This is a genomic window from Corynebacterium sp. HMSC08A12 (assembly GCF_001807485.1).
Taxonomy (GTDB): domain Bacteria; phylum Actinomycetota; class Actinomycetes; order Mycobacteriales; family Mycobacteriaceae; genus Corynebacterium; species Corynebacterium evansiae.
This window is the reverse complement of sequence record NZ_KV789187.1, coordinates 1-44,556: the sequence shown is the minus strand read 5'-3', so window position 1 is coordinate 44,556 and position 44,556 is coordinate 1. Positions and strand designations below refer to the sequence as shown.

The following is a 44,556-nucleotide window of genomic DNA, read 5'->3' as shown; positions in this document are numbered from 1 at the left end:
TATGCCGCGGCTGATCTGACAACCGTCACAACGCTTTTCCCTGGAACACGTTGTCAACTATGTCCTGACTTCGGACATCGTCGCCGGCTCAAATTTTTCTCTCGCCTTGGGGCAGCAAGTGGGGGCTAGCTGTCGAACGTGTACAGCATCACGTGCGCGTGCTCGGCCTCGTCCACGCCCTTGTCGACGTATCCGATCTTCTCGTAGACGTGCTTCGCGCGGTCGTTGCCGAAGACGACGCACAGGCTTACGCCCGGCTTGCCGTCGGCCTTCGCCTGATCCAGCACTGCCTGCATCAGCTTCGTGCCCAGCCCCTTGCCCGTGTTGCCGGGCGCCATGGCGATCGCCACCTCAGGGTATTCTGCAGAAACGTAGCCGTAGCCGTGGTTTTCTTCCGTAGAGTCGAGCAGCCATGCTGCGCCGATGGACTCACCGTTTTCTTCGACGATGACGCCACCTTGTCCTTCGGTCCAGCCATCCACGTAGAAGACCGTGTCCTCGTCGAAGGTGTCCGAGTATTCCTTGTTCGGATCGCCCCAGGTATCCGTCTCAGCGTTCATCTTGTGGATGAATGGACGGTCGGCTTCGACCGCGCGACGGAAGGTGAACAGTTCAGGATTTTCTTTGTAAGAAGTCATAGGAGTAAGCGTAGCGAAAGCAACCCCCAGGGCGAAGCTGCTCCGGTGCGGCGCTCGCCTTGGGGGTTGGGGTGAACAGGCTGGTGAACCCTGGTGCTGTTGAACCCTAGCGCTGTTGAATCCTAGTAGATGTAGATCCGGTCGCCGACGTTCAGCGCGTTGAAGAAGTTCTGGGCGTGTGGGGCAGCCAGGTGGATGCAGCCGTGGGACATCACGTTCGGGGAGCCCTGGTGGAAGGCGTGGCCGTTGTTGGTGAAGTACACGGAGTAGGGCATCGGGGCGTTGCCGTAGGTGCGGGAGTAGTCGTCCTTCACCTTGCGAGTGATGACGTGCCAGCCCTTCGGGGTCTCGTAGCCGCGCTTGCCGCTGGAGATCTTCACCGGGCCATAGCTGGTCTTACCGCCGCGCTGCAGCCAAGCAGTCTGGTTGCGCAGGTTAACGCAGCCGCGGGCCTGAGCCGGGCACTGAGTGTTGCGCGGAGCGGGACGGTGCTTCGGAGCCGGGCGCGGGGCGGGCTTGTTGGCACGCTCGCGGGCGGCCAGGGCGCCTGGGGCGAAGAAGTTAGCGGCATCGTCGGCTGCACGGTTGATCTGGCCACGGACGGGCTCTGGCAGACCGCGGGTGCTGTTGTGGACGTTATCGCGGGCACCCAGAACGAAGTTGTTGATGTCCTGCTGGGAGGAGCCCAGGGGAGCGGCGGATGCGGCGCCGGTGCCCAGGGAGGCAGCCATCATGGTTGCGACACCGGCAGCGGCGAGGCGGCGGCGGAGGGAGCGAGAGTTGGATTTCGTCATGGGGATAGCTTATCGGGTCGCATGAAGAATACGTGCACTGAATCACGGGTTAATTTTTAGATTCTTTCCAGAACCACTGCAGTTTTCGAGGGCAATCAAGTTGGCGCGGTAGTTGGCGCGTGGAGGCAGGAAGAGAATTCCGAGAGTTTTCCGCGTTGGTATGCCGCGTTGGTATGCCATGGTGGGAAACCGCTACAGGGTTCACAGGAAACATCCAGCTATCATGCAGATAGACGCTAATTCTCTGCAGCACAATGAGGTGCATGACAATGCCTAACGCCCAGCCGGTGAAGGTCCTCGTCGTCGACGACGAGGCCAATATTTCTGACCTCCTCAAGGTAAGCCTGAAGTTTCAGGGGTTTGATGTGGAAACGGCCGACAACGGCCAAGACGCGCTGGCGCTGGCGGAAACCTACCAACCGGACGCTTTCATCCTGGACGTCATGATGCCCGGCATGGATGGCTTCACCCTCCTCAACAAGCTCCGCGCCGCAGGCCACGATGCCCCGGCGCTCTTCCTCACCGCAAAGGACGGTGTGGAGGACCGAATCCACGGCCTGACCATCGGCGCCGATGACTATGTGACCAAGCCGTTCAGCCTGGAAGAGGTCATTACCCGACTGCGCGTGATCCTGCGCCGTGTGTCCTCCGAGGAAGAGCAGGAATCCAGCCTGATCACCTACGAGGACATCACTCTGGATGACGACATGCACGAGGTCACGAAGGCCGGCGAGATCGTCGACCTATCGCCCACGGAATTCAAATTGCTGCGCTACCTGCTGGTCAACGCCGAGGTTGTGCTGAGCAAGGCGAAGATCCTGGATCACGTGTGGAATTACGACTTTGGCGGCGACGGCAACGTCGTCGAGTCCTATGTTTCCTACCTGCGCCGCAAGATCGACAAGGAAGAGCCACACCTCATCCAGACCGTCCGCGGTGTGGGTTACGTGTTGCGTAAGCCCCGCAGCTAAAACCTGATTCCTATGTCCAACGCTGATAACACCGGCGCGCCCGAGTCTGCTGTGTCTGCTGTAGGCTCCGCCGTCCCCGTCCGCTCCGGTCATCCTGGGCATTTCCTGTCTCACTATCCGCTGCGCATCTCCCTGGTCGTGGTGATCGCGGTGCTGGTCGCAATGGGGCTAACGGTTTCCGGTGTTTCCGTGACGACCACCCTGCAGCGTTTCCTCATTCAAAGGGTTGATGAGCAGCTAGATCAGGCGACAAACGGTTGGGCTCACCGGTCCGGCCTCGCCGACGGCAATTCCGAGGATCAGAGTGCGCCGAGCGGGAGCGGGAGCGACAGCAGCGCTCTGGGGCTGGAAGGTTTCGGTGTACTGAACCTCCAGCAGCCGCCGAATCCCGTCACCGGTGTTACCCGCCCACCCAGCGACTTCTACATTCTGGTGGTCGACGACCAGGTCTCCTATGAGTACTTCAACTCCCCGTTGAAGGCTCGCCCCGAGATCCGCGGTCTGGGGCAGCCCACCATGCCCGTGACCGTCGGCTCGCGCGAGGACTCCGGCACGCACATCAGTTGGCGTGCTACCAGCTTCCGCAATGACGACGGCACCATCACGATCGTTGCCCTGCCTTTGGCCGAAGAAGAGCACATTATCTCCCGCCTCGTGCTGTTGCAGGCAGTGATCGGCCTGACGGTCGTCGCGTTCGTCATCCTGGCATCGATGTATCTGGTGCGCCGCGCTTTGCGTCCACTGAACGAGGTGGAACTGACGGCGTCAAAAATTTCGAACGGTGACCTCGGGCAGCGCGTGCCGAATTGGCGGCCCAACACAGAGGTCGGGCGGCTTTCGCAGGCGCTCAACAAGATGCTCGCGCAGATCCAAGCGGCGTTCGTGGCCATTGGCGCTTCGGAAAGGCAGGCACGTCGCTCCGAGGCATCGATGCGCCGCTTCATCGGGGATGCTTCGCACGAGCTGCGCACGCCGTTGACGTCGGTGCGCGGATACGCGGAGCTGTACCAATCGGGTGCTACTGATGACGCCCCCATGGTCATCGACCGGATTTCGGAAGAGGCTGGCCGCATGAGTCTGCTGGTCGAAGACCTCCTCGCACTGGTCCGCATGGACGAAGGCCGACCGCTGGCGAAGAACCGCGTGGACATGCTGGAATTGGTGCTGGAAACCGCGGAGTCGGCGCGCGCGGGATTCCCGAACCGCACGGTGCAGGTCGTCAACGAAACCGGGGATGTGCCGATCGTCATCGGCGACGTGAACCGCCTGCACCAGGTGCTGGGCAACCTAGTGACCAATGCGTTGCGGCACGCGGGCGAAGACGCTGAGGTGAAGCTGCGCCTGGATAAGCGCGACGGCAACGTGATCGTGGATGTGGAGGACAACGGCCAGGGCATCCCGGCTGAAGACGTGCCACACCTGTTTGAAAGGTTCTACCGCCCGGATGTTTCGCGCTCCCGAGCTTCCGGTGGCTCGGGGCTGGGGCTGTCGATCGTCAAGGGGCTGGTGGAGGTCCACGGCGGCACGGTCACCGTGGACAGCGAAGAAGGCAAGGGAACGCGCTTCCGGATCGAGTTGCCCGAAGCACCCGAAGCGGAATAGCGCCCCGCGGGGCATGTGAGGCCGCCCCGCCTACGCTTCTGTATCGCCTTCCTCCAAGCCGTCGAGCAGTGCCAAGTGGACGATGTCCTGCACGTCCGGGTTCGTCGGCAGCTCCTCGTGCTTGCACTTGGACACGCCCAAGTCCTGCAGGAAATAGTTCGTGATGATGGCCTCGCCCGTGTCGTTTGAATGGCCGTCCTCGAGTTGGAACGTGGTGTGGTCGCTGGGGATGGTGGGCTGCCGGTCACCCAAGAAGGCATTTTCGTGAGGCACCACGGTGGCATCGTTGCGAGTGGCGTAGCAGGTGTAGCGAATGTGGTTGCGGGTTTCGGGGGAGGCCGCCAGGGTTTCCATCAGCGGCGAACCGATGACCTGCTGCATGCCCGCCGCGCCGAAGACCCGGCGAATGGTGGCAGCCGCCACGCGCTGGCTCATGTCCGTGGTAAACATGCCGCCCAACATGCCCATGAGTGTGGTGCCCTGGTGCGGAGCGCCGAGCGTGATGAGGTGGTGGACGTAATCCTCGCCGCCGAGCTCGTTGATCCAATAGCGGGCCAGCAGCCCACCCTGGGAATGTCCCACGATGTCCACAGCCTCCGCGCCCGTGGCGGCCAGCACCTGCTCGATGTAGGCACCGATGTCCTGGGCGGAGGTTGGAATATCCTGCGTTCCGTGCACGCCATAGTCCGGGCTGAACACCACAAAGTCGTCGTCCCGCAGGCGCAGAACCAGGTTCTGCCACACGTTCTTCGAGCTGATCGTCCCGTGGATCAGGATTACCGGGTACGGGCGGTCGATAGTGGGGCGGGCTTGCCAGAGGTCGTCCGCGTAACCGGGGGAGACTTGGCGGGCGCCCAGCGGCGGGTCGGGGATGGCACCGCGGAGCTGCGGTAGCTGCGGGCGGGTCATGCGCCCCGGAATGTCCCAAAGGAAGCGCCCGGTGTTGGAAAGACCGCTGGCCATGCCGCTGCCAAGGCGGCTAAGCCAGCTGCGGATATCAGGGTCGGGGCCGATGACGTCGCCCGCGTTGGCGGGGTCGTAGTCATCGTCCGAAGAGCCACTGCGATAGTTGCCGTAGCCGTCGTAGCTATCGAAGCTATCGGGGTCCTTGAAGCTCTCTGCCACGGCTGCACTCGCCGGGGGATCGACCTCGGCTAGTTCCTCTAGGCCGAGTTCTGGGTCGAGCTCTGGGGAGACCTCTGGGTCAACCACGTTGTCGTTGTTGTCGTTTTCCACTGGTTATCCACCGCAATGACAATGAAACGAAAGAAGGGGGCTGTGCTCTAAACTTTCAAGCCTTTAAGCGGAAGGGATCTTCGCCTCGTCTACACCCTGAGCCTGCAGCGCTTGGCGGATCTTGGCCGCCGACTCATCCATCTTCTCTGGATCCGTCTCGTCCATCCGCATCACGTTCTGCAGGCTGTAGCCGGACATGTCGGAAGCCGGGAAAATGTGGATGTGGGCGTGTGGCACCTCGAATCCAGCGATCAGGTAGCCGGCGCGGGGGGCGTCAAAAGCCTCGACGATGGCCTTGCCCACCAGCTGCGCGACTTCGTTGCAGTGAGCCCACGTTGTCGCATCCATATCGGTCCAGCGGTCGACCTCCTCGATCGGTACGACCAGCGTGTGGCCGTATGCCGCGGGTTCGATGGTCAAAAACGCCGCCGCGGTTTCGTCGCGGTAGACGATGCGACCGGGAATCTCACCGTTCAGGATTTTCGTGAATACCGTAGCCATGCTGCCGATGTTAGCGCGTTAAACGTATCTGGTGGCGGGGGTTAGCTTCGCTAGACTGGGGAACCATGCGCATTCTTGTTATCGGCAGCGGTGCCCGCGAGCACGCACTGGCTTATTCTTTGTCCCTGGATCCCTCCGTCGAACAGGTTCACGTCAGCCCGGGTAACGCCGGCATGACGGCCGTGGCCACCCTGCACCCGGATGGCGATCCGGTGGCCCTGGCCCGCGAGATCGAGGCGGATCTGGTTGTTATCGGCCCCGAGATCCCGCTGGTCGCCGGGGTTGCCGACGAGCTGCGAGCGGCGGGCTTTGCCGTGTTCGGTCCGTCGGCCGCCGCCGCACAGATCGAGGGTTCGAAGGCCTTCGCGAAGGACATCATGGCCAAGGCGCAGGTCCGTACCGCCGATGCCGTCGCTGTTCCTGTCGGGTCTAGCGATTCTTTTATTGACGCCACCCTCGACAAGTTCGGCCCAACTTACGTTGTCAAGGACGATGGACTGGCCGGCGGAAAGGGTGTGGTGGTCACGGCCGACCGTGCGGAGGCTCTGGAGCACATCCACGCCGTGCACGCAGGCGGCAACCCGGTGCTGCTGGAAAGCTTCCTGGATGGCCCGGAGGTTTCCCTGTTCTGCCTGGTGGATGGCGAGACCGTGGTGCCGCTGCTGCCCGCGCAGGACTTCAAGCGAGTGGGGGACAACGACGAAGGCCCAAACACCGGCGGCATGGGCGCCTACACTCCGCTGCCGTGGCTGCCGGCGGATGGCGTGCAGCGCATCGTGACCGAGGTTGTGGAGCCGGTGGCCAAGCAGATGGTCGCCGAGGGCGTGCCTTTCAACGGCCTGCTGTACGCAGGTCTGGCCTGGGGTAGCGAAGGTCCGGCTGTGGTGGAATTCAACTGCCGCTTCGGCGACCCGGAGACTCAGCCCGTGCTGCGTTTGCTGAAGACCCCGCTGGGTGGGGTGCTGAATGCTGTGGCGACCGGCACCCTGGACCAGCTTCCGCCGCTGGAGTGGGAGGACGGTTACGCGCTGACTGTCGTGCTAGCCGCCGAGAACTACCCGGCCAGCCCGGTTACCGGCAAGCCGATTGTCGGCGCGGAGCCGGGCAACGAATCCCGCGGCATTTTGGCCGCGGGCGTGGCGGAACAGAATGGTCAGCTGGTGAGCTCCGGCGGCCGCGTGCTGAACGTCATCGGCACCGGCGCCACCCTGGCAGAGGCACGCAAGCAGGCCTATGAGACCCTGCAGGGCATCCAGCTGGAAGGTTCGCACTACCGCTCCGACATCGCCCTTCCCGCAGTTGAAGGCCGCATTTCCATCTAGCGCCCGGGATGTTGTGAGAAAAACTCGCGCATAAGGGTTTCGCACTGGGGGGCAATAGGTTTAATGTAACCACTTGTGATTGCACACCCAGGCGAAAATCGCCGGCGGGGCTGGCAAGGCTTCAGCCCCGCGCAGCTGGTCTCCGTCAGTTTCCTGCTGCTTATCCTCGCAGGCACGGCGCTGTTGCTGTTGCCCATATCCCGCAGCGGACCGGAGAGCCCGGAGTTCACCACCGCTCTTTTCACCGCCACTTCGGCCACTTGCTTGACCGGTCTCACCGTCGTGGATACCGCGACCTACTGGTCCCATTTCGGGCAGGTCGTCATCATGCTGCTCATCCAGGTCGGAGGTCTCGGCATCATGACACTCGCCACTGTGGTGAGTTATGTTTTGGCTGGACAGATGGGCGTCAAAGGCCGCCTGCGCGCCGCCGCGGAACAACGCGGAAGAAGCCTGGGCGAAATCCGCACCATCATCTTCGGCACCATCGGCTTTTCCCTGGCCACTGAGCTGGTGATAGCCATTGTGCTGACCTTCCGCTTTGCCTCTGGCTATGGATACGGCTTCTTGCCGGCAGTGTGGGAGGGTACGTTCCACGCGATCTCCGCGTTCAACAACGCTGGCTTCGGCCTGCGCTCCGACAACCTGATGCCCTACGTCAACGACGCGGGCATCATCCTGCCCATCGCCGTCGGCATCGTCATAGGCGGCCTGGGTTTCCCCGTGCTGCTGGAACTGCGGGCGCGGTGGCGTTCGAAGGTGAAGCGCCCGCCATCGCTGACTTTGATCTTCACGCTCACCGGCACCGCAATCCTGCTGGTGGTGGGTACGGTCGGCTTCGCGCTGATGGAGTGGACCAACGCCCTGCGCGACCTCACACCGCTATCGGCGCTGCAGGCGGCGTTCTTCCACTCTGTTTCCTCCCGCACGGCCGGCTTCAACTCAGTGGATCTGACGGAGCTGCGCCCGTCCTCGCTGATGCTGACGGACTTTCTGATGTTCATCGGCGGCGGCTCGGGCGGCACCGCGGGTGGCGTGAAGGTGACGACCGCTGCGGTGCTGGTGGCCGTGTTGATCGCGGAGGTGCGTGGCGACGAGCAGCTGCTGGTCGCCGGTCGGCGAATTCCGAGCCGCATCGTCCGCCAGGCGATGGCGGTATTCATGATGGCCTTCCTGGTGGTCGGAGTATCCATCATGGCGCTGCAACTTTTGCTGCCGCAGTACGATTCCCATCAAATCACCTTCGAGACCATCTCCGCTTTCGCCACCGTGGGCCTGACCACCGGCATCACCCCGGAGCTGCCGGACTTCGCCCGCATATGGCTGGTCGTGCTGATGTACCTCGGACGCATCGGTCCCATCACCGTGGTCGCGGCTCTGGCCGCCCGCACTAACCAACGCCTCTATTCCTACCCAGTAGAAAGGCCGTTCATTGGCTAAGTTCTTTTCCCGCCCTGCTAACCCTCCCGTCGTCATCATCGGCCTGGGCCGCTTCGGCATGGCCCTCGGCGAAGAACTCGTGCAGTCCGGCGTGGAGGTGCTGGGCATCGACGTGGACGAAGCTGTGGTGACGAAAGCCGCCCCGCTGTTGACGCACGCGGTCATCGCCGAAACCACCGATCAGGATGCGCTGCGCCAGCTCGGGGTGCATGATGCCCACCGTGTTGTAATCGGCATCGGTTCAGACATGGGGGCGTCACTACTTACAGCTTCCGCCGTGATGGACCTAGGGGTGCCCAACGTCTGGGCGAAGGCAGACAACCAGCAACACGCGAAGATCCTTACGCAGATCGGCGTGCACCACGTCGTGCGCCCTGAAAGGGATACCGGGCGGCGCGTGGCGCACCTGATCGCAGGCCACGTGCAGGAGTACATCGAGTTCGACCGCGACTTTGCGATGGCCAAGCTGGCGCCGCCACTGCACATGCACGGTCGCAAGGTGGAGGAGACACCGCAGGGGATCGCCATCGTCGCGGTGCGTTCGGCGGACGGGCACTTCTCTACTCCGCCGGCGGAGTACGTGATTCGCTCCGGCGACCTCGTGATCGCCGCGGGGCGGATCAAGGACTTGGAGAAGTTCGCGGATTCCTAAAAGTCAGCGGTACGCATAAACTCGAGGACGTGCCTGCTAAGAAAAATATTTCCAACGTCCTTGCCAATCGCTACGCCTCCCCAGAGATGACCGCCATTTGGTCCCCGGAGGACAAGATCATCATGGAGCGCAAGCTCTGGATCTCCGTCATGAAGGCCCAAGCCGACCTCGGGGTCGATGTCCCGGCCGAGGCCATCGAGGCTTACGAGAAGGTCATCGAGAACGTAGACCTTGCTTCCATCGCCGAGCGGGAAAAGGTCACCCGCCACGACGTGAAGGCCCGCATTGAGGAATTCAATGCGCTGGCCGGCCAGGAGCACATCCACAAGGGCATGACCTCCCGCGACCTGACGGAGAACGTGGAGCAGCTGCAGATCTTTAGTTCCCTGCAGCTGGCCCGCGACAAGGCTGTCGCCGTCCTGGCGCGCATCGGCCGCCGTGCGGCGGAGAATCAGTCGCTGGTGATGGCCGGGCGCTCTCACAACGTGGCCGCCCAGGCAACGACCTTGGGCAAGCGCTTCGCCTCCGCCGCCGATGAGCTACTGGTAGGGCTGGAGCGCATCGAGGACCTGCTGGGGCGCTACCCGCTGCGTGGCATTAAGGGGCCGATGGGAACCAGCCAGGACATGCTGGACCTGGTCGGCGGCGACGAGTCCAAGCTGGCGGCACTGGAAAGCACCATCGCCGAGAACCTTGGCTTCTCCCGCGTATTCGATTCCGTCGGCCAGGTTTACCCGCGCAGCCTGGACATGGACGCGCTGAGCGCCCTGGCGCAAATCGGCGCCGCCCTGTCCTCGCTGTCGATGACGATTCGCCTGATGGCGGGCAACGAGACCGTCACGGAGGGCTTCAAGGAAGGCCAGGTCGGTTCCTCCGCCATGCCGCACAAGATGAACGCCCGCTCCTGCGAGCGCGTGGGCGGCATGCAGGTCCTGCTGCGCGGCTACCTGACCATGGCCGCCGACCTGGCCGGTGCGCAATGGAACGAAGGCGACGTGTTCTGCTCTGTGGTTCGTCGCGTGGCTCTTCCGGACGCCTTCTTCACCTTCGACGGCATGTGTGAGACCTTCCTGACCGTCCTGGACGAGTTCGGAGTCTTCCCGGCAATGATCGACCGGGAGCTCGAGCGCTACCTGCCGTTCCTGGCCACCACGCGCATCCTGATGGCAGCCGTGCGCGCCGGGGTAGGCCGCGAGACGGCCCACGAGTTGATCAAGGAGCACGCCGTGGCGGTGGCGCTGAACATGCGCGAGAACGGTGGCGACCAGGATCTGGTGCAGCGCCTCGCCGGCGACGACCGCTTCCCGCTGGACGAACCGCAGCTGGAGGAGGCTCTGGCGGATCGCCACGCATTCATCGGCGCGGCCGAGTCCCAGGTGTCCCGCGTTCTGGCGCGCATCGAGGAAGTTAAGAACCGCCACCCGGAGGCCGCTTCCTACGCGCCGGGCGAGATTCTGTAGCTGCGGAAACGCCGAAGATTCGCACAGTTCCGGCCACAAATAGTCAAATGCCTGGTACAGGGCTACACTGTCTACTCATGCGTCCAGAACTGTGCGAGTACGAGCACCATTCCGCAGGTAAAGTGCGGGAGATCTACGAAGTCGACGAGGACAACCTGCTGATGGTTGTCAGTGACCGGATCAGTGCCTACGACTACGTCCTTGATACTGAGATCCCAGACAAGGGCCGGGTGCTCACTGCCGTGAGCGCTTTTTTCTTTGACGAGATCGATTTCCCCAACCACCTGGCCGGTGCGTTGGATGACGAGCGGATCCCCGAGTACGTCCTCGGCCGCGCCATGCTGTGCAAGAAGCTGGATATGATCCCCTTCGAGTGCGTGGCCCGCGGTTACCTGACCGGCTCTGGCCTGAAGGAGTACCAGGAAACCGGCAGCGTGTGCGGTGTGGAGCTGCCCGAGGGGCTCGTGGAGGCCTCCCGCCTGCCGGAGCCGATCTTCACCCCGGCCACCAAGGCCGAGCTGGGTGACCACGACGAGAACGTGAGCTTTGACGTGGTCGTCGAGGCTTTGGGGGAGGAGCGCGCCAACGAGCTGCGCGATGCGACCCTCTCGATCTACAAGAAGGCCGCCGCCATTGCCGAGGAGCGCGGCCTGATCCTGGCTGATACCAAGTTCGAGTTTGGCCTGGATGCCGACGGCACCCTGGTACTGGCCGATGAGGTTCTGACTCCGGACTCCTCCCGCTACTGGCCCGCCGAGGGCTACGAGGAGGGCAAGGTGCAGCCCAGCTTCGATAAGCAGTACGTGCGCAACTGGCTGACCGGCCCGAAGTCCGGCTGGGACAAGTCCGAGGGCACGCCCCCGCCGCCGCTGCCGGGCTCCGTGGTGGAAGCCACCCGCTCGCGCTACATCGAGGCCTACGAGAAGCTATCCGGCAAGCGCTTCTCCGACTGGATTGGCCAGTGCGTCTAGGCGACTGCAGCCCCAACCAATTCGGCTCCCAGTAGTCCTGTCTGAGTAGCATGGCGCGTATGCCTAATAACGACGCGCCCCAGACAGCTAACAACCCAATCGCAGCCCCGCCGGTTGCCAAGCAGGTGCCGCACACCCGCACCTTCCACGACCGCGAGTTCGTCGACAACTACGAGTGGTTGCGCGACAAGGACAACGCGGAGGTCCGCCAGCACCTAGAGGCGGAAAACGCCTGGACCGCCCAGCAAACCGCCCACCTCAAGCCGTTGGAAGACCGTCTGTTCGAGGAGGTCAAGGCCCGCGTGCAGGAGACCGATATGTCCCTGCCCGTGCGTTCCGAGGGCTGGTGGTACTTCTCCCGCACCGAGGAAGGCAAGAGCTACGGCACCATGTGCCGCGTTCCCATCGCCGATCAAGACGACTGGACCCCACCGACGATCGAACCGGGCATCCCCGCGCCGGGCGAGGAGACCTTCCTGGACTGCAACGCCCTAGCCAAGGGCAAGGAGTTCTTTAGTCTGGGCGCGGCCAGTGTGACTCAGGACGGCACGCGCCTGGCTTACTCGGTGGACGAAACCGGCTCCGAGCGCTTCACCCTGCGCATCCGCGACCTCACTACGGGGGAGGACCTGGAGGACGTGATCGAGGACGTCTTCTACGGCGCCACCTGGGTCGGCAGGGATACCGTGTACTACCAGCGCGTGGATGAAGCGTGGCGACCACACGAGGTCTGGCGCCACACAGTCGGTGAGGGCGTCGATAAAGACGAGCTGGTGTACCGCGAAGACGACGAACGTTTTTGGGCGGGAGTGGCGACGACCCGCTCCGAGCGTTACCTGTTGATCCACACGGGCTCGAAGGTGACCAGCGAGGTGTGGTACCTCGATCTGGAGAATCCGAATGCGGAGCTGACCTGCGTAATCCCGCGCGAAGCCAATGTCGAGTATGCAGTGGATCACGCGGTCGTGGGTGGCCAGGACCTGTGGCTGATGTTGCACAACAAGACAGGTCCGAACTGCGAGTTGGGTTACCACCCGACCGGCCAGATTGCCGCGTGGGACGACGTTCAAGTACTGGTGCCGCACCGCGAGGACGCGCGCCTGGAAGGCGTGGATGTCTTCAGCGACCACATTGTCCTCGAAGCTCGAGAGAATGCGCTGGAGACCAGCTACATCATGAAGCTTGGTGACGCCGACGCCTCGACCGGCCACTCTTCCGCCCCGGCCTTCGGCGAGTTCGAGCAGATCGAATTCCCCGGGGAACTCTGCGGGGTTGGCGCCGTCGGCAACAGCGAGTGGGAGAGCCCCGTGTTGCGCGTGGCCTACACAGCCTTCACCACCCCGCCGCGGATCTATGACATCGACTTGGCGACGGGGGAGAAGATCCTGCGTAAGGAACAGCAGGTTCTGGCCGACCCGGACGGCCGGGAGTTCGACCCCGCGCAGTACACCTCGCAGCGGCTGTGGGTGACGGCCGAGGACGGCGCGCGCATCCCGGTATCCCTGATTCACCGCACGGACGTGGACATCAGTCAGGCAAACCCGGTGCTGCTGTACGGCTATGGGTCCTATGAAAACTGCATCGACCCAGGGTTCTCCCTGTTCCGCCTGTCCATGCTGGATCGCGGCGTGGTGTACGCCATCGCGCACGTCCGCGGTGGCGGCGAGATGGGTCGACTGTGGTACGACCACGGCAAGGGGCTGGAGAAGCGCAACACGTTCACGGATTTCGTGGCCGTCGCTGACCACCTGCTGCGCGAGGGCATGACCACCCGTGAGCAGATGGTGGCCGAGGGCGGCTCCGCCGGCGGCATGCTCATGGGCGCGGTGGCCAACCTGGCGGGCGATCGCTTCGCGGGCATCGAAGCCGTGGTCCCTTTTGTAGATCCGCTAACCAGTATGCTCATGCCGGAGCTGCCGCTGACCGTAACGGAGTGGGACGAGTGGGGCGACCCCTTCCACGACCCACAGGTCTACGACTACATGGCGGGCTACGCGCCTTATGAGAATGTCTCGGCCGACCTGACCTACCCGCCGATCCTGGCGGTGACCAGCCTGAACGACACCCGCGTGCTGTATGTGGAACCCGCGAAGTGGGTGGCAAAGCTGCGCGAGGTGGGCGCCGAGAACACGCTGCTGCGCATCGACATGGAGGCCGGCCACGGCGGCGTATCCGGCCGCTACGCCAAATGGCGCCAGGCGGCCTTCGAGACCGCCTGGGAGCTGGAAAAGATGGGAGCCACCGAACTGCTGGTGACGGAAAAGCCCGACGAGGGGACGAGCCTTTAACAATTCGACGCCCAGATGTAGGGCGGGCGTTACCTCCCGTTCACCTGTGTTGTGCAGGCTAAGTATCTATGAGCCCCGCACAGTCCACCCCCAGTACCCAGCGTGCCCCCCGCGTTTTGTTGACCATCACCGGTTTGCGCCAGGGCACGGTAACTGCGGCGGAGAAGATGCGCGACGCAGCGCGGGCGCTGGAACTACACGCTGGTTTGGTGCTGACAGTGCAGGGGCCAAATTGGCGCCTGAAGGATGACCACGCGACGCTGGAGCTGGTCCACGATTCCGCTGCCCGCGGCCACGAGCTGCTGTTAGGCGGGCTCGGGCCGCTGGGTGGGGCGCCTGGCAAAGGGGAGTTCCACCGGCTCGGCCGCCACGAGGCCACCCTGCGGCTCTCCGCAGCCACCCGCCAGCTGGATGCTCTCGGGTTGAGCCCGAAGGCCTTCGCTCCGACCCGTTGGCTGGCGTCGGAGGACGCGCTGCAGGCCGCTGGCGAGGTAGGTTTCGCAGTCGCGGCGGATGCGTACACCATCCGGGATCTCATCAATGAAAAGCGCCATCCGGTGCGTGTGCTCGCGTTCGGCGATGGGTTTGGGTCGGTGAAATGGTGGCGTCGCAACGTCCTCAACAGCGCGCGCCGCAGCGCCGCGAAGGGCAAAGACATCCGCCTTTCCATCAGCGCGGCGAAGGCCGCCAAAGACGACGTGGCAAGCGATATGCTGCGCATTCTCGAGTTGCTGCGCGAGGCCGGCTACGAGTCCGCGAACTACTGCGATTACGTGGAACGCCAGCAGGCATCTGTAGCTTAGGGGGACGGTCGCCCACCAGTGTTACGATGGGGCGGTAACCAACCGGGAAAATACCGCAAAGCTGGGAGAATGTAGAAGCCATGGCTCGTGTTGTCGTCAACGTTATGCCCAAGAAGGAAATCCTCGACCCGCAGGGTCAGGCCGTAGTCCGCGCCCTGGGCCGCATCGGCATCAGTGGAGTGGAGGATGTGCGCCAGGGGAAGCGCTTTGAGCTGGAGGTCGGCGAGGGGGTCTCGCGCGAGGATCTGGAGAAGATCGCCTCCGACCTGCTGGCAAACACCGTGATCGAGGACTACGACGTGGTCGTCGAAGGCGCAGATGTGGAGGCTAAGTAAGTGACCAGCCGCATTGGAGTGATCACCTTCCCCGGCACCCTCGACGATGTCGATGCCGTACGCGCTGTGCGCCTGGCGGGTGCGGAGCCGGTGGAGCTGTGGCACGCAGACGAGGACCTGAAGAACGTCGACGCTGTGGTCGTCCCCGGTGGCTTTTCCTACGGCGACTACCTGCGCGCCGGTGCTATCGCCGCCATCGCCCCGGCAATGAAGTCCGTGGTGGCTGCCGCGGAGCGCGGTACCCCGGTGCTGGGGATCTGCAACGGCTTCCAGATTCTGCAGGAAGCCGGCCTGCTGCCCGGAGCCCTCACCCGTAACGAGGGGCTCCACTTCGTGTGCCGCGACATCTACCTGGACGTGGAAAACACCTCCACGGCATGGACCAACCAGTTCGCCGAGGGCACCAAGATCCTGGTGCCCTCGAAGCACGGTGAGGGGCGCTTCCAGGCCAGCGAGGAAACGCTGGAGCGCCTAGAGGGCGAAGGCCGCGTGGTGTTCCGCTACGTCGAGAACCACAACGGCTCCCGCAACTCGATCGCCGGAGTGTGCAGCGAAAACGGTCGCGTGGTTGGCCTTATGCCGCACCCGGAACACGCCGTGGAAACCCTGACCGGCCCGTCCTTGGATGGCCTGGGGCTGTTCCAGTCCGTTCTGTCCACGCTCGTTTCCTAATCTTTTTTCTTACAAGGAGCACCCGATCCTCATGATTCACAACGACACGGTCGCCGATGCTAAGGCCAACCCGGACCTGGAGCAGCCGTATCACGAGCTGGGCCTAAAGGACGACGAGTACGCGCGCATCAAGGAACTGCTGGGCCGCCGCCCGACCGATGCGGAGCTGGCCATGTACTCCGTCATGTGGTCCGAGCACTGCTCGTACAAGTCCTCGAAGACGCACCTGCGTTACTTCGGCGAGACCACGACCGAAGAGATGAAGTCCAAGATGCTCGCCGGTATCGGTGAGAACGCTGGCGTGATCGACATCGGCGATGGCCACGCGGTGACCTTCAAGGTCGAGTCCCACAACCACCCCTCCTACGTGGAGCCCTACCAGGGCGCAGCCACCGGCGTGGGCGGTATCGTCCGCGACATCATGGCAATGGGCGCGCGCCCGGTGGCCGTGATGGATCAGCTGCGCTTCGGCCCGGCCGACCTGCCGGATACCCAGCGCGTGCTGCCCGGCGTGGTCGCGGGTGTGGGCGGTTATGGCAACTCTCTGGGGCTGCCGAACATTGGCGGCGAGACTGTTTTTGACGCCACCTACGCGGGTAACCCGTTGGTAAATGCACTGTGCGTGGGCACTTTGAAGACCGAAGACCTCAAGCTGGCCTTCGCCTCTGGCAAGGGCAACCGAGTGATCCTTTTCGGCTCCCGCACGGGGCTGGACGGCATCGGTGGCGTGTCTGTGCTGGCCTCGGACACCTTCGAGGAAGGCGCGGAGCGCAAGCTGCCCGCCGTGCAGGTGGGCGACCCCTTCGCGGAGAAGGTACTGATCGAGTGCTGCCTGGACCTGTACCGCGCCAACGTGGTGGTGGGTATTCAGGACCTCGGCGGCGCCGGGCTTTCCTGTGCAACCGCCGAGCTGGCTTCCGCCGGCGATGGCGGTATGCACATCAACCTGGACAACGTGCACCTGCGCGCCGAGGGCATGACCGCCGCGGAGATCCTGTCGTCCGAGTCGCAGGAGCGCATGTGCGCCGTCGTGGAGCCGGAGAACGTGGATGCGTTCATGGAAATCTGCCGCAAGTGGGATGTGCTGGCCTCCGACATCGGCTGCGTGACCGACGGCGAGCACCTTGTCATCGAGCACTGCGGCGAGATCGTGGTGGACGCTTCGGCGCACACCATGGCCGAGGAAGGCCCGGTCTACGAGCGCCCCTACGAGCGCCCGACAGAGCAGGACGAGCTGAACGAGGTTCGCGGCGTGGAGCTGCCGGAGACCTCCCAGGAGGTACGTCAACAGATCCTGGATCTGGCGGCCTCCCCGGCGCTGTGCTCCCGCGAATTCATCACGGAGCAGTACGACCGCTACGTGCGCGGTAACACTGTTGCGGCCAAGGACGCGGATGCGGGCGTGCTGCGCATCGACGAGGAGACCGGTCGCGGCATCGCCGTTTCTACCGACGCCTCCGGCCGTTACACCCGCCTGGATCCTCGCACTGGCGCCCAGCTGGCATTGGCGGAGGCCTACCGCAACGTCTCCGTCACGGGGTCCACCCCGGTGGCAGTGTCCAACTGCCTGAACTTCGGTTCCCCGGAGGATCCGGGCGTGATGTGGCAGTTCCGCGAGGCCGTGCACGGCCTGGCCGATGGTTGTAAGGAGATGGGCATTCCGGTCACCGGCGGCACCGTCTCCTTCTACAACCAGACCGGCGACACCGCCATTCTGCCGACCCCGGTTATCGCGGTGCTGGGCACCATCGACGACTGCGCTCGCCGGATTCCGCAGCAGCTGCCTAAGCCGGCTGCCGAGGGCGAGAAGCAGGAGGAGTACCACCTGGTCCTGGTGGGCGCGGAAACCCGCGAGGAGCTCGGCGGCTCCATCTGGCAGCAGGTCGTCCACGACGAGCTGGCCGGCATGCCGCCGCAGGTGGACCTGTCCGTGGAGCAGCGCCTGGGCGCCTTCATCACCGCGCAGCGCGACAAGATCGTCGCGGCCCACGACCTCTCCGAGGGCGGCCTGTCGCAGGCCGTCGTGGAGCTGGCAATCCAGTCCGGCCGCGGAGTAGCCGTGAACCCGATGCTCAGCCAGCACGAGTCCGCCGCCGTGGAGGGCCGCACGCTGGCTCAGCAGGCGGCGGTGGGGCTGTTCTCCGAGACCGCCTCCCGCGTGCTGCTGGCAGTGCGCAGCGAGGACTACGGCGACCTGATGCGCGAGTTGGCCGATACCGGCCTGACCGGCGGCTGGATCGGCCTGACCGGCGTGAACGACGCGGCAGACCAGCCTGTTGTTCGCTTCGGATCCGGCGTGTTCCCGGTGCTGCCCTTCGGTGGAGAGGTCGAACTCGACCCGGCCAAGCAGAACGATGAGGACTTCGACGTCGTCCTCTCCCTGGAGGCGGCGGAGAATGCGTGGACGTCCACGCTTCCCGCGCTGTTTAGCCACGCGGCAGGCAACAACTCCGTCATCTGAGGTGCCGAAGAGTAAGGCGCTGAAGAGCTAGAGCTGAGAAAGGGGCTCGCGACCGGTGTGGTCGCGAGCCCCTTTTGCTATGCGCCGTGCGGAGTATTCAGGAGTATTCAGCGGGGCGGGGAGTTGCGCCCAGCTCCCCGGGCGTTACTCCACGAAGCGGAAGTCGCGGTTGCTGGGGCTCACCAGCGGCCGCGGCAGGAACTCCTTGCGCAGGTTACGCAGTGTGGCGGCGTGCTCCTCCAGACGCTTATCCTCGCTGGTCACCGGCGTGTACTTGCGGGCCTGCAGCGGGTTACCGTCCAGGTCGATAGCGATGTACGTCATGGATGCGTGGATGGCCACCGGCAGGTTGCCCTTGCCCTCGCGCGGGTCGCCAGCGCGCAGGTGCACCATCACCGTCATCGAACGCTCGTCGGTGCGCACCAGGCGTGCATCCACCTCCACGAGGTCGCCGATGTGCACCGGGCGGTAGAAGCGAATACCGCCGGCGTACACCGCGGTGGTGCGCTCGCCGGTCCACTGCATCGTGCAGGCGGTGGCCGCCTCGTCGATCCATTCCATGGCGGTGCCACCGTGCACGTTGCCGCCCCAATTCACGTCCGTCGGTTTCGCCAGGAAGCGGTTCACCAGCTCCGGCGCGGTGGACTTTTCGGTGTAGGTTTGGCGCAGCATCTCCTCTTCGATGGCCTTGCGCAGCTGGATGCGGGACAGCGCGGCATCTTCCACGCGCTTTTCCTCATCGGTCGTCGGTACGTAGGAGGGGATCTGCTTGGACTTACCGTTTTCGTCCAGGGCGACGAAGATCACCAGGCAGTCGCAGGCGCGGGTGAACACGCCCTCGCGCGGGTCGGCGGACAGCACCTCGTTGACGATGTGCATGGAGCTGCGGCCGGTGTAGGCGATGCGGCTGCGGACCTCCACCATGTGGCCCGAGGGGATCGGGCGGGTGAAGTGGATGTGTCCCACGTAGGCGGTGACGCAGTAAGACTGAGCCCAGCCGACGGCGCAGGCGTAGGCGGCCTTATCGATCCATTCCAGTACGCGACCGCCGTGTACGCCCATCGCCCCTGCCATCAGCACGTCCGTCGGGGCGGCGAGGAAGCGCAGCGTCACTTTCGGGCTGCGCTCGTGGGGAGCCTCCGCCGTGTTATCAGCTGCATTGTGCTCGCTTTGGGTGGTGTTTTCTGCGCTTTCCGCCACGGGTCGCTGCCTTCCTTAAATCCCTGTACTGAATTCCCTGTACTGAATTTTCTGTACTTCTCTTGTGTTCAACTCCCCAATACTAACGCGCCCCACACGTCGGTGTTCGATAGAGCGCTACAAACTCAGAACTACAATTACTAGGCATGAAGCATTTGCATGGCCCGGAACTATCCGCCGCTGCTCGCAGTGCCGTTGAAGCGGTGTTGCCCTGGGTGAACAACCCCGCGGAGCAGCCTCGTCCGCCACGTGCCGACGTAGCTGCGGCGGTTCGCCTGTCCGCGGCTGTCCTGGAGGAGCTGGCCCCCGGCCATTCCGTCGAGGTGCGCATTCCTCCCTTCGCCGCCATCCAGTGCATCTCGGGACTGGAGCATCGCCGTGGCACTCCGCCCAACGTTGTTCAGTGCTCGCCGATTACGTGGCTGCGCCTGGTTGTGGGGGTTGAGGATCTTTCTGGTTCGGACGCCGACACCTCCGGCACCCGCGCCTCCGCCATCGCCGAGCACCTTCCACTGTTGAGAATGTGAGGTCACTCAGCCGGCGAAAGGGCATCCCTTTGGGTTAGTGCGGATGGGCTAGTAGAGTCGGCATAGTGGCAAACATTCAAGGCCAGAGAAAACAAGCAGAGGCAGAACCGTTGCTGAGCCCGTTCGACGACCGGGGCGAAACCGAGCCCCGGGAGGAATGTGGCGTATTCGGGGTATGGGCGCCGGGGGAGGACGTCTCTAAGCTGACGTACTACGGCCTGTACGCGCTGCAGCACCGAGGCCAGGAGGCCGCGGGTATCGCGGTGGGGGATGGCGACCAGATCGTCGTGTTCAAGGATCTGGGCTTGGTCAGTCAGGTGTTTGACGAGCAGTCGCTCGAGGCCCTCAAGGGCCACATCGGCATGGGGCACAACCGCTACACCACTGCTGGTGGTAATAGCTGGGAGAACGCACAGCCCATGTTCCGCATGGCACCCGACGGAACCGACGTGGCTCTGGGCCACAACGGCAATCTGGTGAATCACCGCGAGCTCACCCAGGAGGCCGCCCGGTTGGGTCTGGTGGATCCGAAGGAAAACCCCTCTGATTCGCTGGTCATGTGCGCCCTGTTGGCCGCCGACACCCGCGAGGGGCACGGTGTGGAGGAAGCAGCCATGGAGCTGTTCCCCAAGGTCAAGGGCGCCTTCTGTGTGCTGTTTACCGATGGTGACGCACTGTACGCCGTCCGAGACCCGCAGGGCGTGCGCCCGCTGTCCATCGGCCAGCTGGCCAGCGGCGGCTGGGTTGTTGCTTCCGAAACCGCGGCGCTGGACATCGTGGGCGCGCGTTTCGTCCGCGACGTCGAGCCGGGCGAGCTGGTGGCTATCGACGGCGACGGCGTGCGTTCCCGCCGCTTCGCGGAGACGAAGCACAAGGGATGTGTGTTCGAGTACGTCTACCTGGCTCGCCCGGATTCCGTCATCCGTGGCCGGTCGGTGAACGGCACCCGCCTGGAGATCGGCCGCAAGCTGGCAGAGGAGGCTCCGGCGGAGGGCGACCTGGTGATTCCCGTGCCGGAGTCCGGCACGCCCGCGGCGGTGGGGTACGCCCAGGCCTCCCATATTCCCTTTGGCCAGGGGTTGATGAAGAACGCCTACGTGGGGCGCACCTTCATCCAACCCTCGCAGACCATCCGCCAACTTGGTATTCGCCTGAAGCTGAATCCCCTGCGGGAGGTCATCGAGGGCAAGCGCCTGGTCGTGGTGGACGATTCCATTGTCCGCGGAAACACCCAGCGCGCGCTGATTAAGATGCTGCGCGAGGCCGGGGCGAAGGAAGTGCACGTCCGCATAGCCTCGCCACCCGTAAAGTGGCCGTGTTTCTACGGCATCGACTTCGCCTCGCCCACCGAGCTGATTGCGAATAATGTGGATCCTTCGGACCCGGTGGAGGGAATTCGCCGGGAGATCGACGCGGACTCCCTGGCATTCGTTTCGACCGAGGCGATGATTGAGGCGTCACAACAAAGCAGCGACGAGCTGTGCGCGGCGTGCTTCGACGGTGTGTTCCCGCTGGGCATGCCGAGCGACAACCCGAACGCGGCGTTGGTAGAAACGATGCTGAAGCAGCAGGCGAAGAATTAAGAAAGCTTAGAAAGCAAGGACAAGCCATGAGTGACCACCCCGATAACACCCCGAAGCAGGCAGAGGGCGCATCGTACGCCGCTGCCGGTGTAGACATTGAGGCCGGCGACCGCGCGGTAGAGCTTTTCGCGCCGCTGGCTAAGAAGGCCACCCGCCCCGAGGTGCGCGGCGGGCTCGGTGGCTTCGCCGGCCTGTTCGCGTTGGGGGACTACGAAAAGCCGCTGTTGGCCGCGTCCTCCGACGGAGTGGGCACCAAGCTGGCCGTGGCCCAGGCGATGGACAAGCACGATACGATCGGCCGCGACCTGGTCGCCATGTGCGTGGATGACCTGGTGGTCTGCGGTGCCGAGCCACTGTTCCTGCAGGATTACATCGCCATCGGCAAGGTCGTGCCGGAACACGTTGCCAGCATCGTCTCCGGCATCGCCGCGGGTTGCGAGGAAGCCGGTTGTGCGTTGCTGGGCGGCGAGACCGCTGAGCACCCGGGCGTGATGGAGCCACACGAGTACGACGTCTCCGCCACCTCCGTCGGCGTGGTCGAAGAGGCCAACCTGCTGGGGCCGGATCGCGTGCGACCGGGTGACGTGGTGATCGCCATGGCCTCCTCCGGCCTGCACTCCAACGGCTACTCCCTGGCGCGCCACGTGCTGCTGGATACTAAGCAGCTGCCGCTGGATGGCCACATCGAATCCCTCGGCCGCACGTTGGGGGAGGAGCTGCTGGAGCCGACCCGCATCTACGCCCTCGATTGCCTGAAGCTGGCCAGCGAGTGCGACGTCCACACCTTCGCGCACATCACCGGCGGTGGCTTGGCCGCCAACCTGGGACGCGTGATCCCGGACGGCCTGGTCGCAGAGTTGGAGCGTTCTTCCTGGACCCCTGGCCCGATCTTCCGCCTGATCCAGGAGGAAGGCCAGATCTCGCAGGAGGAGATGGAGAAGACCTTCAACATGGGCGTGGGCATGGTCGCCGTCGTCGCGGAAGACGATGCCGAGCGTGCACTGGCGATGCTAACTGCTCGCCACATTGATGCCTGGCGACTGGGCGAAGTTCGCCCGGCACAGGACGGCCAGACCGGCGCGGTCCTAGATGGCGAGTACCGCAGTCCCGTGGAGCCAACCAACTAGGGCGAGCTGGAGCCAACAAACTAGAGCCAACCAGAGCCGGGGCAAGGACAAAAGCAAGAAAACTCCCGCGCTGCGCTTTTCAAAAGCGTCAGCTGCGGGAGTTTTTCTAGTGAATAGGTTGGCTTTTACCGCGACCCGTTGGAGTATTTATCCTCGTAGTCGTCGGCGTACTCGTCGCTGTAGTCGTCGTATTCTGCAGCGTAATCGCTGTAGTCATCCTCGTACTCGTCGTACTCGCTACCGCCGCGGGAACCGGAACCCCGGTTCTGCGACTGGCCAGAGAGTTCCCTCTGCAGCCTCTCCAGATCCATTTCCGGAGCGTTGTACTTCAACTGACGAGCAACCTTGGCTTGCTTTGCCTTGGCACGGCCGCGACCCATGGCCTGACCCCCTTGCGGTGTCCTCGAGTGGCGCGGGAGTTCGGCCACCCTTTTCGTTTACAAGTTAAGTTTCTTCCTGCCCTACACCATAGCGGTTAGCAATCATTTTTTCCCAAAAGCCCCCTCCCGTCGAAGGCGTAGGCGCGGGGGTTTCCACGCTGAATACCCCCTGTGACCTGCGTAATCATCGCGCAGTCAAGGGGGTCAAGCCAATGTGAGGGTTTTCTAATTTTTCCCGCGCAGGCGGTTAATCGCCGCGCGCCCCGGTCGGATCGAGTTGTCTCCCGCGGCATTCGCAAGGTCGCTGGGGTCGATCGATGCGTCGATCCCATCGGCGAGTAGCGGGGGTACGTCGCTGTTTTTGGACGCCACCTTCTCCACCACGTTCCGCTTCACCAAAGCCAGAGCGATAGGGCCGTAGTCGCAGTCGTGCACACTGGACCCAACCCGGCCGATTCCGCGGCCACCCGCGGTGAGTTCGGCACCTACTTCGGGCAGCCGGTTGGCGGATCCGTCCAGGTGCAGCATCACCAGAACGCGCGGAGACTTGCCCAGGTTATGCACTCGGGAAACCGTCTCCTGCCCCCTGTAGCAGCCCTTGTTCAGGTGCACGGCGGCCTCGGTGGGGCCGGCGGAAACGTCGTCCAGCTGGGTGGCGCCGCTGATTCCTTTGCCGATGAAGGCGGGAACCTCGTGGGGGATGGCGCGCTCGTCGGTATCCACGCCCAGGATCGGCAGGCGTGCCTGCACACGGAAGGCGTCATAAGCCATGCGCCCGGTGGGCTGGGCGACATTAGTCAGCTTGTCCCAGGCGCGGGTGAAGCTTTCACGGGGAACCCACAGGTCCAGGGCCTGGAGCTCGCCGATAGTCCTGGTTCTCCACAGTTGCAGATCCACATCTTCCGGAACGTCGAGGCTCAGCTGAGCGGGCAGGGCGGCGGAGGAGGTGGCGTCAACAGTAAAGAGCGAAGAATCCGCGGCGAGATCCGTGCCGATCACCGTGAGTCGCGCCCACGGCAGGCGCTCGACGGAGACCTGCGACCAGAAGACCATCTTGCTCAGATAATCCTCGAGCGCGTCGGCGTGGGTGGCTGGGGTGTCGAGGATCAAGGTGTCGTCGGTGGCGAGGATTCCGAAGAAGTGCTCGACGTGGCCTTTGACGTCGAGAATCAGGCCGAAGGTGGCCTGGCCGGGCTCGATGGCGTTGACCTTCTGGGAGATCAGGTTGTTGAGCCAATCGCGGCGTTCCGCACCCGACACGCGGATGGCCACGCGATCCCAAAAATCCACGAGGCCGGGCTTGCCGTCGTTTACGCGGGACTGCTCGGCGAGGGGGTTGCCGTAGTGCCAGGCAGTGGCGCTGCTCTGAGCTTCCGGTGCCTCTGAAACTTCGGCGGCCTCACTGCCAGTCAGCGGGCTGGCGGCAGGTGCGTGGTCGACGATCGGGCTGTGAGTCAGATCAAACACACCTCCCATCGTAGGACGCGGTGGGGCTGGCATGCCAATGGCAGCTCTCTATGGGACATGCAAAACTTCCGGGAACAGCTCGGGAATAGAATGAGAAGCATGAGTAATCAGGAAGCAAAGTTCGTGGTCGTTGACGTCCTGGGCGAGGCTGGGGTCGGCACAGGCGCTGGCACGGGCGCTGGCACGGCAGCTGCCACCCAAGACCCAAAGGTTCGGGACGCGACCGTGCCGATGATCTACGCAGACGATCTGGCCGCCGTGCGTGGCGACGGGGTGTTCGAGACCTTCATGCTGCGCGGCGGCAACGTGCGCAACCGCGAGCGCCACGCCACACGCTTCCTCAACAGCTCCGCGATGCTGGACCTGCCGGAGCCGAACCTGGAGCGCTGGTTCCGCGCCACCGACATAGCCGTGGCCGACTTCGAGGAGAAGAACGGGCCGGGCCAGGAGGCCGCGCTGCGCTGGGTCTACTCGCGCGGACGGGAATCCACGGGCCAGCCGACGGGCTGGGTCACGGTGGCGCCGGTCAGCGAGCACGTGCTGCACGACCGGGAGCACGGCGTGCGGGTGATGACGGCCGAGCGGGGCTTCCGCATCGACCTATCGGAGCGTTCCCCGTGGGCGCTGATCGGCGCGAAGACGCTGTCCTACGCAGCCAACATGGCCGCCCTGCGCAGCGCGAAGGCCCGCGGTGTAGACGACGTGATCTTCCTGTCCGACGAGGGGCTAGTGCTGGAGGGGCCGACCTCGACCGTGGTTGCCGCGGAGGTGGACCCGACGACAGGGGAGAAGAAGCTCGTCACCCCGCCGGCGCATGTGGGCATTTTGAAGGGCACCTCGCAGGCCGCGCTCTTTAAGCTGGCCGAGCAGCGCGGATGGGTCACCGAGGAAAGGGTGCTGCGGGTCGAGGACCTTACAGCCGCCGCCGGCGTGTGGCTGGTCTCCTCCGTGCGCGTGCAGGCACGGGTGACAGAACTAGACGGCACCCAGCTGCCCCGTCCGGAGGTCGCCGACGAGGTTGAAAAGATGGCCTGGGAGGCTGTTACCGGCTAGCCGACCACGCGGGACAGCTGCGCGGACTGCCAGGGAACCATCTCGCCGTCGATGAGGCGCTCGTCGACCCAGCCGAGGTCGTTGTTCGGCATCAGGCCGTAGAGGCGCTTGCCCGGCCCCAGGTTCGTCGGGCCGGTCGCCGTCGCCATCGTCGAGGCGCTTTCCAGCTGCCAGGCGCGCTCGTTCAGCGGGCTGCCGTACAGGATCTCCACCATGCCATCGGAGTGGGTGAGGATCATTTCGATCTCGTCGTCGTCATTGATGCGCAGGAAGCCGGACTCGCGGCGCCCGGGAGTCTCGGTCGGCTGCCCGTCGTCGTCCATGCGCCAGGTGCGGGAATCGTAGCTGATGCGGTTCTCGCCATCGTGGGCGAAGACGACCTGCTGGCCGAAGGTGAACTCCTCCTCGCCGGGAGGCGCCGCCTGGCCCTGGCCACGCCACACACCGATCAGCGGCAGCAGCGCCAGCAGACCGTCGTGCAGGTTGGGTCCCTTGCGCAGGTTGGCTGTGTCGTCGGGGATGGGCATGTCGCCGAATTCCGGCAGGTTCTTGTCGCTGGTGGACTTGGACTGCTCGGCGGCCAGGTTGACCGCTTCGTTAGCGTCTACCTTGAACTTCTTCTTTTCTTCTTCAGCCATGCCCTTAAGACTATAGGCTGGGGAGTTCTTCTTCACTCAAGGGTCGGGATCGCGGAGCCAAATCGGACAGGCTGATCTTCGTGTACACCTGCGAGGCTTCGACGAACACCGAACCACCGGAGACGAAGATCCGCTCCGGATCGCCCCGCATGGGTAGTTCCTTGCCCGGGATGCTCAAACTAAAGGCGTCATTAACCCGCTTTTTGATGTCTGTATCGAGTACGGTTTCGTCGGTGACGTTTTTGGCCTTGATGCCTAGACCGTCGGGGGCGGAGAGGATCTTGGTCGGGGTGATCACCATGGTGCCTTCGACGATGCGCAGCTTAACCTCGACCTTCGCGGGTTTGGCGAAGCCCTTCGGTTTGCCTTCGAAGATGGCCTCGGTCTCCCAGCCGCCGCGGGGCGAGATGTCGTCGAGATTCTGAATTTGCAGCGCCTCGATATCCATGCGGTTACCTAACAGCACGCCGTCCAGTTGCAGGCGAGTAAAGACCTTGCGCGCTGGGGCGTTTTCAATGGTGCCGTTGAAAACATCGTCTGCGGAGACCGTAATGTACTGCGCCGAGGTTTGCACGCTCATCAGGCCGAAGCCAGGCACGTCGACGTCGTTGGCGACGACGGTGACGGCCTGGAGTTCGTGGCTGAGTGCGGCGCCGGTGTAGGGGAAGCCCGCCACCTGCACCTTTGGCGGGTTGGCTAGGTTCGAATCGGCATATAGCGCCTCGGAGATCTTGTGCTCGGCGCGGGCGGCGATCACACTATCGACGATCAGCGCTACGAGCAGCACCAGCACGAGGGTGAGCGCGCCGCGGATTGCGATCTTCTTCACCTGGCCGGGCCCCCTTCTCGAGTTTCTTTGTTGTTCCCTACAGGTTACTAGGTGCCCCTGTTCCTTCTTTATGACGCCACGCCTCCGCCGCAGCAATCCCAGCGAAGCGTTAAGAAACCCCGGAAATCTGCCCCAAAAATGCCGAAAGTGAGGGACAATTGGGGGCATGGCTATTACCTACGACACATTTGAAGACCTGTGGGAGCACTCTGAGGTGTTGGAGGGGGTTCACGAGGTGCTGGACGAGGTCGCTGAGGCAGATGGGGTGCCTGCGATCAGTGAGGCTTTCCTGCGTGGCATCGACGAGAACCGCGGCCACAAGCACGTGGTGGCAAGGAACAGCGAGCGTGTGGTCGGTGTGCTGGCGATCGACCAGGATCGCGTGATCGAGCTGGCCGTCGCCCCGGAGGTTCGCCACAGCGGGGTGGGGATCGCCCTGTTCGAAGCTTTGCGTGACCAGCTGGGGGTGAGTGGCGCGATAGACGTCTGGGCGCACGGAGATTCCGCCGGCGCCCAGCGCTTTGTCGAGTCGCTGGATGCCCGCCGAACCCGTGAACTGTTGAAGATGTCGTTGGACTGCGCGCCGGCGACGAAGGCGGCCAGGGCCATTGAGGCGGGCGGTGCAGAAGCCGAGAAACGCTGCGAGGAGCAAGAAATTGAGGTCCTGACTTACACCGAATCCGTTGCTCGCTTCGACGCGGATTCCGTGGACGCCGAGTGGGTGCGCGTCAATAATGAGGCCTTTGCGTGGCACCCCGAGCAAGGTGGCTGGGACGTAGATCACTTGCGCTCTGCTCGCGACACTAATTGGTTCGATCCGGATGCGGTTATCTTGCTGTGGGTGCGGGATGAGAAGTCTGCTGCCGAGCGGGTGGGTATTCCCTGTGCTGCCGATGGCGGCGAGGGAAACGACGATATTTTCCGGCTGGTGGGCTTCCACTGGACGAAGATCCCGCTGGAAGAGAAGGAAAAAGATGCCGGCGAGCGGGCGGGTGAGGTGTACGTCGTCTGCCTCGCTGACGATGCTCGTGGTAGGGGACTGGGACAGGCGATCACGCAGCTGGGAATGAAGTTGCTGCTGGACAACGGTTGCGGTCGCATTGAGCTGTATGTGGAGGGGGACAACGCGCCCGCGGTTTCTACGTACAAGCGGCTTGGCTTCGAGGTGGTGCACACCGATGTGGTTTACCGTGGGTGTCTCTAAGTAGTGGGGGTTACGGAGCGAGGAGCCTTAAGCGTTCATTGGTAGATGCTGAGAAACGTTTATGCTCACTTGCTGCGTATCGCTAAGGGTGAAGTGGGTTCAGTAACGCCGTAGGTTAACTGCGGGTTAAATGAAGCCACTTTCTGTCACATGGGGGTAGCGTTTAGGTGTGGTGCTGGGGGTGCTTTGGCATTGCTTTCTGAACCGAGAAAGTTGGATGTGCTGCATAAATGCTGTTGTTCACCTGCTGTTCACTTACAGCACTCTTTAAATCCATAAGCGCCGATTAACTTTCTTGGTGACGCAAGAGTGGCTCCTACAACTGCGGGCTTCTCCTGTAAGACACTTTTCTGTACTTCTGACAATTTTTCGGAGGAAAACCTCGTGAAGTTCACCATGAAGCGCGCCAGCGCTGCAGCTGCAACCCTGTTTGCTGGTTCCCTGATTCTGACCGGCTGCTCCAACGCTGACAACAACGAAGGCGGCAGCAGCGAAGGCTCTCGCGAGATGGAGGAGGCCACCGGCGAACTGCGCGGCGAAGGCGCTTCCTCTCAGGACAACGCAATCCAGAACATCTTCGGCCCGGCTTTCTCCAGCACCGGCGCTACCCTGGCTTACAACGCTTCTGGTTCCGGTGACGGCCAGAAGAAGTTCATCGCTGGCCAGGCTGACTTCGCTGGTTCCGACTCCCCGCTGAAGGACGACCAGATCGCAGACGCTAAGAAGCGCTGCGACGGTAACGACGCATGGCACCTGCCGATGGTCATCGGCCCGGTTGCAATTGCTTACCACCTGGAGGGCGTGGACGAGCTGAACCTGTCCACCAAGACCGTTGCAAAGATCTTCAAGGGCGAGATCAAGAAGTGGGACGACGAGGCCATCAAGGCTGAGAACGAGGGCGTTGATCTGCCGTCCGACCCGATCGAGGTTGTGTACCGCTCTGACGAGTCCGGTACCTCCGACAACTTCCAGAAGTTCCTGGCTGCCTCCAGCGGTGAGTGGGACTCCGAGGGCAAGAGCTTCCCGACCGAGGTCGGCACCGGTGCTCCGAAGTCCAAGGGTGTCGCTGACCAGGTTGCAGCTACCAACGGCGCAATCACCTACGTTGAGTCCGGCTTCGCTGAGGAGCTCGACGCAGTCAACATCGCCAAGATCGACTTCGGCTCCGGCCCGGTTGAGCTGAACAAGGATAACGTTAACAAGGCTCTGGGCGAGGTTGAGTTCTCCGGCGAGGGCAACGACCTGGTCGTTGACGCTGACAAGCTGTACGCAATGAACGGCGAGGACGAGTACCCGCTGGTTCTGACCACCTACGAGATCGTCTGCTCCGCTGGCTACGACGACAACACCGCGAAGCTGGTTAAGAACTTCCTGAACACCATCCTGGACAACCAGAACGACGAGCTGGCTGACCAGGGTTACATCCCGGTGGACGGCGAGTTCAAGTCCAAGCTGGAAGAGTCTGTCGACGCTCTGAAGTAGTTAAACGCTGGCATTTAGACAGCGATGTAACCCCCGCTCGTTCTTCGATCGGGGGTTGCGGTCTGAATGCGGTAACTACAGTGACGCGAAACACTTTTCACTTTTATTCTGGTATTGAATAACGACCTTTTAAGGATCCCTCATGGCAAACGCCAATAAGGTTGAGGTCGCCAAGTCCGCAAAGGCAGAGGGCGACGCCCCTCAGCCGAAGCAGGATCACCAGTTGGCGCAAGATAGCCAGCGCTCCGGCGGTGGCAGCGTTAAGCGCCCTGGCGATGTTGTTTTCGAAACGCTGGCAAAGACCTCCTCAATCCTGATCACCGTGATCATCGGCCTGATCGGTTTGTTCCTAATTTTGCAGGCAGTCCCCGCACTGAGCCGCCTGCGCGACGGTATTTTCAGCTTCTTCACCTACGGTGAGCGCTGGAACACCGACTACACCAACAACGACGGCGGGTGGATGCAGTTCGGTATCCCGAACCTGTTCTTCACCACCGTCCTGGTGTCCATCGTCGCCCTCCTGCTGGCCATGCCGGTTGCGCTGGGTATCGCGATCTTCCTGTCCAACTATTGCCCGAAGCGTTTCATCAAGCCCCTGGGCTTCATGATCGACCTGCTGGCAGCCGTGCCCTCCATCGTGTTCGGTATCTGGGGTGCTTACGTCCTCGGCCCGGCACTCGGCGACTTCTTTGAATGGCTGTCCGGCTGGGCCGGTGGCTTCTTCCTGTTCAACCACCAGCAGGGTAGCTCCCCGCCGTTCTCCACCTCCCGCAACATCTTCACCGGTGGCATCGTCTTGGCAATCATGATTCTGCCGGTTATCGCCGCTACCACCCGTGAGGTTTTCGTGCAGACCCCGAAGGGGCACGTCGAGGCCGCACTGGCACTGGGCGCAACCCGCTGGGAAGTTGTCCGCATGACCGTGCTGCCCTTCGGCCTGTCCGGCTACATCTCCGGTGCAATGCTGGGTCTGGGTCGCGCGCTGGGCGAAACCATGGCGCTGTACATGGTCATCGCTAGTGCTCCGGGTTTCCGTGGCTCCCTAATGGACGGTGGTACAACCTTCGCAACCGCCATCGCCGCGGCCGCGCCGGAGTTCAACGACGAGCTCAAGGCGGGTGCCTACATCTCCGCCGGCCTCGTTCTGTTCCTGTTGACCTTCCTGGTTAACGCTGCCGCCCGCGCCGTTGTGGCGAAGAAGTAGGAGAAGAGAACAATGACAGATGCAGCAACTGTAGAAAACAAGAAGTCCTCTTCGTCCTCCGAGCTGTTTACTCAGATTTCCGGTAAGCGCAAGGCGGTCGACAAGCTTGCCACCGTCATCATCTACTTCGCCATGGCGCTGGCTCTGGTTCCACTGCTGTGGGTCTTGATCAAGGTTCTCAGCGAAGGTCTGCCTGCGATCCTTAACCCCGACTGGTGGGTTTACGACATGGTCGGCCAGCCGCGTAACAAGGCCGGTGGTGGTGCAGTCCACGCCATCATCGGTACCTTGATGCAGGTCGTGGTTACCTCCGCCCTCTCCATCCCGATCGGTGTGTTCACCGCTATCTACCTGGTGGAGTACTCCCGCGGCGGATTCCTCGGCCGCATCACGACCTTCATGGTCGACATTCTGACCGGTGTTCCCTCCATCGTCGCCGCCCTGTTCGTCTACGCAATGTGGATCACCATGTTTGGCTTCGAACGTTCCGGCTTCGCAGTGTCGCTTGCGCTGGTTCTGCTGATGGTTCCGATCATCGTGCGTAACGCGGAAGAGATGCTGCGCGTGGTTCCGATGGATCTGCGTGAGGCCTCTTACGCACTGGGTGTGCCGAAGTGGAAGACCATCGTGAAGATCGTCCTTCCCACCGCGCTGTCCGGCATCGTTACCGGCATCATGCTGGCCGTAGCCCGCGTGATGGGTGAGTCCGCACCGGTGCTGATCCTGGTTGGCTCCACCACCAAGATCAACTGGAACCCGTTCGAAGGTGGCCAGCAGTCCCTGCCGCTGTACATGGTCGACCTGTACGGCGCGGGCAGTAACGAGTTCGTGCTGGAGCGCCTGTGGGGCTCCGCACTGACCCTGGTGCTGCTCGTGGCAATCCTGATGATTGGCGCCCGCCTGATCTCGAAGCGCTATTCGGTGAAGGTCTAAGGCTCACCCCAAGCCTTTGACCCCACCGGGACCTAAACCCAAACAAAGCCTTTTCCTAGGAGAACAACACAATGGCTAAGCGCCTAGACCTCAACGACGTCAACATCTACTACGGCGACTTTCATGCCGTACAGGACGTCAACCTGCACATCCCGCCGAAGGCAGTGACCGCCTTCATCGGCCCGTCCGGCTGTGGTAAGTCCACCGTGCTGCGCACCCTGAACCGTATGCACGAGGTTATCCCCGGCGCCTACGTCAAGGGCGAGATCCTGCTCGACGGCGAAGACATTTACGGCCCGAAGATCGACCCGGTGGCTGTCCGTAACACCATCGGCATGGTCTTCCAGAAGGCAAACCCGTTCCCGACGATGTCCATCGAAGAGAACGTAGTGGCCGGACTGAAGCTGTCCGGCGAAAAGAACAAGAAGAAGCTCCGCGAGGTTGCAGAGCGCGCACTGCGCGGCGCCAACCTGTGGGACGAAGTTAAGGATCGTCTCGACCGACCGGGCGGCGGCCTGTCCGGTGGTCAGCAGCAGCGCCTCTGCATCGCCCGCGCCATCGCGGTCGAGCCGGAAGTTCTGCTGATGGATGAGCCCTGCTCCGCACTGGACCCGATCTCCACTCTGGCCGTGGAGGATCTGATCCACGAGCTGAAGGAAGAGTTCACCATCGTCATCGTGACGCACAACATGCAGCAGGCAGCCCGTGTGTCCGATCAGACCGCCTTCTACTCCCTGGAAGCAACCGGCAAGCCCGGCCAGCTGGTCGAGGTTGGCCCGACCAAGCAGATCTTCGAAAACCCGACGAAGAAGGAGACCGAGGACTACATCTCCGGTCGCTTCGGATAAAACTCCTACCTGCCCGTCAAGCAGGTACAGGATCTTAGAAAAAGTGTCTTCGGCAGGCTCCCGCTGAGCTTGCCACCCACTAGCGGGGTTCCGGTTGGCGCCGGAACCCCGCTTTTGGCGTCAATAATAAAAATAAACGGCATACTGGAAGGCAGTAACGGGTAACCCAGAGAACCACCGCAGAGAAGAAAGGAGCCACATGTCTAGCCAAGAGACTCCGGCAACCCTCCACGTCGTCGTGATGGGGGTCAGCGGCAGCGGCAAGACCACCCTGGCGCGCGCCTTTGCCGAGAAGACCGGCTGGCAGCTGCAGGAAGCCGACGATCTGCACCCAGAGGGGGCGCTGGAGATCCTGCAGGACGGCAAGCTCCCGCCGGAGGCCGGGCGCCGTAAGTGGCTAGGGATCGTGCGCGACTGGATTGCGGACGAGGCCGCCCAGGGTAACAACACCGTCACCGCCTGCACCGCGCTGCGCATCGACCACCGCGAGATCCTCAACGACGTGGGCGAGAACGCGACCGTGTTCTACGTGCACCTGTATGGTACCGAGGACGTGCTCGCGGAGCGCATGAAGAACCGTGTGGGAGAAGCCGACATGCCGCGCGAGCTGTTGACCGCGCAGCTGGAGGATCTGCAGCGCCTCACGCCGGGGGAGAAGGGCATCCAGCTGGACGTTAGCCGCACTCCAGAGCAGCTGCTCGACGATGCGCTGAACGCCGCCATGTTCGCGAAGAAGGCGTACGCGCGCTAGATAATCGCGGTCTGCGCCCGGTTGCGCCTAGCTGCGCTCGGCAGCGGCCGGCGGCGCACTGCGGCCGGCTAGTAATCCAGGTTCGTGTCGTAGCGGTAGCGCATCTCATCGAACTGCTCGCGGAAGCGCTGCTGCAGCTCGTCGTTCTCCTGCTTGCGGTGGTACTCGTCCGGCGTGAGGCCGGTGATGATGAAGACGATGCGGTTGGCGATCTCCACCGCGTGATCCGAATAGCGCTCGAAGTAGCGCGACAGCAGCGTGACGTCCACGGCCTCGCGCACTGTGTGCGGCCATTCGCGCTGGGTGGTCAGCTGGAAGATGTGGCGGTGGATGTCATCGACCGCGTCGTCGTCTTCGACGAGCTCGAGGGCGGTGTTTACGTCGAGCTCGCGCAGCAGGGCCTGGATCTTCGCCGCCGAGTTGTCGCACTGCCGAGCCATCTCTTCGATATAGGGGCGGACGGACTCGGGTACAGCATTTTCTGGATGACGCCGCCGCGCCACCTTTGCCACATGCACCGCAAGCGCGCCCATGCGGGTGAAATCCTCGACAATGTGCTGGCCGGCAACGACGATGCGCAAGTCCCGCGCCACGGGCGCTTCCAGCGCTAGCAGCTGGAAGGCATCCTTGACTGCGGTCTCGCGCAGATCCTCGAGTGTATCCACGCTGCTAAGGACCTTTTCGGCAAGCTCCAAGTCGGTCTCTAGCAGAGAACGGGTAGCGGAATTGAGCGCAGTGCGCACGAAATCCGCCATCAGCGAAATGTCGTGTTTAAATTCCCGGAGTTGGTTTCGGTACACCCTACGCATGTGAAAAAACTATAGTCTCTGGAGCTCGGTGGCGCTGAGGTTTAGCCCCCCGCGTATAGCCCCGAAAATGCCATAGCCCCGAAAACTATTAACCACCACTGTTTTCGATGTCGGCGCCGTCCGGGACAGTCTCGTCCTCCGGGTCGTCCAGCCAGCCCTCCGGCAGGGCCACCTTTGCGGGGGATCCCTGGCGGCCGCGGGCGCCGTCGGCGTCCTCCGCCAGGGCGGGGGAGTCCCATACGTCGGCAAGTGCATACTTCAGCTCGTCCAGGCTGCTCACCCGGGACAGGCTGCGGCGCAGTTCCCCGCCGGCGGGGAAACCGCGTAGGTACCACGTCATGTGCTTGCGCAGGTCACGGCAGGCCTTCTGCTCGCCGTCGTGGGCGGCCAATAGTTCCGCGTGGCGCAGGATGATGCGCGCTACCTCGCCCAGGGTGGGTTCGCTGGGGATCGGCAGGCCGCGCAGCTCGGCGGAGAGCTCCGCGAAGAGCCACGGGCGGCCCAGGCAACCCCGGCCTACGACCACGCCGTCGCAGCCGGTCTGCTCCATCATGGCGCGGGCATCCGTGGCCTTAAAGATGTCGCCGTTGCCCAGCACGGGGATGCCCGTGTGGGCCAGGTGCTCCTTCAGGCGCGCGATCTCGTTCCAATCCGCGTGACCGGAGTAGCGCTGTGCTGCGGTACGGCCGTGCAAAGCCACAGCGGCCGCACCCTCTTCCACGGCGATGCGGCCGGCATCCAGGTGGGTGTGGTGCTGGTCGTCGATTCCCACGCGCATTTTCACGGTCACTGGAATGTCCGTGCCTTCCGTGGCCTTAACCGCGGCAGCCACGATGTTTCCAAAGAGCCTGCGCTTGTAGGGCAGGGCGGAGCCGCCGCCACGTCGGGTGACCTTGGGCACGGGGCAGCCGAAGTTCATGTCGATGTGATCGGCGAGGTTCTCGTCGACGATCATCTTGGCCGCCTTGTAGGTGTACTCCGGGTCGGTGGTGTACAGCTGCAGGCTGCGGGGATCCTCGTCTGGTGCGAAGGTCGTCATGTGCAGGGTTTTCGGATTGCGCTCGACCAGAGCGCGAGCCGTCACCATTTCGCAGACGTACAGCCCGGCGACGGAGCCCATGCGTTCGCGCTCCTGTTCGCGGCACAAGCTGCGGAAGGCCACGTTGGTCACGCCTGCCATCGGAGCGAGCACGACGGGGGAGTCGAGCTGCATCTTGCCGATTCTCAGGCCCTGGAATCGCTGGTTGGACTGGGGCGCTGCGTCGGGCGAACCAGCCGGGGTGGTTGAGTCCTGCGGGGTGGTGGAGGTGGGGGTTGCGGTCGATGTAGTCACGGCCACCATTGTCACACTGGGGAGGGACGAATACCAAAGGGCGTCAATAACCAAAGAGCGCCAATAAATGTTCAACAATTCGCATGAGGGGCGAGGGCGAGCCACGTCACGCTTATGTAGGCTGAGGAAAGGAGCGGAGAAACCGCTAAACAGCTATGGAGGAGGAACCGATGTCTGAGCGCATCGCCAACGAGTTCTACAGGTCCAAGGTCATGTCCGCCGACGAGGCGGCGCAGTTCATCAACCACGGCGACAAGATCGGCATGTCCGGCTTCACGGGAGCGGGCTACCCCAAGGCGCTGCCGACGGCCATCGCCGAGAAGGCTAAGGAACTGCACGGTCGCGGGGAAGACTTCCAGATCGACCTCTTCACCGGCGCCTCCACCGCACCTGACTGCGACGGCGTGCTGGCCGAGGCCGATGCTGTGCGCTACCGCACCCCCTACGCCTCCGACCCGGTGATGCGCAAGAAAATCAACGCTGGCGAAATTAAGTACCAGGACATCCACCTCTCCCACCTCGGCCAGCAGGTCGAGGAAGGCTTCTTTGGACAGCTGGACGTAGCCGTTGTAGAGGCCGTGCGTATCGACGAGGCGGGCAACATCATCCCGTCCTCGGCAGTGGGCAACAACGTGGAGTACCTCAACTCCGCCCGCAAGATCATTATCGAGGTCAACGAGTGGCAGTCCCTTGACCTGGAGGGCATGCACGACATCTACAAGATCCAGGACCTGCCGAACCGCACCCCGATCCCGATCAACCGCCCCGGCGACCGCATCGGCACGCCGTACATCCCGGTAGACCAGAACAAGGTCGTGGCCGTGGTGAAGACCAACGCCGAGGATCGCAACGCACCGTTCAAGCCGACCGACGAGATCTCCGAGAAGATCGCCGGGCACTTCCTGGACCTCCTCGAGGGAGAGGTCGAGGCCGGTCGCCTGACCTACGACGGCTACATCATGCAGTCCGGCGTGGGCAACGTGCCGAATGCCGTGATGGCGGGTCTGCTGGACTCCAAGTTCGAGAACATCCAGGCCTACACTGAGGTGATCCAGGACGGCATGCTGGACCTTATCGACAACGGCAAGATGACCGTCGCCTCCGCAACCTCCTTCGCGCTGTCCCCGGAGTACGCCAAGAAGATGAATGAAGAGGCGAAGCGCTACCGCGAGCACATCGTCCTGCGCCCGCAGCAGATCTCCAACCACCCGGAGGTCATCCGCCGCACGGGCCTCATCGCCTCCAACGGCATGATCGGCTGTGACATCTACGGCAACGTGAACTCCACGAACGTGTCTGGTTCGCGCATCATGAACGGCATCGGTGGCTCCGGCGACTTCACGCGCAACGCCTTCCTGTCCACCTTCATCTCCCCGTCCACGGCCAAGGACGGCGCCATTTCCGCCATCGTGCCCTTCGCCTCCCACGTCGACCACACGGAGCACGACGTGATGGTGATCATCACGGAGCACGGCTACGCGGACCTGCGTGGCCTGGCACCGCGCGATCGCGTGCCGAAGATCATCTCCGTTGCGCACCCGGACTACCGTCCACTGCTGGAGGAGTACTACGAGCGCGCCTGCGCCGAGGGCAACCACCTGCAGACCCCGCACGACCTGAAGACCGCCTTCAGCTTCCACCTCAACCTGGCGGAGAAGGGGTCCATGAAGGGCTAGTGCTGGCGCTAGTCTCGTCACCGGCACGGCGCCGGTGACGGCACTAGGGGGCAATTTTCTGCTTCAAAGAAACGTTAGATAGAATGCTCCCGTTGGGCCTTTAGCTCAGTTGGTAGAGCTACGGACTTTTAATCCGCAGGTCGCGGGTTCGAGCCCCGCAGGGCCCACGTTCGCGATTACCCCGTCGGGGCGCTTCCATGGAGATCATGGTCGCGCCGCGGCGGGGTTTTGCGTTGCCTGCGGCTGTCTATTTCTCCACTTCACCGGGCGATTTGTTCTGGCGCTCGCACCTGGTTTAAACTGTTCAAGCTGCTAAGGAAAGCTAGAGTTTCTTGCTGGCTTACTTTGTAGAGCTCCCATCGTCTAGAGGCCTAGGACCCCGCCCTTTCACGGCGGTAACACGGGTTCGAATCCCGTTGGGAGTACGGCCCTGTGGCGCAGTTGGTTAGCGCGCCGCCCTGTCACGGCGGAGGTCGCGGGTTCAAGTCCCGTCAGGGTCGCCATAAAAGACCTCATGGAGAGCCTTTCCGGTGCTTTTCGCGCCGGGGAGGTTCTTTTTCTTTTTGTCTTTCTTTGTGACGCCCCTAGCTTGCGTGTTGGACACTTCAACAGTGACGTGAAAGCCTGCCAGAAATGACGTTTGAACAGCTGATTTGCTTAAGAACTTTGACACTGTGTAGAGTCTATTCTCGTGCAACGGACGGCTTAGACAAGTTGTTGTCTGGTCGTTTTATTTAGTTGCGCAGGCAAGATTGGCCCTGTGGCGCAGTTGGTTAGCGCGCCGCCCTGTCACGGCGGAGGTCGCGGGTTCAAGTCCCGTCAGGGTCGCTTCGATGTTCGAATCGGAAGCGGTCGGGCAACGAAGGCCAGATAGCTCAGTTGGTAGAGCGTTCGCCTGAAAAGTGAAAGGTCGCCGGTTCGATCCCGGCTCTGGCCACATTCCACCCCGGTAGCGGAAAGCTACCGGGGTTTTGCCATACGTACACTGGGGGCTAGAAGCTAGCACAGCTACTAGAGGATAAGAAGAGCAATAGGGAAGGGAGCCCCAGCAGTATGTCAGGCACCAAGAGCATCGTTCACGATCAAGAGCAGAGCCGCTTCGTCATCTACGTGGACGACCAGGAGGCAGGCTTCGCCGAGTACTCCCAGGAGGGCAACGTCCGCGACTTCAACCACACCGTGGTGGATCCAGCGTTCCGTGGCCAGGGGCTATCCAAGCCGCTGATTAGCGAGGCTCTGCTGGAGACCAAGGAGGCGGGGCTAAAGATTAAGGCCAGCTGCTCCGCTGTCGCGGCCTTCGTGGAGAAGAACCCGGACTTTAAGGAGCTGCTGGCCTAGCTGGCTGCGCGCCTAGATGTTGTTCTGCATGTCGTCGACCCACTTCACGGCGTCGACGAGCGGGGTGTTCTGGTTGGGCTTGCGGGGGCGAATCTTCGCCGGGATGCCCGTCAGGATGGAGTTCGGGGGAGCGTCCTTGGTCACCACCGCGTTGGCGCCGATCGCGGAGCCCTCGCCGATGGTGATGGGGCCCAGCACCTTCGCGCCTGCGCCGATCATCACGCCGTTGCCGATGGTGGGGTGGCGCTTGCGCTGTACTAGTTCGGAGCCGCCGAGCGTCACACCGTGGTAGAGCATGACGTCATCGCCGATCTCCGCTGTCTCGCCGATGACCACACCCATGCCATGGTCGATAAAGAATCTGCGGCCAATGGTGGCGCCCGGGTGGATTTCGATGCCGGTGAAGCCACGGGTCGCTTGGCTAATGATGCGCGCGATGCCACGGTGCCCGCGCTTCCACAGTGCGTGGGATACGCGGTGCGCCCAGATGGCGTGCAGGCCGGAGTACACAATGGCGTTTTCTACGTCTCCGCGCGCTGCTGGGTCATGTTCGCGGGCATTGGCCAGGTCTTCGCGGATGCGTCCAAGAATGCTCAACGGTGTGGTCTTTCGGTTGGTTGGGTATCGGCTTAAAAGCTTTCGCAGCCACTATAACGAGAAGGCGCTGCCCCCTATTCCACCGCTGGGTGGAAAGGCGGTAGCGCCTACTTGCCTGCAGCCAGTAGCTACTGGACAGCCGCGGCCACTAGATTCACTAAATTGCGGCCGACTGCCAGAGCGGAATTAGTCGCGCAGGTCGTCGAACAGCAGGGTGGAGACGTAGCGCTCGCCGAAGTCGGGAACGATGACGACGATGGTCTTGCCCTCGTTCTCGTCCTTCTGAGCTTCCTGCACGGCTGCCCACACGGCTGCACCGGAGGAGATGCCGGAGAGGATGCCCTCAGAGACAGCCAGCTCGCGGGCGGTCTTGGTTGCGTTCTCCAGCGGAGCGTCAATTACGCGGTCCAGGATGTCCTTGTTCAGGTTCTCCGGGAAGAAGTTGGTGCCCAGGCCCTGGATCTTGTGCGGGCCGAAGCGGCCCTCGGTCAGCAGCGGGGAGTCCGCCGGCTCCACGCCGACGATCTCGATCTTGTCGTTCTTCTCCTTAAGGTACTTAGCCGCACCGGAGATGGTGCCGCCGGTGCCCACGCCGGCAACGAAGATGTCTACTTCACCGTCGGTGTCTTCCCAGATCTCCGGGCCGGTGGTGTTGTAGTGGATCTCCGGGTTTGCCGGGTTGGCGAACTGGCGGGCCAGGATGGCGTTGTCGGTGTTCTCGACGATCTCGTTAGCCTTGTCGACTGCGCCCTGCATGCCGGCGGAACCCGGGGTCAGAACCAGCTCTGCGCCCAGAGCGCGCAGCATGATGCGACGCTCGTTGGACATGGTCTCCGGCATGGTCAGGATGATCTTGTAGCCCTTAGCGGCGCCGACCATGGCCAGCGCGATACCGGTGTTTCCGGAGGTCGCCTCAACGACGGTGCCGCCCGGCTTCAGGGTGCCGTCCTTCTCGGCTGCCTCGATGATGGCCTTACCGATGCGGTCCTTCACGGAGTTGGCCGGGTTAAAGGCCTCCAGCTTCAGCAGGACGTTGGCCTTCAGGCCTTCGCCGTATGCGCCCAGCTTAACTAGCGGAGTTCCGCCGATGAGGTCGGTGATGTTGTTGTAAATCTTCGCCATTGGGGCGATCCTTTCGTTCTAGACTGATCGGTCTATACCGGGTAGTCTACACTGCTCGTTCGCTGGGCACCACTGTGATTCCTCGTTGGTTGCTTGAACACTGTGTTTAAGGGCGCCTAATGATTCTTATTGACGCCCCTACGCACCCAAGCTTCGCCAGATTCTCAGGCACGGCAGCAGGGGATTTGGTTCAATAGCAAGCATGACTACCGAAAACCAGAATTACGAAAACATCCAGGTGGCCGTTAACGGCGCCGTTGCGACCATCACCCTGGACCGCCCGAAGGCCCTCAACGCACTGAACAGTGGAGTGCTCTCTGAGATTGTCCCGGCAGCGGAGGCGCTGGACGCGGATCCGCAGATCGGTGCCATCGTCATCACCGGCAGCGAAAAGGCATTCGCCGCCGGCGCGGATATCAAGGAAATGAAGGATGAAACCTACCCCGAGGTGGCAGAGAAGCGCCTGTTCGGCGACTGGGAGAAGCTGGCGCAGCTGAAGACCCCGCTGATCACCGCCGTATCCGGCTTCGCCCTGGGCGGCGGCTGCGAGCTGGCGATGCTCGGCGACATTCTGCTGGCCAGCGAGAGCGCAGAGTTCGGCCAGCCGGAGATCACCCTGGGCATCATCCCGGGCATGGGTGGCACCCAGCGACTGACCCGCGCAGTGGGGAAGTACAAGGCCATGGATTTGATCCTCACCGGTCGCATGATGGATGCCGAAGAAGCTGAGCGCAGCGGCCTGGTTTCCCGCGTGCTCCCGGCAGAGGGCTTCGCCGATGAGGTGCAGAAAGTAGCAGCCAAGGTGGCAAGCATGTCCCACGTCGCAACGGCTGCCGCCACCGAAATGGTGGACGAGGCCTACTGCACCACCCTGGAAGAGGGCGTGGAGGCGGAGCGCCAGCAGTTCTGGCGACTCTTCGACACCGCGGATCAGAAGGAAGGCATGGCGGCCTTCGTGGAGAAGCGCAAGCCGGAGTGGCAGCACCGCTAGTCGCGCCACCGGGCGCCATTCCTGGCACAATTGCGGATATGTCGCATTCGAAGCAAGTCAACCGCACCATTGACCTGTCCATTCATGATGTCTACGAGGTCGTCTCCAGCGAGGCGTTCCTGCTGACCGACGAAGGAATGGTGGAGCAAACGGAATCCCAGATCATCGAGGCCGAGCGGGAAGTTCTGCCCGATGGTCGGGTATGGGCGCGGGTTGGCGTGAGGGCGTCACAAAAAGAGCTACAAGAACTCTCCAAGGACGGCGAGTCGCCCATCGCATATCAAGAGACCTATGTTTCGCGCCCGGATGAGACCGGTGCGTTCGAGGTCAAGGCCGAGATGGATCTACCGATGAAGATGGGGACGATGGATACCCACTTCGTCTACGCGCCTATCGCTGAAGGTAGCGGGGAGGTCGCCGCAGAGGGTGCGGCGGAGACCGCAGTGGAGGCGATTCTGACCGCAGACGTGTCGGTACCGCTGATCGCCGGAAGGCTGGAAAAGCATCTTTTGAAGGCTGCCGACAAGACGGTGGACAACAGTTTGGCGCGTATCAAAAACCTAGGTAGCGCTTAGCTTTTTCTGAGAAAACCCAGTCGATTAGCCCCGATAAGGTTGTGTGCGCTCCCGTCTCTTTTTGTAAAAGAAACATGGGGGCAGTTTTGGGGGTAGCAAGGGGGTGAACTATACTCCCTCTCACACGACGTCTTAGCCCTTCGGGTGGGCGCCACAGGTCAAGTTTGAGGAGTGAACCAGGTGGACCAGCAGCGGCAACGCGATGACGACGACGTCATCATTTCTGCGCTGAATTCTCTAAAGAACGCGACCGGCATTCCGGTGACCATGTACGCCACGAGCTCGGCGGATGGAAAGCTGCGGATCTCCAAGTGGGTGGGCCTGCGCACCCCGGCATTGCACAACCTCGAGATCGCTCCGGGTGCGGGAGTTGGTGGCCGCGTGGTGACCACCCGCCGCCCAGTGGGAGTTTCTGATTACACCCGGGCAAAGGCCATCAGCCATGACTTCGATCGCCACATCCGCGATGAGGGCCTGCACTCCGTCGTCGCAGTTCCCGTGATTGTGAAGCGGGAAGTCAGGGGCGTTCTCTACGCTGGCGTCCACTCCCGTGCCCGCATGGGCGACAAGGTGCTCGAAGAGGTCACCATGACCGCCCGCTGCCTGGAGCAGGAGATCGCGGTCAACGAGGCGCTGCGCGCAAACGACGCTGGACGCGGTGCCACGGCGGGAGCGACCGCAAACAAGCAGGTCCGATCGATGTCCGGGGCGGAATGGGAGCAGGTCCGCGCCACGCACAGCAAGCTGCGCATGCTCGCAAACCGCGTGGAGGACGAGGACCTGCGCCGCGACCTCGAGGTTCTATGCGATCAGATGGTTTCCCCGGTGCGCGTGAAGCAGACCACCAAGCTTTCGGCGCGTGAGCTCGACGTGTTGGCCTGCGTGGCCCTGGGGCACACGAATGTGGAGGCCGCGGCCGAGATGGGCATTGGCGCGGAGACCGTGAAGAGCTACCTGCGCTCCGTGATGCGCAAGCTCGGGGCGCACACCCGTTACGAGGCGGTCAACGCCGCTCGGCGTATCGGCGCGCTGCCCTGATATTGCCCTGATATTGCTTCGAAGAATCGCTCCGCTTTGCGCGGGGCGATTTTTTTATAGGCTGGGTGGCGTGAAAGACAGCTTCGTAGTGACAGGTGGAACCAGGCTGCAGGGCGCCATTAAGGTGTCCGGCGCCAAGAACAGCGTGCTTAAGCTCATGTCAGCAGCGCTTTTGGCGCCTGGAACCACCACGTTGACCAATTGTCCCGAAATCGCCGACGTGCCCTATATGGCTGAGGTTCTGCGCGGCCTGGGCTGTGAGGTGGAGCTTGATGGCGACGTCGTGCGCATCACGACTCCCGAGCGCATCGAGTACAACGCGGACTTTGACGCCGTGCGCCAGTTCCGTGCATCCGTCGCGGTGCTGGGGCCATTGACCTCGCGGTGCCTCAAGGCGCGGGTTGCTCTTCCTGGTGGTGACGCCATCGGTTCCCGCCCGCTCGACATGCACCAGTCCGGCCTAGAACTGTTGGGCGCAACCACCAAGATTGAGCACGGTTGCCTGGTCGCCGAAGCCGAAGAGCTCCGTGGTGCACAGATCAAGCTGGACTTCCCCTCGGTGGGCGCGACAGAGAACATTCTGACCGCCGCTGTGCTGGCTGAGGGCACCACCACGCTGGACAATGCGGCGCGCGAGCCGGAGATCGTGGATCTCTGCGACATGCTGGTGGCGATGGGCGCGAAGATCAGCGGCGCTGGTTCCAACACCATCACCGTCGAGGGCGTGGAGCGGCTGAACCCGGTGGACCACGAGGTTGTCGGCGACCGCATCGTCGCCGGCACCTGGGCGTATGCCGCAGCAATGACCAGGGGAGACATCACGGTTGGCGGTATCGATCCGCAGCACCTGCACCTGGTTCTGGAGAAGCTAAAGCTCGCCGGAGCGCAGGTAGAGACCTATCCGACCGGCTTTAGGGTGGTGCAGCACGAGCGTCCCAAGGCGGTGGACTACCAAACGCTTCCATTCCCCGGATTCCCGACTGACCTGCAGCCCATGGCTATTGCGCTGTGCACGGTGAGCGAGGGGATGAGCGTGATCACGGAAAATATTTTCGAGTCCCGCTTCCGGTTTGTCGATGAGATGATGCGCTTGGGTGCGGACGCCAGCATCGACGGCCACCACGTAGTAATCCGGGGCAGGGAGCAGCTTTCTTCTGCGCCGGTGTGGAGCTCCGACATTCGTGCAGGCGCGGGCCTGGTGCTGGCCGGCCTGGTGGCGGATGGGAAGACCGAAGTGCACGACGTCTACCACATTGACCGTGGCTACCCGGAGTTCCCGGAACAGCTGTGCTCGCTGGGTGCAGAAGTGGAGCGCGTGAAGCGCTAAAGGGTGCGCTTGTGCAGCGGCCTATGCAGCGTTGAAAGCTCTATGTGGGCGCATGTGCACTTTAGTGTGATTTCACGCCGTGTGAAAATGCCTTGTGGCCTGCGGGTTTGTGTTTGGTGTGGGGTGTGTGTACATTAATCCAAGTCAGCGCGACACGGCGCCGCGAGTTACAGACTCTCGGAACGCTGGAAGTCATAAGCGTCTGGCCAATCATCTTGAAGCTGTAAAAACAGTTCGTTTGTGTGCGAGTGCAACGGGTTGTTTACCGGGAATTTGCTTTATCTTCACGGTTGCTTTACACTCGTAATCCGTCGCAACGTGACTGCCACTGTGTGGCGTGTTTGTTGTGTGCGTAGGTTGTTTGAGAACTCAATAGCG

42 protein-coding genes and 5 tRNA genes are annotated in these 44,556 nt (G+C 62.9%); 33 read left to right on the top strand and 14 right to left on the bottom strand.

Annotation, left to right across the window (positions count from 1 at the left end; translation table 11 throughout):
• Positions 1 to 125: 125 nt before the first annotated feature.
• Positions 126 to 638, bottom strand: a complete 513-nt coding sequence (locus tag HMPREF3166_RS07420; RefSeq protein ID WP_049050103.1) for a GNAT family N-acetyltransferase — start codon at positions 636 to 638, stop codon at positions 126 to 128.
• A 122-nt stretch (positions 639 to 760) separates the two neighbouring features.
• Entirely contained in the window at positions 761 to 1,432 is a 672-nt protein-coding gene (locus HMPREF3166_RS07415) for a L,D-transpeptidase (protein ID WP_070488486.1), read from the bottom strand.
• Positions 1,433 to 1,695: 263 nt separating this feature from the next.
• Between HMPREF3166_RS07415 and HMPREF3166_RS07410 the strand changes: the two genes are divergently transcribed.
• Both HMPREF3166_RS07410 and HMPREF3166_RS07405 read left to right on the top strand, forming a co-directional pair.
• Entirely contained in the window at positions 1,696 to 2,403 is a 708-nt protein-coding gene (locus tag HMPREF3166_RS07410; protein WP_049050101.1) for a response regulator transcription factor, read from the top strand.
• Between the two features lie 12 nt (positions 2,404 to 2,415).
• A complete protein-coding gene (locus HMPREF3166_RS07405; protein WP_049050100.1) occupies positions 2,416 to 4,005 on the top strand; it encodes a sensor histidine kinase in 1,590 nt (529 codons plus the stop codon).
• Between the two features lie 30 nt (positions 4,006 to 4,035).
• Here the strand turns inward: HMPREF3166_RS07405 and HMPREF3166_RS07400 are convergent, their stop codons facing one another.
• Together HMPREF3166_RS07400 and HMPREF3166_RS07395 are read right to left on the bottom strand one after the other, a co-directional pair.
• The gene (locus HMPREF3166_RS07400) at positions 4,036 to 5,241 is read right to left on the bottom strand and encodes an esterase/lipase family protein (protein WP_237746292.1); all 1,206 of its coding nucleotides are present in this window, start codon (positions 5,239 to 5,241) and stop codon (positions 4,036 to 4,038) included.
• 63 nt (positions 5,242 to 5,304) lie between these two features.
• Positions 5,305 to 5,742, bottom strand: a complete 438-nt coding sequence (locus tag HMPREF3166_RS07395; RefSeq protein ID WP_070488484.1) for an HIT family protein — start codon at positions 5,740 to 5,742, stop codon at positions 5,305 to 5,307.
• A gap of 65 nt (positions 5,743 to 5,807) precedes the next feature.
• On the opposite strand from HMPREF3166_RS07395, the gene purD reads away from it, so the two are divergent.
• From purD to purL, 10 genes are all read left to right on the top strand, one after another.
• Positions 5,808 to 7,064: a phosphoribosylamine--glycine ligase gene (purD, locus tag HMPREF3166_RS07390; protein ID WP_070488482.1), complete on the top strand. Its 1,257-nt coding sequence runs from the start codon at positions 5,808 to 5,810 to the stop codon at positions 7,062 to 7,064.
• Between the two features lie 75 nt (positions 7,065 to 7,139).
• Entirely contained in the window at positions 7,140 to 8,504 is a 1,365-nt protein-coding gene (locus HMPREF3166_RS07385; RefSeq protein WP_051901673.1) for a TrkH family potassium uptake protein, read from the top strand.
• Positions 8,497 to 9,156 carry a potassium channel family protein gene (locus HMPREF3166_RS07380; RefSeq protein ID WP_070488480.1) on the top strand — a complete coding sequence of 220 codons (660 nt, stop codon included), beginning with the start codon at positions 8,497 to 8,499 and terminating at the stop codon, positions 9,154 to 9,156. The genes HMPREF3166_RS07385 and HMPREF3166_RS07380 overlap by 8 nt, the downstream gene beginning before the upstream one ends.
• Before the next feature lie 29 nt (positions 9,157 to 9,185).
• A complete protein-coding gene (gene purB / locus HMPREF3166_RS07375; protein ID WP_035004630.1) occupies positions 9,186 to 10,616 on the top strand; it encodes an adenylosuccinate lyase in 1,431 nt (476 codons plus the stop codon).
• A 77-nt stretch (positions 10,617 to 10,693) separates the two neighbouring features.
• The gene (locus tag HMPREF3166_RS07370) at positions 10,694 to 11,587 is read left to right on the top strand and encodes a phosphoribosylaminoimidazolesuccinocarboxamide synthase (RefSeq protein WP_035004628.1); all 894 of its coding nucleotides are present in this window, start codon (positions 10,694 to 10,696) and stop codon (positions 11,585 to 11,587) included.
• Positions 11,588 to 11,637: 50 nt separating this feature from the next.
• On the top strand, positions 11,638 to 13,875 hold the full coding sequence (locus HMPREF3166_RS07365; RefSeq protein ID WP_070488478.1) for a S9 family peptidase: 2,238 nt from the start codon (positions 11,638 to 11,640) through the stop codon (positions 13,873 to 13,875).
• A 68-nt stretch (positions 13,876 to 13,943) separates the two neighbouring features.
• Positions 13,944 to 14,678, top strand: a complete 735-nt coding sequence (locus tag HMPREF3166_RS07360) for a DUF2334 domain-containing protein (protein ID WP_070488477.1) — start codon at positions 13,944 to 13,946, stop codon at positions 14,676 to 14,678.
• 80 nt (positions 14,679 to 14,758) lie between these two features.
• A complete protein-coding gene (gene purS, locus HMPREF3166_RS07355; RefSeq protein WP_011273064.1) occupies positions 14,759 to 15,013 on the top strand; it encodes a phosphoribosylformylglycinamidine synthase subunit PurS in 255 nt (84 codons plus the stop codon).
• On the top strand, positions 15,014 to 15,685 hold the full coding sequence (gene purQ / locus HMPREF3166_RS07350) for a phosphoribosylformylglycinamidine synthase subunit PurQ (RefSeq protein WP_011273065.1): 672 nt from the start codon (positions 15,014 to 15,016) through the stop codon (positions 15,683 to 15,685).
• A 31-nt stretch (positions 15,686 to 15,716) separates the two neighbouring features.
• Positions 15,717 to 18,146: a phosphoribosylformylglycinamidine synthase subunit PurL gene (purL, locus tag HMPREF3166_RS07345; RefSeq protein ID WP_070488475.1), complete on the top strand. Its 2,430-nt coding sequence runs from the start codon at positions 15,717 to 15,719 to the stop codon at positions 18,144 to 18,146.
• A 144-nt stretch (positions 18,147 to 18,290) separates the two neighbouring features.
• Here the strand turns inward: purL and HMPREF3166_RS07340 are convergent, their stop codons facing one another.
• Positions 18,291 to 19,346 carry an acyl-CoA thioesterase gene (locus HMPREF3166_RS07340; RefSeq protein WP_049050094.1) on the bottom strand — a complete coding sequence of 352 codons (1,056 nt, stop codon included), beginning with the start codon at positions 19,344 to 19,346 and terminating at the stop codon, positions 18,291 to 18,293.
• Between the two features lie 146 nt (positions 19,347 to 19,492).
• On the opposite strand from HMPREF3166_RS07340, the gene HMPREF3166_RS07335 reads away from it, so the two are divergent.
• The 3 genes from HMPREF3166_RS07335 to purM all read left to right on the top strand — a co-directional run bounded on the left by HMPREF3166_RS07335 (position 19,493) and on the right by purM (position 22,583).
• Complete coding sequence (locus tag HMPREF3166_RS07335) at positions 19,493 to 19,873, top strand: sterol carrier family protein (protein WP_049050093.1); 381 nt, start codon at positions 19,493 to 19,495, stop codon at positions 19,871 to 19,873.
• A 110-nt stretch (positions 19,874 to 19,983) separates the two neighbouring features.
• Complete coding sequence (gene purF, locus HMPREF3166_RS07330; protein ID WP_141741148.1) at positions 19,984 to 21,456, top strand: amidophosphoribosyltransferase; 1,473 nt, start codon at positions 19,984 to 19,986, stop codon at positions 21,454 to 21,456.
• 26 nt (positions 21,457 to 21,482) lie between these two features.
• Positions 21,483 to 22,583, top strand: a complete 1,101-nt coding sequence (gene purM / locus HMPREF3166_RS07325; protein WP_070488471.1) for a phosphoribosylformylglycinamidine cyclo-ligase — start codon at positions 21,483 to 21,485, stop codon at positions 22,581 to 22,583.
• A 125-nt stretch (positions 22,584 to 22,708) separates the two neighbouring features.
• Here purM and HMPREF3166_RS07320 read toward each other — a convergent pair whose 3' ends face one another.
• Together HMPREF3166_RS07320 and HMPREF3166_RS07315 are read right to left on the bottom strand one after the other, a co-directional pair.
• Positions 22,709 to 22,963 carry a DUF3073 domain-containing protein gene (locus tag HMPREF3166_RS07320; protein ID WP_035004612.1) on the bottom strand — a complete coding sequence of 85 codons (255 nt, stop codon included), beginning with the start codon at positions 22,961 to 22,963 and terminating at the stop codon, positions 22,709 to 22,711.
• 225 nt (positions 22,964 to 23,188) lie between these two features.
• Complete coding sequence (locus tag HMPREF3166_RS07315) at positions 23,189 to 24,439, bottom strand: CAF17-like 4Fe-4S cluster assembly/insertion protein YgfZ (RefSeq protein WP_083293844.1); 1,251 nt, start codon at positions 24,437 to 24,439, stop codon at positions 23,189 to 23,191.
• An 81-nt stretch (positions 24,440 to 24,520) separates the two neighbouring features.
• Between HMPREF3166_RS07315 and HMPREF3166_RS07310 the strand changes: the two genes are divergently transcribed.
• Positions 24,521 to 25,483 carry an aminodeoxychorismate lyase gene (locus tag HMPREF3166_RS07310; RefSeq protein WP_070488469.1) on the top strand — a complete coding sequence of 321 codons (963 nt, stop codon included), beginning with the start codon at positions 24,521 to 24,523 and terminating at the stop codon, positions 25,481 to 25,483.
• On the opposite strand, the gene HMPREF3166_RS07305 is transcribed toward HMPREF3166_RS07310, so the two are convergent.
• Together HMPREF3166_RS07305 and HMPREF3166_RS07300 are read right to left on the bottom strand one after the other, a co-directional pair.
• The gene (locus tag HMPREF3166_RS07305; RefSeq protein ID WP_034986150.1) at positions 25,480 to 26,121 is read right to left on the bottom strand and encodes a heme-binding beta-barrel domain-containing protein; all 642 of its coding nucleotides are present in this window, start codon (positions 26,119 to 26,121) and stop codon (positions 25,480 to 25,482) included. The two genes, HMPREF3166_RS07310 and HMPREF3166_RS07305, sit on opposite strands and share 4 nt — an antisense overlap.
• A gap of 10 nt (positions 26,122 to 26,131) precedes the next feature.
• Positions 26,132 to 26,950, bottom strand: coding sequence for an LmeA family phospholipid-binding protein (locus HMPREF3166_RS07300; RefSeq protein WP_070488467.1), 819 nt, complete (start codon positions 26,948 to 26,950; stop codon positions 26,132 to 26,134).
• Between the two features lie 166 nt (positions 26,951 to 27,116).
• Here HMPREF3166_RS07300 and mshD point away from each other — a divergent pair, with 166 nt between their 5' ends.
• The 6 genes from mshD to HMPREF3166_RS07270 all read left to right on the top strand — a co-directional run bounded on the left by mshD (position 27,117) and on the right by HMPREF3166_RS07270 (position 33,372).
• On the top strand, positions 27,117 to 28,154 hold the full coding sequence (gene mshD, locus HMPREF3166_RS07295; RefSeq protein WP_049050083.1) for a mycothiol synthase: 1,038 nt from the start codon (positions 27,117 to 27,119) through the stop codon (positions 28,152 to 28,154).
• 396 nt (positions 28,155 to 28,550) lie between these two features.
• Positions 28,551 to 29,636, top strand: a complete 1,086-nt coding sequence (gene pstS / locus HMPREF3166_RS07290; RefSeq protein ID WP_049050123.1) for a phosphate ABC transporter substrate-binding protein PstS — start codon at positions 28,551 to 28,553, stop codon at positions 29,634 to 29,636.
• Positions 29,637 to 29,778: 142 nt separating this feature from the next.
• Positions 29,779 to 30,840, top strand: a complete 1,062-nt coding sequence (pstC, locus tag HMPREF3166_RS07285) for a phosphate ABC transporter permease subunit PstC (RefSeq protein WP_049050082.1) — start codon at positions 29,779 to 29,781, stop codon at positions 30,838 to 30,840.
• Between the two features lie 12 nt (positions 30,841 to 30,852).
• Complete coding sequence (pstA, locus tag HMPREF3166_RS07280) at positions 30,853 to 31,773, top strand: phosphate ABC transporter permease PstA (protein ID WP_049050081.1); 921 nt, start codon at positions 30,853 to 30,855, stop codon at positions 31,771 to 31,773.
• A gap of 71 nt (positions 31,774 to 31,844) precedes the next feature.
• Positions 31,845 to 32,621: a phosphate ABC transporter ATP-binding protein PstB gene (gene pstB, locus HMPREF3166_RS07275; protein WP_035004600.1), complete on the top strand. Its 777-nt coding sequence runs from the start codon at positions 31,845 to 31,847 to the stop codon at positions 32,619 to 32,621.
• A 199-nt stretch (positions 32,622 to 32,820) separates the two neighbouring features.
• On the top strand, positions 32,821 to 33,372 hold the full coding sequence (locus HMPREF3166_RS07270) for a gluconokinase (RefSeq protein ID WP_049050080.1): 552 nt from the start codon (positions 32,821 to 32,823) through the stop codon (positions 33,370 to 33,372).
• Positions 33,373 to 33,440: 68 nt separating this feature from the next.
• Here HMPREF3166_RS07270 and phoU read toward each other — a convergent pair whose 3' ends face one another.
• Together phoU and dusB are read right to left on the bottom strand one after the other, a co-directional pair.
• Entirely contained in the window at positions 33,441 to 34,181 is a 741-nt protein-coding gene (gene phoU, locus HMPREF3166_RS07265) for a phosphate signaling complex protein PhoU (RefSeq protein ID WP_049050079.1), read from the bottom strand.
• Positions 34,182 to 34,269: 88 nt separating this feature from the next.
• Complete coding sequence (gene dusB / locus HMPREF3166_RS07260; RefSeq protein ID WP_070488491.1) at positions 34,270 to 35,394, bottom strand: tRNA dihydrouridine synthase DusB; 1,125 nt, start codon at positions 35,392 to 35,394, stop codon at positions 34,270 to 34,272.
• A 290-nt stretch (positions 35,395 to 35,684) separates the two neighbouring features.
• On the opposite strand from dusB, the gene HMPREF3166_RS07255 reads away from it, so the two are divergent.
• The 4 genes from HMPREF3166_RS07255 to HMPREF3166_RS07240 all read left to right on the top strand — a co-directional run bounded on the left by HMPREF3166_RS07255 (position 35,685) and on the right by HMPREF3166_RS07240 (position 37,693).
• Positions 35,685 to 37,190, top strand: coding sequence for an acetyl-CoA hydrolase/transferase family protein (locus HMPREF3166_RS07255; protein WP_070488488.1), 1,506 nt, complete (start codon positions 35,685 to 35,687; stop codon positions 37,188 to 37,190).
• 94 nt (positions 37,191 to 37,284) lie between these two features.
• A tRNA-Lys gene (locus HMPREF3166_RS07250) sits at positions 37,285 to 37,357 on the top strand.
• A gap of 185 nt (positions 37,358 to 37,542) precedes the next feature.
• A tRNA-Glu gene (locus HMPREF3166_RS07245) sits at positions 37,543 to 37,615 on the top strand.
• A 1-nt stretch (position 37,616) separates the two neighbouring features.
• A tRNA-Asp gene (locus tag HMPREF3166_RS07240) sits at positions 37,617 to 37,693 on the top strand.
• On the opposite strand, the gene HMPREF3166_RS10250 is transcribed toward HMPREF3166_RS07240, so the two are convergent.
• Entirely contained in the window at positions 37,672 to 37,863 is a 192-nt protein-coding gene (locus HMPREF3166_RS10250; protein WP_210383933.1) for a hypothetical protein, read from the bottom strand. The genes HMPREF3166_RS07240 and HMPREF3166_RS10250 overlap by 22 nt on opposite strands.
• An 81-nt stretch (positions 37,864 to 37,944) precedes the next feature.
• Between HMPREF3166_RS10250 and HMPREF3166_RS07235 the strand changes: the two genes are divergently transcribed.
• From HMPREF3166_RS07235 to HMPREF3166_RS07225, 3 genes are all read left to right on the top strand, one after another.
• A tRNA-Asp gene (locus HMPREF3166_RS07235) sits at positions 37,945 to 38,018 on the top strand.
• Positions 38,019 to 38,054: 36 nt separating this feature from the next.
• Positions 38,055 to 38,127, top strand: a tRNA-Phe gene (locus HMPREF3166_RS07230).
• Between the two features lie 116 nt (positions 38,128 to 38,243).
• Positions 38,244 to 38,528 carry a GNAT family N-acetyltransferase gene (locus HMPREF3166_RS07225; RefSeq protein ID WP_049049879.1) on the top strand — a complete coding sequence of 95 codons (285 nt, stop codon included), beginning with the start codon at positions 38,244 to 38,246 and terminating at the stop codon, positions 38,526 to 38,528.
• Between the two features lie 12 nt (positions 38,529 to 38,540).
• Here the strand turns inward: HMPREF3166_RS07225 and epsC are convergent, their stop codons facing one another.
• Both epsC and cysK read right to left on the bottom strand, forming a co-directional pair.
• Positions 38,541 to 39,125 (bottom strand): serine O-acetyltransferase EpsC, encoded by a 585-nt coding sequence (gene epsC / locus HMPREF3166_RS07220; RefSeq protein WP_034986168.1) that lies wholly within the window; start codon positions 39,123 to 39,125, stop codon positions 38,541 to 38,543.
• A 186-nt stretch (positions 39,126 to 39,311) separates the two neighbouring features.
• On the bottom strand, positions 39,312 to 40,247 hold the full coding sequence (gene cysK / locus HMPREF3166_RS07215; RefSeq protein ID WP_070488465.1) for a cysteine synthase A: 936 nt from the start codon (positions 40,245 to 40,247) through the stop codon (positions 39,312 to 39,314).
• A gap of 202 nt (positions 40,248 to 40,449) precedes the next feature.
• Here cysK and HMPREF3166_RS07210 point away from each other — a divergent pair, with 202 nt between their 5' ends.
• The 4 genes from HMPREF3166_RS07210 to murA all read left to right on the top strand — a co-directional run bounded on the left by HMPREF3166_RS07210 (position 40,450) and on the right by murA (position 44,178).
• Positions 40,450 to 41,238 (top strand): enoyl-CoA hydratase-related protein, encoded by a 789-nt coding sequence (locus HMPREF3166_RS07210; protein WP_210383932.1) that lies wholly within the window; start codon positions 40,450 to 40,452, stop codon positions 41,236 to 41,238.
• A gap of 38 nt (positions 41,239 to 41,276) precedes the next feature.
• Positions 41,277 to 41,813, top strand: coding sequence for a DUF2505 family protein (locus HMPREF3166_RS07205; protein ID WP_035004938.1), 537 nt, complete (start codon positions 41,277 to 41,279; stop codon positions 41,811 to 41,813).
• 180 nt (positions 41,814 to 41,993) lie between these two features.
• Positions 41,994 to 42,851: an acetate metabolism transcriptional regulator RamA gene (ramA, locus tag HMPREF3166_RS07200; protein WP_035004588.1), complete on the top strand. Its 858-nt coding sequence runs from the start codon at positions 41,994 to 41,996 to the stop codon at positions 42,849 to 42,851.
• Positions 42,852 to 42,921: 70 nt separating this feature from the next.
• On the top strand, positions 42,922 to 44,178 hold the full coding sequence (gene murA / locus HMPREF3166_RS07195; RefSeq protein ID WP_070488462.1) for a UDP-N-acetylglucosamine 1-carboxyvinyltransferase: 1,257 nt from the start codon (positions 42,922 to 42,924) through the stop codon (positions 44,176 to 44,178).
• Positions 44,179 to 44,556 lie beyond the last annotated feature (378 nt).

Bases quoted from the DNA above. Each gene is read 5' to 3' on its own strand.
- mshD (WP_049050083.1), top strand. From the start codon at position 27,117: ATGGCTATTACCTACGACACATTTGAAGACCTGTGGGAGCACTCTGAG.
- HMPREF3166_RS07210 (WP_210383932.1), top strand. From the start codon at position 40,450: ATGACTACCGAAAACCAGAATTACGAAAACATCCAGGTGGCCGTTAAC.
- pstC (WP_049050082.1), top strand. From the start codon at position 29,779: ATGGCAAACGCCAATAAGGTTGAGGTCGCCAAGTCCGCAAAGGCAGAG.
- HMPREF3166_RS07305 (WP_034986150.1), bottom strand. From the start codon at position 26,121: ATGGCTGAAGAAGAAAAGAAGAAGTTCAAGGTAGACGCTAACGAAGCG.
- HMPREF3166_RS07225 (WP_049049879.1), top strand. From the start codon at position 38,244: ATGTCAGGCACCAAGAGCATCGTTCACGATCAAGAGCAGAGCCGCTTC.
- HMPREF3166_RS07405 (WP_049050100.1), top strand. From the start codon at position 2,416: ATGTCCAACGCTGATAACACCGGCGCGCCCGAGTCTGCTGTGTCTGCT.
- HMPREF3166_RS07360 (WP_070488477.1), top strand. From the start codon at position 13,944: ATGAGCCCCGCACAGTCCACCCCCAGTACCCAGCGTGCCCCCCGCGTT.
- HMPREF3166_RS07365 (WP_070488478.1), top strand. From the start codon at position 11,638: ATGGCGCGTATGCCTAATAACGACGCGCCCCAGACAGCTAACAACCCA.
- purL (WP_070488475.1), top strand. From the start codon at position 15,717: ATGATTCACAACGACACGGTCGCCGATGCTAAGGCCAACCCGGACCTG.
- cysK (WP_070488465.1), bottom strand. From the start codon at position 40,247: ATGGCGAAGATTTACAACAACATCACCGACCTCATCGGCGGAACTCCG.
- purD (WP_070488482.1), top strand. From the start codon at position 5,808: ATGCGCATTCTTGTTATCGGCAGCGGTGCCCGCGAGCACGCACTGGCT.
- HMPREF3166_RS07395 (WP_070488484.1), bottom strand. From the start codon at position 5,742: ATGGCTACGGTATTCACGAAAATCCTGAACGGTGAGATTCCCGGTCGC.
- HMPREF3166_RS07335 (WP_049050093.1), top strand. From the start codon at position 19,493: ATGAAGCATTTGCATGGCCCGGAACTATCCGCCGCTGCTCGCAGTGCC.
- pstA (WP_049050081.1), top strand. From the start codon at position 30,853: ATGACAGATGCAGCAACTGTAGAAAACAAGAAGTCCTCTTCGTCCTCC.
- HMPREF3166_RS07420 (WP_049050103.1), bottom strand. From the start codon at position 638: ATGACTTCTTACAAAGAAAATCCTGAACTGTTCACCTTCCGTCGCGCG.
- purM (WP_070488471.1), top strand. From the start codon at position 21,483: ATGAGTGACCACCCCGATAACACCCCGAAGCAGGCAGAGGGCGCATCG.
- pstB (WP_035004600.1), top strand. From the start codon at position 31,845: ATGGCTAAGCGCCTAGACCTCAACGACGTCAACATCTACTACGGCGAC.
- pstS (WP_049050123.1), top strand. From the start codon at position 28,551: ATGAAGCGCGCCAGCGCTGCAGCTGCAACCCTGTTTGCTGGTTCCCTG.
- HMPREF3166_RS07370 (WP_035004628.1), top strand. From the start codon at position 10,694: ATGCGTCCAGAACTGTGCGAGTACGAGCACCATTCCGCAGGTAAAGTG.
- HMPREF3166_RS07315 (WP_083293844.1), bottom strand. From the start codon at position 24,439: ATGGGAGGTGTGTTTGATCTGACTCACAGCCCGATCGTCGACCACGCA.
- HMPREF3166_RS07270 (WP_049050080.1), top strand. From the start codon at position 32,821: ATGTCTAGCCAAGAGACTCCGGCAACCCTCCACGTCGTCGTGATGGGG.
- purS (WP_011273064.1), top strand. From the start codon at position 14,759: ATGGCTCGTGTTGTCGTCAACGTTATGCCCAAGAAGGAAATCCTCGAC.
- HMPREF3166_RS07415 (WP_070488486.1), bottom strand. From the start codon at position 1,432: ATGACGAAATCCAACTCTCGCTCCCTCCGCCGCCGCCTCGCCGCTGCC.
- HMPREF3166_RS07255 (WP_070488488.1), top strand. From the start codon at position 35,685: ATGTCTGAGCGCATCGCCAACGAGTTCTACAGGTCCAAGGTCATGTCC.
- phoU (WP_049050079.1), bottom strand. From the start codon at position 34,181: ATGCGTAGGGTGTACCGAAACCAACTCCGGGAATTTAAACACGACATT.
- HMPREF3166_RS07320 (WP_035004612.1), bottom strand. From the start codon at position 22,963: ATGGGTCGCGGCCGTGCCAAGGCAAAGCAAGCCAAGGTTGCTCGTCAG.
- dusB (WP_070488491.1), bottom strand. From the start codon at position 35,394: ATGCAGCTCGACTCCCCCGTCGTGCTCGCTCCGATGGCAGGCGTGACC.
- HMPREF3166_RS07310 (WP_070488469.1), top strand. From the start codon at position 24,521: ATGAGAAGCATGAGTAATCAGGAAGCAAAGTTCGTGGTCGTTGACGTC.
- HMPREF3166_RS07205 (WP_035004938.1), top strand. From the start codon at position 41,277: ATGTCGCATTCGAAGCAAGTCAACCGCACCATTGACCTGTCCATTCAT.
- HMPREF3166_RS07410 (WP_049050101.1), top strand. From the start codon at position 1,696: ATGACAATGCCTAACGCCCAGCCGGTGAAGGTCCTCGTCGTCGACGAC.